The organism is Patiriisocius hiemis (assembly GCF_031846325.1).
In the GTDB taxonomy this organism is placed as follows: domain Bacteria; phylum Bacteroidota; class Bacteroidia; order Flavobacteriales; family Flavobacteriaceae; genus Patiriisocius_A; species Patiriisocius_A hiemis.
In genome coordinates, this window is sequence record NZ_JAVRHZ010000001.1 from 461372 (window position 1) to 519042 (window position 57671).

57 protein-coding genes (2 of these 57 running past the window's edge) are annotated in these 57671 nt (G+C 33.4%); 37 read left to right on the forward strand and 20 right to left on the reverse strand.

Going from position 1 to position 57671, the window contains the following annotated elements:
* Positions 1-257 carry the 3' portion of a translocation/assembly module TamB domain-containing protein gene (locus tag RM538_RS02165; RefSeq protein ID WP_311331745.1) on the forward strand. It extends 4129 nt beyond the left edge of the window, so the window shows 257 of its 4386 coding nt (coding positions 4130-4386); the start codon falls outside the window, past its left edge; it ends in the stop codon at positions 255-257.
* A gap of 5 nt (positions 258-262) precedes the next feature.
* Here RM538_RS02165 and RM538_RS02170 read toward each other — a convergent pair whose 3' ends face one another.
* Both RM538_RS02170 and RM538_RS02175 read right to left on the reverse strand, forming a co-directional pair.
* Positions 263-643, reverse strand: coding sequence for a Rid family detoxifying hydrolase (locus RM538_RS02170; RefSeq protein ID WP_311331746.1), 381 nt, complete (start codon positions 641-643; stop codon positions 263-265).
* A 12-nt stretch (positions 644-655) separates the two neighbouring features.
* Positions 656-3328, reverse strand: coding sequence for a putative LPS assembly protein LptD (locus tag RM538_RS02175; RefSeq protein ID WP_311331747.1), 2673 nt, complete (start codon positions 3326-3328; stop codon positions 656-658).
* Between the two features lie 195 nt (positions 3329-3523).
* Between RM538_RS02175 and RM538_RS02180 the strand changes: the two genes are divergently transcribed.
* From RM538_RS02180 to bshA, 9 genes are read left to right on the forward strand one after another with little or no spacing between them, the layout of a single operon-like run.
* Positions 3524-4648 (forward strand): N-acetylmuramoyl-L-alanine amidase family protein, encoded by a 1125-nt coding sequence (locus RM538_RS02180; RefSeq protein ID WP_311331748.1) that lies wholly within the window; start codon positions 3524-3526, stop codon positions 4646-4648.
* Positions 4649-4701: 53 nt separating this feature from the next.
* Positions 4702-5652: an MlaD family protein gene (locus RM538_RS02185; RefSeq protein WP_311331749.1), complete on the forward strand. Its 951-nt coding sequence runs from the start codon at positions 4702-4704 to the stop codon at positions 5650-5652.
* A complete protein-coding gene (locus tag RM538_RS02190) occupies positions 5652-6974 on the forward strand; it encodes a 4Fe-4S dicluster domain-containing protein (protein WP_311331750.1) in 1323 nt (440 codons plus the stop codon). Before RM538_RS02185 ends, RM538_RS02190 begins: the two co-directional genes overlap by 1 nt.
* A 47-nt stretch (positions 6975-7021) precedes the next feature.
* On the forward strand, positions 7022-7456 hold the full coding sequence (locus RM538_RS02195; RefSeq protein ID WP_311331751.1) for an LNS2 domain-containing protein: 435 nt from the start codon (positions 7022-7024) through the stop codon (positions 7454-7456).
* A gap of 12 nt (positions 7457-7468) precedes the next feature.
* Positions 7469-8326 (forward strand): class I SAM-dependent methyltransferase, encoded by an 858-nt coding sequence (locus RM538_RS02200; protein WP_311331752.1) that lies wholly within the window; start codon positions 7469-7471, stop codon positions 8324-8326.
* Between the two features lie 16 nt (positions 8327-8342).
* Positions 8343-9134 (forward strand): (Fe-S)-binding protein, encoded by a 792-nt coding sequence (locus RM538_RS02205; protein ID WP_311331753.1) that lies wholly within the window; start codon positions 8343-8345, stop codon positions 9132-9134.
* Positions 9135-9137: 3 nt separating this feature from the next.
* Positions 9138-9623, forward strand: coding sequence for an ABC transporter ATPase (locus RM538_RS02210; RefSeq protein WP_311331754.1), 486 nt, complete (start codon positions 9138-9140; stop codon positions 9621-9623).
* A gap of 19 nt (positions 9624-9642) precedes the next feature.
* A complete protein-coding gene (locus RM538_RS02215; protein WP_311331755.1) occupies positions 9643-12609 on the forward strand; it encodes a serine hydrolase domain-containing protein in 2967 nt (988 codons plus the stop codon).
* A complete protein-coding gene (bshA, locus tag RM538_RS02220; RefSeq protein ID WP_311331756.1) occupies positions 12609-13742 on the forward strand; it encodes an N-acetyl-alpha-D-glucosaminyl L-malate synthase BshA in 1134 nt (377 codons plus the stop codon). Before RM538_RS02215 ends, bshA begins: the two co-directional genes overlap by 1 nt.
* Before the next feature lie 45 nt (positions 13743-13787).
* Here bshA and RM538_RS02225 read toward each other — a convergent pair whose 3' ends face one another.
* Complete coding sequence (locus tag RM538_RS02225; protein WP_311331757.1) at positions 13788-14276, reverse strand: hypothetical protein; 489 nt, start codon at positions 14274-14276, stop codon at positions 13788-13790.
* A 107-nt stretch (positions 14277-14383) separates the two neighbouring features.
* Here RM538_RS02225 and RM538_RS02230 point away from each other — a divergent pair, with 107 nt between their 5' ends.
* Positions 14384-17305 carry an FAD-binding and (Fe-S)-binding domain-containing protein gene (locus tag RM538_RS02230; protein WP_311331758.1) on the forward strand — a complete coding sequence of 974 codons (2922 nt, stop codon included), beginning with the start codon at positions 14384-14386 and terminating at the stop codon, positions 17303-17305.
* On the opposite strand, the gene RM538_RS02235 is transcribed toward RM538_RS02230, so the two are convergent.
* A complete protein-coding gene (locus tag RM538_RS02235) occupies positions 17302-18093 on the reverse strand; it encodes a hypothetical protein (protein ID WP_311331759.1) in 792 nt (263 codons plus the stop codon). The genes RM538_RS02230 and RM538_RS02235 overlap by 4 nt on opposite strands.
* Before the next feature lie 27 nt (positions 18094-18120).
* The gene (locus RM538_RS02240) at positions 18121-18960 is read right to left on the reverse strand and encodes a UDP-2,3-diacylglucosamine diphosphatase (RefSeq protein ID WP_311331760.1); all 840 of its coding nucleotides are present in this window, start codon (positions 18958-18960) and stop codon (positions 18121-18123) included.
* A 172-nt stretch (positions 18961-19132) separates the two neighbouring features.
* Here RM538_RS02240 and aroC point away from each other — a divergent pair, with 172 nt between their 5' ends.
* The 7 genes from aroC (at position 19133) to RM538_RS02275 (ending at position 27585) form a co-directional block, all read left to right on the forward strand.
* A complete protein-coding gene (aroC, locus tag RM538_RS02245; protein ID WP_311331761.1) occupies positions 19133-20197 on the forward strand; it encodes a chorismate synthase in 1065 nt (354 codons plus the stop codon).
* 47 nt (positions 20198-20244) lie between these two features.
* Entirely contained in the window at positions 20245-21546 is a 1302-nt protein-coding gene (locus RM538_RS02250) for a dicarboxylate/amino acid:cation symporter (protein WP_311331762.1), read from the forward strand.
* A gap of 143 nt (positions 21547-21689) precedes the next feature.
* Positions 21690-23207, forward strand: a complete 1518-nt coding sequence (locus RM538_RS02255) for a phage tail-like protein (RefSeq protein ID WP_311331763.1) — start codon at positions 21690-21692, stop codon at positions 23205-23207.
* On the forward strand, positions 23194-24135 hold the full coding sequence (locus RM538_RS02260) for a hypothetical protein (protein WP_311331764.1): 942 nt from the start codon (positions 23194-23196) through the stop codon (positions 24133-24135). The genes RM538_RS02255 and RM538_RS02260 overlap by 14 nt, the downstream gene beginning before the upstream one ends.
* 99 nt (positions 24136-24234) lie before the next feature.
* A complete protein-coding gene (gshB, locus tag RM538_RS02265; protein ID WP_311331765.1) occupies positions 24235-25263 on the forward strand; it encodes a glutathione synthase in 1029 nt (342 codons plus the stop codon).
* A gap of 328 nt (positions 25264-25591) precedes the next feature.
* Positions 25592-26425 carry an N-formylglutamate amidohydrolase gene (locus tag RM538_RS02270; protein WP_311331766.1) on the forward strand — a complete coding sequence of 278 codons (834 nt, stop codon included), beginning with the start codon at positions 25592-25594 and terminating at the stop codon, positions 26423-26425.
* Positions 26425-27585, forward strand: coding sequence for a peptidase MATCAP family protein (locus RM538_RS02275; RefSeq protein ID WP_311331767.1), 1161 nt, complete (start codon positions 26425-26427; stop codon positions 27583-27585). The genes RM538_RS02270 and RM538_RS02275 overlap by 1 nt, the downstream gene beginning before the upstream one ends.
* 93 nt (positions 27586-27678) lie before the next feature.
* Here RM538_RS02275 and RM538_RS02280 read toward each other — a convergent pair whose 3' ends face one another.
* Both RM538_RS02280 and RM538_RS02285 read right to left on the reverse strand, forming a co-directional pair.
* Positions 27679-28086 carry a thiol-disulfide oxidoreductase DCC family protein gene (locus tag RM538_RS02280; RefSeq protein ID WP_311331768.1) on the reverse strand — a complete coding sequence of 136 codons (408 nt, stop codon included), beginning with the start codon at positions 28084-28086 and terminating at the stop codon, positions 27679-27681.
* A complete protein-coding gene (locus tag RM538_RS02285) occupies positions 28083-30245 on the reverse strand; it encodes an endonuclease MutS2 (RefSeq protein WP_311331769.1) in 2163 nt (720 codons plus the stop codon). The genes RM538_RS02280 and RM538_RS02285 overlap by 4 nt, the downstream gene beginning before the upstream one ends.
* Positions 30246-30306: 61 nt before the next feature.
* Between RM538_RS02285 and ung the strand changes: the two genes are divergently transcribed.
* Complete coding sequence (gene ung, locus RM538_RS02290) at positions 30307-30972, forward strand: uracil-DNA glycosylase (RefSeq protein WP_311331770.1); 666 nt, start codon at positions 30307-30309, stop codon at positions 30970-30972.
* A 191-nt stretch (positions 30973-31163) separates the two neighbouring features.
* Here ung and RM538_RS02295 read toward each other — a convergent pair whose 3' ends face one another.
* The 5 genes from RM538_RS02295 to RM538_RS02315 are packed head-to-tail and all read right to left on the reverse strand — an operon-like array spanning position 31164 to position 35169.
* The gene (locus tag RM538_RS02295; RefSeq protein ID WP_311331771.1) at positions 31164-32012 is read right to left on the reverse strand and encodes a substrate-binding domain-containing protein; all 849 of its coding nucleotides are present in this window, start codon (positions 32010-32012) and stop codon (positions 31164-31166) included.
* A 31-nt stretch (positions 32013-32043) separates the two neighbouring features.
* Positions 32044-32922, reverse strand: coding sequence for a nucleoside phosphorylase (locus RM538_RS02300; protein ID WP_311331772.1), 879 nt, complete (start codon positions 32920-32922; stop codon positions 32044-32046).
* On the reverse strand, positions 32912-33847 hold the full coding sequence (locus RM538_RS02305) for a DUF1835 domain-containing protein (protein WP_311331773.1): 936 nt from the start codon (positions 33845-33847) through the stop codon (positions 32912-32914). The genes RM538_RS02300 and RM538_RS02305 overlap by 11 nt, the downstream gene beginning before the upstream one ends.
* The gene (locus RM538_RS02310) at positions 33840-34169 is read right to left on the reverse strand and encodes a translation initiation factor (protein ID WP_311331774.1); all 330 of its coding nucleotides are present in this window, start codon (positions 34167-34169) and stop codon (positions 33840-33842) included. The genes RM538_RS02305 and RM538_RS02310 overlap by 8 nt, the downstream gene beginning before the upstream one ends.
* A gap of 49 nt (positions 34170-34218) precedes the next feature.
* Positions 34219-35169: an isopenicillin N synthase family dioxygenase gene (locus RM538_RS02315; protein WP_311331775.1), complete on the reverse strand. Its 951-nt coding sequence runs from the start codon at positions 35167-35169 to the stop codon at positions 34219-34221.
* 126 nt (positions 35170-35295) lie between these two features.
* Here RM538_RS02315 and RM538_RS02320 point away from each other — a divergent pair, with 126 nt between their 5' ends.
* From RM538_RS02320 to RM538_RS02370, 11 genes are all read left to right on the forward strand, one after another.
* On the forward strand, positions 35296-37293 hold the full coding sequence (locus tag RM538_RS02320; RefSeq protein WP_311331776.1) for an alpha-ketoacid dehydrogenase subunit alpha/beta: 1998 nt from the start codon (positions 35296-35298) through the stop codon (positions 37291-37293).
* Positions 37294-37406: 113 nt separating this feature from the next.
* Positions 37407-37892, forward strand: a complete 486-nt coding sequence (locus tag RM538_RS02325) for a lipocalin family protein (RefSeq protein WP_311331777.1) — start codon at positions 37407-37409, stop codon at positions 37890-37892.
* Between the two features lie 15 nt (positions 37893-37907).
* Positions 37908-38615, forward strand: a complete 708-nt coding sequence (locus RM538_RS02330; protein ID WP_311331778.1) for a YiaD family glycine zipper/OmpA-like lipoprotein — start codon at positions 37908-37910, stop codon at positions 38613-38615.
* An 80-nt stretch (positions 38616-38695) separates the two neighbouring features.
* Positions 38696-39826 (forward strand): NAD(P)/FAD-dependent oxidoreductase, encoded by a 1131-nt coding sequence (locus RM538_RS02335; RefSeq protein WP_311331779.1) that lies wholly within the window; start codon positions 38696-38698, stop codon positions 39824-39826.
* On the forward strand, positions 39823-40560 hold the full coding sequence (locus RM538_RS02340) for a methyltransferase domain-containing protein (RefSeq protein ID WP_311331780.1): 738 nt from the start codon (positions 39823-39825) through the stop codon (positions 40558-40560). The genes RM538_RS02335 and RM538_RS02340 overlap by 4 nt, the downstream gene beginning before the upstream one ends.
* Positions 40551-41603 (forward strand): type III polyketide synthase, encoded by a 1053-nt coding sequence (locus tag RM538_RS02345; protein WP_311331781.1) that lies wholly within the window; start codon positions 40551-40553, stop codon positions 41601-41603. The genes RM538_RS02340 and RM538_RS02345 overlap by 10 nt, the downstream gene beginning before the upstream one ends.
* A 1-nt stretch (position 41604) precedes the next feature.
* Positions 41605-42369 (forward strand): SDR family oxidoreductase, encoded by a 765-nt coding sequence (locus tag RM538_RS02350; RefSeq protein ID WP_311331782.1) that lies wholly within the window; start codon positions 41605-41607, stop codon positions 42367-42369.
* Positions 42366-42818 carry a 3-hydroxyacyl-ACP dehydratase FabZ family protein gene (locus tag RM538_RS02355; protein WP_311331783.1) on the forward strand — a complete coding sequence of 151 codons (453 nt, stop codon included), beginning with the start codon at positions 42366-42368 and terminating at the stop codon, positions 42816-42818. Before RM538_RS02350 ends, RM538_RS02355 begins: the two co-directional genes overlap by 4 nt.
* Positions 42815-44092 (forward strand): beta-ketoacyl-[acyl-carrier-protein] synthase family protein, encoded by a 1278-nt coding sequence (locus tag RM538_RS02360; RefSeq protein WP_311331784.1) that lies wholly within the window; start codon positions 42815-42817, stop codon positions 44090-44092. Before RM538_RS02355 ends, RM538_RS02360 begins: the two co-directional genes overlap by 4 nt.
* The gene (locus tag RM538_RS02365; protein ID WP_311331785.1) at positions 44092-44340 is read left to right on the forward strand and encodes an acyl carrier protein; all 249 of its coding nucleotides are present in this window, start codon (positions 44092-44094) and stop codon (positions 44338-44340) included. The genes RM538_RS02360 and RM538_RS02365 overlap by 1 nt, the downstream gene beginning before the upstream one ends.
* 120 nt (positions 44341-44460) lie before the next feature.
* Positions 44461-45687 carry a class I SAM-dependent rRNA methyltransferase gene (locus RM538_RS02370; protein ID WP_311331786.1) on the forward strand — a complete coding sequence of 409 codons (1227 nt, stop codon included), beginning with the start codon at positions 44461-44463 and terminating at the stop codon, positions 45685-45687.
* Between the two features lie 5 nt (positions 45688-45692).
* On the opposite strand, the gene RM538_RS02375 is transcribed toward RM538_RS02370, so the two are convergent.
* Complete coding sequence (locus RM538_RS02375; protein WP_311331787.1) at positions 45693-46136, reverse strand: arsenate reductase family protein; 444 nt, start codon at positions 46134-46136, stop codon at positions 45693-45695.
* 21 nt (positions 46137-46157) lie between these two features.
* The gene (gene hpf / locus RM538_RS02380; protein ID WP_311331788.1) at positions 46158-46460 is read right to left on the reverse strand and encodes a ribosome hibernation-promoting factor, HPF/YfiA family; all 303 of its coding nucleotides are present in this window, start codon (positions 46458-46460) and stop codon (positions 46158-46160) included.
* 216 nt (positions 46461-46676) lie between these two features.
* On the opposite strand from hpf, the gene RM538_RS02385 reads away from it, so the two are divergent.
* Positions 46677-47243 (forward strand): DUF4251 domain-containing protein, encoded by a 567-nt coding sequence (locus RM538_RS02385; protein ID WP_311331789.1) that lies wholly within the window; start codon positions 46677-46679, stop codon positions 47241-47243.
* A gap of 3 nt (positions 47244-47246) precedes the next feature.
* Here RM538_RS02385 and RM538_RS02390 read toward each other — a convergent pair whose 3' ends face one another.
* Both RM538_RS02390 and RM538_RS02395 read right to left on the reverse strand, forming a co-directional pair.
* On the reverse strand, positions 47247-47834 hold the full coding sequence (locus tag RM538_RS02390; protein WP_311331790.1) for a hypothetical protein: 588 nt from the start codon (positions 47832-47834) through the stop codon (positions 47247-47249).
* A gap of 3 nt (positions 47835-47837) precedes the next feature.
* Complete coding sequence (locus RM538_RS02395) at positions 47838-48395, reverse strand: YceI family protein (protein ID WP_311331791.1); 558 nt, start codon at positions 48393-48395, stop codon at positions 47838-47840.
* Between the two features lie 116 nt (positions 48396-48511).
* Here RM538_RS02395 and RM538_RS02400 point away from each other — a divergent pair, with 116 nt between their 5' ends.
* Positions 48512-49372 carry a winged helix-turn-helix domain-containing protein gene (locus tag RM538_RS02400; RefSeq protein ID WP_311331792.1) on the forward strand — a complete coding sequence of 287 codons (861 nt, stop codon included), beginning with the start codon at positions 48512-48514 and terminating at the stop codon, positions 49370-49372.
* A 50-nt stretch (positions 49373-49422) separates the two neighbouring features.
* Complete coding sequence (locus RM538_RS02405; RefSeq protein WP_311331793.1) at positions 49423-51441, forward strand: M13 family metallopeptidase; 2019 nt, start codon at positions 49423-49425, stop codon at positions 51439-51441.
* 22 nt (positions 51442-51463) lie between these two features.
* Here the strand turns inward: RM538_RS02405 and RM538_RS02410 are convergent, their stop codons facing one another.
* Entirely contained in the window at positions 51464-52036 is a 573-nt protein-coding gene (locus RM538_RS02410) for a hypothetical protein (protein WP_311331794.1), read from the reverse strand.
* A gap of 140 nt (positions 52037-52176) precedes the next feature.
* Between RM538_RS02410 and RM538_RS02415 the strand changes: the two genes are divergently transcribed.
* Positions 52177-52683, forward strand: coding sequence for a hypothetical protein (locus RM538_RS02415; protein WP_311331795.1), 507 nt, complete (start codon positions 52177-52179; stop codon positions 52681-52683).
* Between the two features lie 56 nt (positions 52684-52739).
* Here RM538_RS02415 and rlmF read toward each other — a convergent pair whose 3' ends face one another.
* Together rlmF and RM538_RS02425 are read right to left on the reverse strand one after the other, a co-directional pair.
* Positions 52740-53606, reverse strand: coding sequence for a 23S rRNA (adenine(1618)-N(6))-methyltransferase RlmF (rlmF, locus tag RM538_RS02420; protein WP_311331796.1), 867 nt, complete (start codon positions 53604-53606; stop codon positions 52740-52742).
* 23 nt (positions 53607-53629) lie between these two features.
* The gene (locus RM538_RS02425; RefSeq protein WP_311331797.1) at positions 53630-53977 is read right to left on the reverse strand and encodes a winged helix-turn-helix transcriptional regulator; all 348 of its coding nucleotides are present in this window, start codon (positions 53975-53977) and stop codon (positions 53630-53632) included.
* Positions 53978-54220: 243 nt separating this feature from the next.
* Here RM538_RS02425 and nfsB point away from each other — a divergent pair, with 243 nt between their 5' ends.
* Together nfsB and RM538_RS02435 are read left to right on the forward strand one after the other, a co-directional pair.
* The gene (nfsB, locus tag RM538_RS02430; protein ID WP_311331798.1) at positions 54221-54880 is read left to right on the forward strand and encodes an oxygen-insensitive NAD(P)H nitroreductase; all 660 of its coding nucleotides are present in this window, start codon (positions 54221-54223) and stop codon (positions 54878-54880) included.
* A 23-nt stretch (positions 54881-54903) separates the two neighbouring features.
* Entirely contained in the window at positions 54904-55734 is an 831-nt protein-coding gene (locus tag RM538_RS02435; protein ID WP_311331799.1) for a DUF4437 domain-containing protein, read from the forward strand.
* 245 nt (positions 55735-55979) lie between these two features.
* Here the strand turns inward: RM538_RS02435 and RM538_RS02440 are convergent, their stop codons facing one another.
* Complete coding sequence (locus RM538_RS02440) at positions 55980-56705, reverse strand: hypothetical protein (protein WP_311331800.1); 726 nt, start codon at positions 56703-56705, stop codon at positions 55980-55982.
* Positions 56706-56834: 129 nt separating this feature from the next.
* Between RM538_RS02440 and RM538_RS02445 the strand changes: the two genes are divergently transcribed.
* A protein-coding gene (locus RM538_RS02445; RefSeq protein WP_311331801.1) for a VPS10 domain-containing protein crosses the window boundary here: on the forward strand, positions 56835-57671 show its beginning. The gene runs 2301 nt beyond the window's last position; 837 of the gene's 3138 nt are visible here — the first part of the coding sequence; the start codon lies at positions 56835-56837; its stop codon lies beyond the right edge, outside the window.

The following is a 57671-nucleotide window of genomic DNA, read 5'->3' on the forward strand; positions in this document are numbered from 1 at the left end:
TAAATGAAGATGGTAGCTTGCGTATTAACTTTTTTAACCGTCAGGCAGATATACAATTTATTGGGGAAGACCAAATTTTTGAACAAGGAGCAGGGTTATCATATTCTGTAGATTTTGACACATTTAGAGAACTAGTAAATAAACTCTTTAATAAAAAACTAACCTTAGAGTCTGAAGAACTCCCTGTAACTCCAGATGATAACTCATTTCCTGTAAACTTTATTGGGGATGGAAATAAAGAAGATGACGAAAATTAACTGCTTTAAAGACTAGCAATTACAGAAATTTCAACATTTACATATTTTGGTAAATTGGCTACTTCTACCGTTTCTCTTGCTGGTGCAGTTGCTTCATTAAAATAGCTTCCGTAGATTTTATTGATTGTTCCAAAATTTTCCATGTCACTTACAAAAATGGATGCTTTAAGTACATTTTCAAACGTCATTCCTGCTTCAGTTAAAATTGCCTTTATACTTTCCATTACTAAGGTAGTTTCATGCTCTATGTTTCCTGTTTCAAGTTTACCAGTTTCAGGATTTATAGCAATCTGTCCTGAACTGTAAAGCATATTACCCTTTAATACTGCTTGATTGTATGGACCTATAGGAGATGGAGCTCCTTTTGTTGATATAATTTTTTTCATAGTTAAATTTATTTATAGTCTTTGATCTGGAAGCCTTCTTTTATCATATTTAATATCACTAAGTACAGAAGCTTTTATACCAATAAAAAAGTACCACGCAGTATTAATACTTCCTATAGGAGTCCAATTAAAACTCATTTGCCAACTCTCTAAATCTCTTTGAAAACGTAGCTGTGTTAATGTCACTCCTTTGTTTTTAAAATCGTAACCAGAGGAGACGCCCACAGTCCATCGTGGAGCAAGTTCAAGGTTAGAACTAAACATTAACGATTGGGATGAAATTTCATCTTGTCTTTGATTATTTGCGTATGTAATTGTATATGCTAGACGTAAATCCCATGGTATTTTAAAATTATACCAATCATAATCAGATTTACTTTCTTCCGCATCCTCTTCATTATCTTTATAGATGTTTCCACTATTTATATCGGTAGCATCACCAAAGAGGTCATCTTTTCTACCTCCATTTCTAAAGGTTTCTGTATCTGTAGATTCTTCTCTTTTAAAATCTTTACTTGAAAAAGAGTAGTTTAAACTCATATTGGCATTGGTAAGCCTAAAAAGACTACCTCCGTTATCAATATTAAATTTATCAATTCTTTGATTATTATTATCTAAGGCGTAAGGGTCTAAAGAACCATTAAAGTTTATGTCTAGTTTTTCTACAATGGGGATACTACCAGTAAACCTAACAGGGCTCCATTGTAAGGAATCTCCAGCCAAATTATAGGCGCTAGAAAAATTTAAGTTATTAAGTAAAACAACCTTTTTAGGTTCGGTAGCTGTTGTGTCTTTATTTCTCACTTTAGCTTCAAAAGTATTACTTAATGACATCCCTATACTACTAGAGAAGGTTCTACCTGGTGCGCCAAACAAAGTGCTTTCAAAACGTGAATAAGAAACAGGGTCGCCAGGGATATTATTTGCAGCCTGTTCGGCAGTTTGCGGTCCTTCATATTCTTCATAAAACTGATCAAAAGCTGGGTTAATGTTGTAACTTATGGATGGACGTACTACATGCCTAATTTTCTGAATTTTACTATTCTCATTTCCTACATTAAATGTTCCGTATAATGTTGTTCCTAAACTTGTAGAAAAATTATAAGTTCGATAACTATCAAAACCTCTAATTGTATCTTGTCTAACTGCACCAGCTCCATCATTTAGCGTTTCATCAAAACTTCTTCGTATTGTGTTACCTACCCATGTTTCTTGGTAAGTTGTACTTGCAGAAGCACTTAAATAATCTAATATTTTAAAATTCGTACTAATAGGAATAGTATGTCTGGCACCTAATTGTGCATTGTCAAACATTTCAGGTTTAAAAAAAAGCGAATCGGTTGTACGAATTCTGTTTTCTGCTGTTACATCATACTGTAGGTTAATATTTTGAATAATTCCTTTTTTACTCCCAGATTTTGGTGCAAAAGGGAAAATTCTTGAAACGGATCCATTAAAGTTAGGAAGCGACATGTTAATCTCCTGTGTATTTGTATTCTGGGAATGAGTAGCAGCTACTGTAATATTTACCTGTGGCTCTGTCTCAAAAGTCTTTGCATAGGACACCGAAGAGCTTAATGTGTTAACAAGAGCACTTGCATTATTAGTTTGATTTATTGATTGCTGAAAATATCTACTACTTCCTAAGTTTACAGAAGCAGAAAAACGCGAGGAGGGATTTGCTTTTGCATCTTGTGTATGACTCCAACGTATATTATAAACAGATGATTGGCTAAAGTCTGGAAAACCACGTTCGCTATTAATTAGATTTTCATATCTGATACTTACATTTCCTCTAAACTTGTAGCGTAATGCATAAGATGACTCTCCTCGTAACCCATAACTTCCGTTAGTGTAATAGTCTCCAAGTACGGTTAAGTCTAAGTAATCACTTATTGCGAAGTAATAACCTCCATTTTGGAAAAAGAACCCTCTGTTGTTATCACCAATTGTAGGTATAATAAATCCAGACTGTCTATCTTCGGTTAAAGGAAAATAAGCAAATGGTAAACCAACCGGTGTAGGTACATCTGCAATATACATGTTAGTTAGCCCAGTTACAATCTTCTTTTTAGGAACAAATTTGGCTTTACGCGTATAAAAGTAGTACTCAGGGTCTTCTATGTTTTTTGAAGTGGTAAACTTTACATTCTTTAAAAAATAGACTGAGTCATTTTCTCGCTTAGTTTGTTGAGCTATTACATTAAAACCATTTTGCTCGGTTCTAGTGTTATAAACAATTGCCTTTTTTGTATCTGTATTAAATCGAAGTGAATCTGGGCGTGCCTCATTGCTAGCCTGTACAAACACAGGTTTTTGGATATATATTCCTGCGCTATCTATACCCTTGGCAAACACTTCATTTTTATTGTAATCTAATACTATGAGACCAGCATCAATTCGCATGTCTTCATAAATAATAAAGGCTTTATTATACATATATATTTTGCCTTCATTTCTATCCATATAGACATAGTCTTCGCCATAATATTCAACAACACCTGTTAAAAACTCTTTCTTAGGTTTAATGGTATCTGTCTTCGTAGTATCCTGAATAGTATTATTAGGTAATAGTCCAGACTGCTTAGTAATAGTGATAGTGTCGGTATCTTTTTCGGCAGGAATATTTACTTCATTCTTGGGTGGTATATCTTGCCCAACTGCCTGTGTTGCTATAAAGAACACAGTTAATAAAAAGATGACATATTGCTGAAGTCTTTGCAATGGTACGACCTATTATTTTGTAATTTTACAATTAAATTTCAAGAAACAAACAAAAGCAAGTATTCTTTTGGCTTGATTTTTGAAAATTCAAAATTAAGCATATTTTTTGGGCTACCTTTTATAAAATAACCCAAATCTCAATACGTTATTAGCAATATGAAAACGAAATTAACAACAATTTTCGTACTTGGTTTATTTACATTTCTATTGCCCACTCTTATGGGCAACAAAATGTATGCCCAAAAACAATTTGTAGTTGTACTTGATGCAGGACATGGGGGTAAGGATTCTGGAAATACTGGTAATGGATATCTTGAGAAAGATATTGTATTGGATGTAACACTACAAATAGGAAAAATTCTAGAAGCAGAACCAGGGTTTAAAGTATTGTATACTAGAAAAAAAGATGTCTTTATAGAACTAGATGAGAGGGCTCCAGTTGCAAATAGGGCAGATGCAGATATTTTTGTTTCTATACATTGTGATGCATTCACAAAAGAATCTGCCTATGGTGCTGGTACATTTGTTATGGGATTAAATAAATCCAATCAAAATTTAAATACAGCAAAAAAAGAGAATGAAGTTATTTTTCTAGAAGATAATTTTGAAGAAAGATATGCTGGGTTTAACCCAAATTCACCAGAGTCACTTATTGGGCTAACATTACTTCAAGAGGAGTACTTAGACCAGAGTATTATGCTAGCTGGATTAATCCAAAGCAATATGGTAAATAATTTAAAGCGAAAAGATAGAAGTGTCCGTCAAGATGTTTTTTGGGTATTGCATCATAGTTATATGCCAAGTGTTTTAGTTGAAATGGGCTTTCTTACCAATGACAAGGAAGGGCCATATATCAACTCTAAAAAAGGAAGAAAAGAAATGGCTAGAGAAATTGCAAAAGGGATTATTGAATACAGAAAAAACATTGCTTTAGCTACTAGTGACTTTCAAAACCCAATAATTGAAGAAAAAGAAATAGAGGATGCTATTGACACAGTTGAAGAGAATATTTATGAAGAAATTACTTTTAAAGTGCAACTTGCTGCTGCTAAAAAGAAACTTGATACTGCGCCTTACAATTTTAAAGGCTTAAAAGAGATATCTAGAAATAGAGAAGGTAAGCTTTATAAATACTACTATGGGGAGACTTCAGATTATAATAAAATTCAATTAATGAAAACTTTTGCACAGGAAAAAGGGTACCCAGAGTGCTACATTGTTGCTTTTAAAAATGGTGAAAAACTAAAACTTTCACAAGTCTTAAAATCAAGTGACAAATAGCCTATTTTTCTTTATTAATTGCTACATTTGTTTAAGAACAAAAAAGAACTTCATTGAAACTTACCAGAGAAGTAAAAACAGGAATACTTGCCATAGGAATAATCTTTCTATTTATTTTTGGCTATAATTTCTTAAAAGGCACCAATATATTTAGTAGTAGCCGTACTTTCTATGCCAAATACGACAATGTAGAAGGATTAGCAAAGTCTGCCCCTGTTACCATAAATGGACTTAAGGTTGGTAAAATTCAGAATATAAATTTTGCGAATAAAGACGGACTACTAGTAGTTGAATTCACAGTAGAAAATGATTTTGAATTCTCTAAAAACAGTATGGTTCGTATATATAGCAGTAGTCTAATAGGAGGTAAGTCATTGTCTATAATTCCAGAATATGATTCAAACAACTTAGCAGTTGACAGGGATACTCTTAAAGGAGATATTGAAAAGGGTATGCTTGATGCCGTTAGCGAAACCTTATTACCGCTAGAAAGAAAATTAGAAGCCACTTTGGGAACTGTAGATACATTGCTTGTTGGGTTTACAGATATCATTGACGAGAAAACTAGGGACAATTTAAAAGTAACAATTGCAAATTTAAGTGCTACATCAAATGAGTTTAAAGGAATATCAAAAAGTGTAAATAGGTTGTTAGCAAACAATAATGAAAAATTAGATAGAACCTTTACTAACCTTGATATCACTACAGAAAATTTCGCAAAATTATCAGATTCGCTTGCTAAAATTGAAACAGGCAAGATGGTTGCAGATATAGAGAATGTTACCAGCCAGCTTAATGATATTATAACGAGAATGAATAATGGCGATGGTAGTTTAGGAAAACTACTTAATGATGAGGCTATGTATAATAATCTTGAAGGCGCCTCAAAACAATTAGAACAATTACTCCAAGACATGAAACTGAACCCTAAAAGATACGTTCATTTTTCACTCTTCGGAAGAAAAAATAGAGAATACGACCCACCAGAAGATCCTAATAAATAATGCAGTATATTCCTAATATTCTATTTCTTATAGCACTAGTAGCTGGAATTGGTTACTTCACAAAAAACATACGTTCAATCATAAAAAACATAAAACTTGGAAAAGAAGTTAATGTTTCAGACCACAAAAAAGAACGATGGGGTAATGTATTGCGAATAGCATTAGGACAATCTAAAATGGTTGTACGACCTATTGCAGGACTACTTCATATTGTGGTGTATGTTGGTTTTATCATTATTAATATTGAAGTTTTAGAAATTATTATAGATGGTCTTTTTGGGACACACCGTATTTTTTCTGGATTAGGAATTGTTTATGATATTTTAATTTTTTCTTTTGAAATACTTGCACTTCTTGTGCTTATTTCTGTAATAATTTTTTGGACACGAAGAAACATTCAAAAAATAAAGAGATTTTTAAATCCAGAAATGAAAGGCTGGCCAAAACAAGATGGTAATATCATCTTGTATTTTGAAGTAGTCTTAATGGTATTATTTCTTACCATGAATGCTGCAGATCATCAACTTCAAATTATTGGAGCACCTCATTATACCGAGGCAGGTATGTTTCCTGTTAGTTCTTTGCTGTTACCCTTGTTAGATGGACTATCACAAAGCACTTTAATTATTATAGAGCGTACCGCATGGTGGTTACATATATTAGGCATTTTAGCTTTCTTAAACTATTTATATTTCAGTAAACACCTTCATATTATTCTTGCATTCCCAAATGTTTATTTTGGGCGTGTAACTCCAAAAGGGAAGTTTGTAAATAATAAAGCTGTTACAAAAGAAGTTCAACTTATGATGGATCCTAATGCAGATCCATTTGCTGCACCACCAGAGGGAGCAGAAGCTCCTGCTAAGTTTGGAGCTAGTGACGTAATGGATTTATCACAAACGCAGTTATTAAACGCTTATACATGCACAGAATGTGGTCGTTGTACAAGTGAATGTCCTGCAAGCCAAACAGGTAAAAAATTATCACCTCGTAAAATTATGATGGACACACGGGATCGTGTACATGAAGTAGGACAAAATATTGCTAAAAATGGTGAGTTCAAGGACGACGGAAAACAATTACTAGATAATTACATTACAAGAGAAGAGCTTTGGGCATGTACCACCTGTAACGCTTGTGTAGAAGCATGTCCAGTTAGTATAGACCCACTATCCATTATTATGCAAATGAGAGAGTACCTTGTTATGGAACAGTCTGCAGCTCCGACAGAGTTAAATGTTGCAATGACAAATATTGAGAATAACGGTGCCCCATGGCCATATAATCAAATGGATAGATTAAACTGGAAAGACGAAGCGTAAACCTATTACAAATTAAAATTTATGTTTAGTTTCTCTAAACAATAGCTATGAATAAAGAAGAAGTTGAAAAACTATTAAGTAAAAAAGTAGAACAAGGAGCACAGGTAAGCCCTGTATTACCTGAAAATGTTAAAAACTATTTGATAGATATAGACGGTACCATTACTGAAGATGTGCCTAATGAAGAGCCAGAGCGTATGGCAACTTGTGAACCCTTTCCAGACGCACTAAAGACATTAAATAAATGGTATAATCAAGGGCATATAATTTGTTTTTTCACTTCTAGAACTGAAGACCATAGAGAAGTAACCGAAACTTGGTTGCAGAAACACGGCTTCATGTATCACTCATTATTAATGGGAAAACCTAGAGGAGGTAATTATCATTGGGTAGATAATCATTTAGTAAGAGCTACTCGCTATAAGGGTAAGTTTACAGACCTTGTAGAAAAAGAAGTTACAATCGAAGTTTTTGACGATTAAGTAGCTTTCTATATGAAAAAGAGTAAAGCACTTCGTGATTTATGGTATAAACTGCCAACAAACCAGCGTTATTTAATTAGAAGACTGTATTACTTACCAGTAGATACATTAGACTTAATTTCTGGAAAACGTCATAAGTATGTGCCACCTAGAGGATATATCTATACAGGTTCACCAGCAAGTGCAGAAGATTATCTAAGACAAGGAAAACATCAAGTTAGTTTACTTAAGGATTATATAAATTTAAAGCCAACAGATGCTGTACTTGATATTGGCTCTGGAATTGGAAGAACTGCCATTGCTTTAACAGATTTTTTAAGTAAAGAAGGAAGTTATGAAGGCTTTGATGTTGTAGAACGAGGTGTAGAGTGGTGTACAAAGAAAATACATTCAGATTTCTCTAATTTTAATTTTACGTATGTTCCATTATTTAATGATTTATACAATAATGCTACACTAAAAGCCGAAGAGTTTACATTTCCTTATCCGGATAATAGTTTTGATAAAGTGTTTAGTTTTTCAGTTTTTACACATATGCAATTACAGGAGATTGCACATTACCTAAAAGAAATTGAACGTGTTTTGAAACCTGGTGGCAAGATGTTATCCACCTTTTTTCTGTATAATACTGAAAATGCTGAAAGGATTGCAAATAGAAAACCTTTTGGTTTTCCAGTAGCAAAAGCAGGGTATAAACTTATGGATGAGGATGTAACTGCTGGAAATATTGCATTACACAACGATACACTTAAAGAAATTTCGGAAGTAGCAACCTTACCATTACAAAATATAATTGAAGGTTTCTGGAAAGATGACATAAGAGATAAAAGCAAGAAAGAATACCAAGATATTGCTATCTTTAAGAAATGAAAAGAAAAAGATAATTATGAGCGAAACGATTAAAGTGCCTACCATGGCAGAATATATGGCAGCAGGGAAATCTCCAGAAGTTTTATTTTGGGTTGGCTGTGCTGGAAGTTTTGATGATAGAGCAAAAAAAATAACCAAAGCCTTTGTAAAATTATTGCACAATGCAAATGTTGATTTTGCAGTATTAGGTACCGAAGAGAGTTGCACGGGTGACCCTGCAAAGAGAGCAGGAAATGAGTTTTTATTCCAGATGCAAGCGATTCCAAATATTGAAGTACTTAATGGCTATGAAATTAAAAAAATAGTTACGGCTTGTCCACATTGCTTTAACACAATAAAAAACGAATATCCAGGATTAGGTGGTACTTATGAAGTAATGCATCATACACAGTTTTTAAAAACCTTGCTTAATGAAGGTAGACTTAAAGTTGAAGGCGGGAAGTTTAAGGGTAAACGTATTACATTTCATGACCCTTGTTATTTGGGAAGAGCCAATGGAGAATACGAAGCACCACGCGAGTTATTACAAAAACTAGAAGTAGAACTTGTAGAAATGAAGCGTTGCAAAACTCGAGGACTCTGCTGTGGAGCAGGAGGAGCACAAATGTTTAAAGAACCTGAGCCAGGTAACAAAGACATAAACATCCAGCGAACTGAAGAAGCCTTAGAAACTAAGCCTGATGTTATTGCAGCAGGTTGCCCATTTTGTAATACTATGATGAGTGATGGTGTAAAAGGAAAAGAAAAAGAAAATGAAATCGCTGTTTTGGATGTAGCAGAGATGATTGCAAATGCTTCAGATTTATAATATATGTTAGTAGATTTTTCAAAATTACCAGATCATGCTCGTGTTTGGATTTATCAAGCCAATAGGAAACTATCAGATGATGAAGTAGCTTCTATTAAAGACCAAACAGCTGCTTTTTTAACCCAATGGACAGCACATGGTGCTAACCTTGAGGCTGGTTTTGAGATTAAGTACAATAGGTTTATTATAATTGGGCTTAATCAGGATAATGCTTCAGCATCAGGTTGCAGTATTGACGCATCTGTTCACTTTATACAAGATTTAGAGAAACAATTCAATATTGATTTATTAGACAAAATGAACGTTACTTTTTATACAGGAGAGTTTATTGCCCATAAGCCATTATCAGATTTCAGAAAAATGGCAAAGGCTAAATCTGTTTCCCCTAAAACCGTGGTTTTTAACAATCTAGTAAACACAAAAATTGATTACTTAGAAAATTGGGAAGTTCCTGCAAAAGATAGTTGGCATAGTAGATTTTTAGCATAGTTTTTGTAACTTCTTTTTTATGAATAGAATCCTTGTAGCCCTCTTTTTTAGCTTCCTATTAGCCCCTGTATTTGCACAGCAAATTAATCCATTAATTATTAAAGACGATTTTGAAAACCAAAAGAAATGGGTGGATAGCATTTATGGTAATATGTCATTACAAGAAAAAGTTGGGCAACTTTTTATGGTAGATATTTATTCTAGTGACCCTAAGGAAAAGGTTGATAAAGTAAAGGACTTAATTGTAAATCAATACATAGGCGGTGTTATATTTTCTAAAGGGGGGCCTAAACAACAGGTAAAACTTAATAACGAATTTCAAGAACTATCCAGAGTCCCATTAATGATGGCAATGGATGCAGAGTGGGGGCTTGCAATGAGGTTAGATTCTACGTTCGCGTACCCTTGGAATATGACTTTAGGTGCGATCACCAATGACGAAATCATTAAAAAAGTAGGAAAACGTATAGGAGAACATACCAAACGTATGGGAATGCATATCAACTTTGCACCTGTTGTAGATATTAACACCAATCCTAAAAATCCAATTATAGGAAATAGATCTTTTGGTGAAGATAAAGACAATGTAACACTAAAGTCTTTAGCATTTATGAAAGGAATGCAAGAAGCAGGTATTCTTGCCAATGCAAAACATTTTCCTGGTCATGGTGATACAGATACAGACTCGCATAAAACCTTACCAACAATTACCTTTGATAAAAAACGTATTGATAGTGTTGAGCTCTATCCTTACAAAAGGCTAATTCAGGACGGGTTAAGTAGTGTAATGGTGGCGCATCTTAATATACCCTCGTTAGAAAATAGAGATGGTTATCCTTCCTCTATTTCAGAAAATATTGTTACAAATATTCTAAAAGGAGAATTAGGTTTTAATGGGCTTATTTTTACGGATGCTTTGAGCATGAAAGGAGCCTCCAATTTCAGTTCTCCAGGAGAGATAGATTTAGCTGCATTTTTGGCAGGAAATGATGTTTTATTAATTTCTGAAAATATACCTAAAGCCCACCAACTTATTGTAAATGCCTACAGGGAAAAAGTAATTTCTGAAGAACGTTTAGCTCATTCAGTTAAAAAAATTTTATATGCAAAATATAAAGTTGGCTTACATAACTACCAGCCTGTTGAAAGCAAATATATAATAGAAGATCTAAACTCTGTTATTGACCATGCACTCTATGAAGAAGCCATGGAAAATGCACTTACTGTTTTAAAAAATGACAAGGCCATATTGCCTATAAAAGACCTTCAAAAGAAGAAGATTGCTTATATAAACTTTGGTGATGCAGATAGTGGAGATTTCTTAAAACAATTACGTAAATATGCAGATGTTGACTGGGTAAAAGCCAAAAATCTTGACAGCTACGTTAAAAAACTAAAGAGTTATAATTATGTAATTATAGGGTTTCATAAACCCAATGACAACCCATGGCAATCTTATAAATTTACTGAAAAAGAACTTATTTGGATGTATGAAATTGCAAGAACCAATACTGTAATTTTAGATGTTTTTGCAAGACCTTATTCATTATTAGATTTAAAAAGCTCTACCAATTTTGAAGGCATCATTATGTCCTATCAAAATAGCAAAGTGTCTCAAGAACTTTCGGCACAACTTATTTTTGGAGCAAGAGAAGCAAATGGTAAGTTGCCTGTATCGTTAGGAGAAGATTTTCCGTTAAACACCCACTATAAAACTAAATCCTTAAAGCGGCTACAATATGGAACTCCAGAAAGTGTGGGAGTTAATAGTTATAAACTCAAAAAAATAGATTCACTCGCAAATATTGGTATCTGGGGGAATATGACACCTGGGATGCAGATACTAGTTGCTAGAAAGGGGAAAGTAATCTATAATAAAAACTTTGGCTACCATACTCAGGATAGAAAAAATAGAGTACGTGATAACGATGTTTATGATGTTGCTTCACTAACAAAAATACTAGCTTCTATGCCGCTCATAATTGAGTTGACAGATAGAGGTATTATTTCGTTAGACACAAAACTTTCAGAGATTCTTACAGAATATAAGGGCACTAATAAAGCAAATATAACCTTGCAACAAATGCTATCGCATTATGCTAGACTCAAAGCATGGATTCCATTCTATATAAATACGATAGATACTATCACAAAAAAGCCAGCAACCAAGTATTATAAAACAAGAAGTGATACAGATTTCAATATTAAGGTTGCCAATGATTTGTATATGCGTAGTGATTATAAGGACAGTATTTATAAATTAATTAAAGAAAGTGACTTACGTAGTCGTGTAGGATACAAATACAGCGATTTGCCATATTACTTATTAAAAAAATATTTTGAGGAGTTTTATGGTACTAGCATGGATAAAATAGTACAACGTAACTTTTATGAATCGTTAGGTGCAAACTATACTACTTATAAACCTCTAAATAAGTTTAATAAAGTTGATATTGTCCCTACAGAAGATGATAGCTATTTTAGAATGCAAAAGGTGCATGGATATGTACATGACCAAGGAGCAGCAATGTTAGGTGGTGTAAGTGGACATGCAGGTTTATTTAGTAATGCGAATGATGTAGCAAAGATTATGCAGCTCTATCTTCAAAGAGGGTTTTACGGGGGTAAACGTTATTTTAAACCCGAAACGTTTGATTTGTTTAATGTTTGTACATATTGTGACAAAGATGTAAGGCGTGGTATTGGGTTTGATAAACCGCAACTTGGTGATGTTGGTCCTACCTGTGGATGCGTATCTATGTCAAGTTTTGGTCATAGTGGTTTTACAGGAACATTTACTTGGGCAGACCCTGAAGAAGAAATTGTTTATGTATTCTTATCAAACCGTACCTACCCAAATGCAGAGAATAGAAAATTAATTGGTAGTAACTTACGAAGTAATATTCAAGAAGCTATATACAATGCTATAGATTATAGGAATGTAAAAACTAACCCTGTTGTAACCGATTTAAAACCTGAAGAATAATGAAAATCGCCATTGTGTGTTACCCTACATTTGGGGGAAGTGGAGTAGTAGCAACAGAATTAGGACTTGCTCTTGCTGAAAGAGGACACGAAGTACATTTTATTACATATAAGCAACCCGTTAGGTTAGAATTGCTTTCAACAAATATTCACTTTCACGAAGTAACTGTACCAGATTATCCATTGTTTCACTACCAGCCCTACGAGCTTGCTTTATCAAGTAAGTTAGTAGATATGGTGAAGCTTCATAAAATAGATTTATTACATGTACATTACGCTATTCCACACGCTTATGCAGGTTATATGGCAAAAAAAATGTTACAAGCTGAAGGTATATCGATACCAATGGTAACTACCTTACATGGTACCGATATAACATTAGTAGGAAACCATCCACATTATAAACCAGCAGTAACTTTTAGTATTAACAAAAGTGATGTGGTAACTTCTGTTTCTGAAAGTTTAAAAGAAGACACACTTCGTCTGTTTAATGTTTCAAATGGAATAGAGGTAGTACCTAATTTTATTGATACAAGCAAAATAAATACTGCTTTTACCGATTGTCAACGAGATTTAATGGCTACTGAAGAAGAACGTATTGTTGCACATATAAGTAACCTACGTCCAGTAAAACGTATTACAGATGTAATTGAAATTTTTGATAGAATTCAAAAAGAAATACCTGCTAAACTTTTGATAGTAGGAGAGGGACCAGAACATGAACCGGCTTTACAACTTGCTAAAGATAAAGGAATCGCTAAGAAAGTAGTATTTTTAGGAAACAGTAATGAAATAGACAAAATACTATGCTTTAGTGATTTGTTTTTACTTCCTTCAGAAAAAGAAAGTTTTGGTCTAGCTGCGCTTGAAGCTATGGTAAATGCTGTACCTGTAATATCAAGTAATACAGGAGGGTTACCAGAAGTTAACGAAGATGGGGTTAGTGGATTTTTAAGTGATGTAGGAAATGTAGATGAAATGGCAAAAAACGCACTATCTATTCTCCGAGACCCAGAAGTATTACAACAATTTAAAAATCAAGCAAAAGAAGTTTCCCAAAAATTTGATACACAAGCTATAGTTCCTATGTATGAAGCTGTTTATAAAAAAGCGTTGAAGAAGATAAGTACATAAAAAAACCACGCAATAGGCGTGGTTTGAAATTAGTTTTTCTCTCTTTTAAAATTGATAGCGTATCCCCAGTGCAATATCAAAATCTACATCATCATTGAAATCTCCAAATCCAATTTCGGGTCTAAAGTCTAGTGATAGTAGTAAAGGGATGTCAAAATTGTACTCTATACCAATATCACCTGCAGCATACAAAAAGGTTTCACTATCATCGTCAAATCCTTCAAAGTCATTATCAAAATCTACCTGTGCTACACCACCACCAGCACCTACGTACCAATTAAAATTACCATCAAGTGCCCATACCCATTGGTATAAACCTGTTAATCTATAGGCATCAAAATTCTTATTATTTCTCCACCCAAGGTCAAATTCTAACCTATTATTATCACCTACAGCACGTTGATAACTTACTTCTGTACCAAAGCCGTCACTATCACCCAGTCTTAAACCTAATGCATTTTTTGCAATTTGTTGTGCTGACGCTTCTATTGAAAAACCAGCTAAGATTACCAATACTAAAATTAGTTTTTTCATAATTGTTTTGTTTAAGTTTGTTAACGATAGCAAAGCTACTTCTATTGCAAGTTGTTAAAAGTTAAGACACAGCCAAAAATAGGTGTATTGCTCAAAAAGTATTGTTAATGGAAACCCCAATAACATCTAAAATGTTAGAAAAGTTAAAAAATGATCTCTTTGGAGATTTGTTTTTTGATGACTTACACAAAAAATTATATGCTACAGACGCATCTGTATATAGGATGCTTCCAGTAGCAGTAGCCTTTCCAAAAAATACAGAAGACATAAAAGTCTTAATTAGTTTTGCTAATACATATAAAATAGGGCTCATTCCACGCGCTGCAGGAACATCATTAGCTGGACAATGTGTAGGTGAAGGCATTGTGATTGATGTTTCTAAATATTTAACCAATATTCTTTCATTAGACATAACTAATAAAACCGTAACTGTAGAACCTGGGGTAATTAGGGACGAGCTTAATGAGTATCTTAAACCTCATGGTTTATTCTTTGGACCTAATACTTCTACTAGTAACCGTTGTATGATAGGAGGTATGGTTGGTAATAACTCTAGCGGTACCACTTCAATTAAATACGGAGTAACAAGAGATAAAGTGGTGGCTTTAAAGACCTTATTGTCTAATGGTGAAGAGGTTGTTTTTTCTGAAGTTTCTTCAACACAATTTAGACAAAAAGCACAAGAGAATACTTTAGAAGGTAGTATTTATAACATTTTACTAAACACCCTTTCTCCTGCAAGTGTACAACAAGAAATAATAAGAGAGTTTCCTAAACCTGAAATTCATAGACGTAATACAGGTTATGCGCTTGATAGTTTGATTACAACAGAAACCTTTTCTAAAAGCGAAAAGAAAACAAATATTGCTTCTCTTCTATGCGGAAGTGAAGGTACACTAGCTTTTACCACAGAAATTACACTTAAATTAGATGTACTCCAGCCTGCAAATTCTGCAATGCTTGTAGGTCATTATCATAGTGTTAACAAATGCTTACTAGATGTTTTAGAAGCTATGAAACACGATTTGGATACATGTGAAATGCTTGATGATACCATCCTCAACTGTACAAAACAGAATAAAAAATACGATAGCTATCGCTATTTTATTGAAGGTGAGCCAAAAGCCTTACTCTTTTTTGAAATTAGAGATAGCAGTAGAGAAAAAGTATTAGAAAAAGTAAACCAACTAAAAGTTACATTACAGAAAACTCAAAATAGCTATGCTACCGTGTTGTTAGAGAAGGAGGCTATAACTAAAGCTATGGAGCTTCGTAAGGCTGGGCTTGGTTTACTTGGAAATATGGTTGGCGATAAAAAAGCGGTTGCATGTATTGAGGATACCGCTGTCGCAATAGAAGATTTACCTAGCTACATTGACGAATTTAGTAAACTAATGAAGCAAAATAAACAAGATGCTGTTTATTATGCACATGCAGGTGCAGGAGAATTGCATTTACGCCCTATTTTAAATTTAAAGAAAGAAGCCGATGTTGCCTTTTTTAAATCTATTACGACACAAGTAGCTCAGCTGGTAAAAAAATATAATGGTTCTTTTTCTGGAGAACATGGAGATGGTATTGTAAGAGGTGCTTTTTTACCTTTATTAATTGGAGGTAAAAATTATGAGATTGTTAAAACAGTTAAAACTACTTTTGATCCTTACAATATTTTTAATCCAAACAAAATAGTAGCTCCATATCCAATGGACAATTCGCTTCGATATATACCTGATAGAGAAGAGCCAGACATTCCTACTAAAATATCGTTCAAGCAAAATCAAGGAATCTTAAGACTCGCTGAAAATTGTAATGGAAGTGGTGATTGTAGAAAATCAGCTGGAAATGGAACTATGTGCCCAAGCTATCAAGCCACTAAAAATGAAAAAGACAGTACACGTGGTAGAGCTAATGTATTAAGAGAAGTTTTGACTAATAATAAAACTGCCAATAGATTTAATTCTAAAGAGTTAAAAGAAGTTTTCGATTTATGTATAAGCTGTAAAGCTTGTGCTACAGAGTGCCCAAGTAATGTAGATATGGCAATTGCAAAGGCAGAGTTCCAATTTCAGTATAATAAAACACATAAGCCAAGTAAAGCAGATTCATTTTTTGCTAAAAGCACTCACTATAATAAACTGGCATCTAGGTTTTCAACTTTGAGTAATTTTTTAATTACAAATTCAGTTACCTCAAGATTGCTAAAAAAGCGTTACCATATAGCACCTAAAAGGAGTCTGCCAAAGATTGCCAAAAAAAGCTATCATGAAAAGTGTAAAAACTTAGAAAAAGGGAGCGCAAGTTATAACTACCATCTTTATTTATTTGTAGATGAGTTTTCCAATTATCTAGACGTCAAATTAGTTCAAGATGCTTACTTTTTGTTAGGAAAATTGGGTTATGAGGTTGGTTTAATTACTAATCTTGATAGTGGTAGAGCGTTATTATCTAAAGGTTTTTTAGATGAAGCAAAAACTGAAATAGATAAAAATATTAAAAAACTAAAAGACATTGTTTCTGAACAAACACCACTTGTAGGGATAGAACCTTCTGCTATTTTAGGATTTAGAGATGAGTTTCCAAAGCTTGCAAGTGATACAGCAGGAGCTAAAAAAATAGCAAAAAGCACTTATCTTATTGAGGAGTTTTTAGCTTCAGAAATTGAAAAAGGAAAAATTACTGCATCTAACTTTACTTCAGAGAAAAAGGAAATAAAAATTCACAACCATTGTCATCAAAAAGCATTGAGCAACCAAAAAGTAACATTTGATATTTTAAATCTCCCTGCAAACTATAATCCAACGATAATTAACTCTGGTTGTTGCGGAATGGCTGGTAGTTTTGGTTATGAAAAACAACATTATGAGGTTAGCATGCAAATAGGGGAGTTACGGTTGTTTCCTGCGGTGAGAAAATCTTCTAAAGATGTGATTATTGCTGCTAATGGAACAAGTTGCAGACACCAAATTAAAGATGGTACAGATCGAGAAGCATTGCACCCTGTTACTATTTTATGTAATGCATTGGTTTAGTTTCCTATAGAAAAGGTGTCTAGAATTTGTGTAGCACTTGACATGCCTTCTTCAGGAATTGGTAATTCTATTCCAAGACCACTTAAATCTTCTAATTGATAAGATATTTCAACTTCAGAGTATGTAAGACCTATATTATTTACATAAGTATTCACTGCAGTTAATACCTCTTGTTCACTTAGTATTGGAACTGGAATAGTTATAGGACCTGCTTCAATAAGAGCCGTAATTGCCAAAGTAAGTTTTATATCTGTTACTGGAGAAGAGGATGATGTTCCGTTTTCAAAATCATCTTCTATGAGTATTGCTACGTGATTACTTGAAAGTGTATAGGTAACCTCAAAGGGGATTCCTTGAAACTCTTGTTCTATTGTGTTTGTAACCGAACTTAGTTCTCCATTTGGAAAAGTGGTGTCATACAATATAAAATCTGTTATTGGTATGTCTATTGTTGGCAAACCATCTACGGGAGCTATTCCAAGGTTTCCGGTGGCTAAAAGCTGGGTTTCCGTTTTACGTAAGGCAGTTTCAGATAAAAAAACTGTCATAAACCCCGTTCTAGGTATTTGTGCATCAAGATTAGTATATTCTTGATTGCTTATAATTTCAGTACCTACAACAAACAACGAGTCTTTTGTTTGTCCCTGCTCATTAGTATTAGTATAGGTCCAATATGAGTTTGCTTCTAAGGGAAAAAAGTTAGTTTCAATTTCGGCCTGAGAGTTATCATCATTATTGGAACAACTAAGAAGTACAATGGCCAGAAGAAAAAGATAAATATTTTTCATTAAAAAGTATTTTTTCAAATATACTTTTTAATTCGAGTTTGTAGCAATAAAAGCTGATATTAAAGACTCAAAGCCCTCTTCTTCTTCGTTAATTTCTTTTAGGTCAGAATCTTTAGTAAGCACTTTTATTGTATTGTCGTAACTATACAGTTTCCATTGTTCATTTCGATATTCTAATGCTGTTAAGTTCTCTATCCAATCACCACTGTTTAGATATAAACATTTCCCCTTAGCATTCTTAACTTCACGTATAGTTGGTTGATGTATATGACCACAAACTACATAGTCAAATCCATTTTCTATAGCCAACTCTGTTGCAGTATTTTCAAAGTCTGAAATAAATTTTATAGCGCCTTTCACACTATTTTTTATTTTTTTGGAAAGAGAGTACTTTTCCTTACCAAACTTTGCAAGTATAGTGTTAATCATTCTGTTTAGTAAAATTAGAATGTCATAACCCCAGCCTCCTAATTTAGCAATCCACTTTGTATGTTGTATAGAGGCATCAAAAACATCACCATGAAAAAACCAAGCTTTTTTACCATCAAGATTTAAGATTAGCTTATCTAAAATTTGAATATTACCCATTTTAGTATCACTAAATTTCCTTAATTTCTCATCGTGATTTCCTGTAATGTAGTAAACACGGGTCCCTTTTGTTGCTAACGCTATTATTTTTTTAATAACTTGAAGGTGTGATTTTGGGAAGTAACGTTTTCTAAACTGCCACATATCTATAATATCGCCGTTTAAAATTAATTTTTTTGGCTTTATTCCATTGAGATAATGCAATACTTCCTTAGCATGACACCCATAGGTGCCTAAGTGAATATCAGACAATACAACAATATCAACCTTCCTTTTCAATAGACAAATTTTAAAACAAATATTTTATAATTTTTGCTGATTTTGTTTAATTGAATGTTATGAAACTATAGGTAGACTGTTATCTATTCTTAATTTTATGTTTATAAATTATTAAGTGGGGTTTACTTTTAATATTCAGCATTAAAATTTACATTTGTTACAAACACAACAAATGGCAGGAAATACCTTTGGTACACTTTTTAAACTAACAACTTTTGGAGAGTCTCACGGTGAAGCAATTGGCGGAATTATAGACGGGTGTCCAGCAGGTTTAAAGATTGATTATAATGCAATTACTGCTGAAATGCAACGTAGAAAGCCTGGACAATCTGCAATAGTTACCCAACGTAAAGAGCCAGATACTGTAGCGTTTTACTCAGGTATTTTTGAAGGTACTACAACAGGAACCCCAATAGGGTTTATTATAAAAAACACTAATCAAAAATCTAAAGATTACACCCATATCAAGGATACGTATAGACCTAGCCATGCCGATTATACTTATGATAAGAAATATGGAATTAGAGATTATAGAGGTGGTGGAAGATCTTCAGCAAGAGAAACAGCTTGTAGAGTAGTAGCCGGTGCAATTGCTAAGCAACTAATAAAAGAAATAAATATTACTGCTTATGTGTCTTCGGTTGGTACATTAGAACTTGATAAACACTATTCTGAACTTAATTTTTCAGAAATTGAAAACAATCTTGTTCGTACTGCAGATACTTCTATGGCAAAACAAATGGAGGCTTATATTAAAGAAATAAGAAAAGAAGGAAATACTGTTGGAGGAACAATTACTTGTGTAATTCAAAATATGCCAACAGGACTTGGAGAACCTGTTTTTGATAAACTCCATGCACAATTAGGTAAAGCAATGCTATCTATTAATGCTGTAAAAGGTTTTGAATATGGTAGTGGTTTTGCGGGAACTAAGATGAAAGGAAGTGAACACAACGACCTATTTAATGAAAATGGTAGTACCAAAACAAACTTAAGTGGAGGTGTACAAGGCGGTATTAGTAATGGAGAAGATATCTATTGTAATATAGCTTTTAAACCTGTGGCGACAATCATGCAAAAGCAGCAAACCATTACAAAAGATGGTGAGTTAACTACAATGCAAGGTAAAGGAAGACATGATCCTTGTGTGGTCCCAAGAGCTGTTCCTATAGTTGAAGCAATGGCAGCACTTGTTATAGCAGATTTTTGGTTGCTGAATAAATTATCTAAATTGTAACAATTATCATTAATCAATAAAATACAACTCTTTTTAAGGGATATATTATGAAGAAACTAGCATTACATTGGCAAATTTTATTAGGAATGGCGCTTGGTGTCATTTTTGCATTATTAATGACTAACTTTTCTTGGGGAGATGATTTTATTGGAGATTGGATAAAACCTTTTGGAACAATATTTATTAAAGCCTTAAAACTAATTGCTGTTCCATTAATTCTTGCTTCACTTATAAAAGGAGTTTCAGACTTAAAAGATATTTCTAGTCTATCAAAAATGGGTCTTAGAACAATTGTGACCTATGTTTTTACAACTGTAATTGCTGTATCTATAGGGTTGGCTGTTGTAAATACAGTTAAACCAGGTGGTACAATTGGTGAAGATACCAGAGATGAATTAGTTGAAGCCTATGGTGGAGAAGCACAAAAGCGTCAAGAAGCCGCCAAAATGCAGAAAGAAGCTGGACCATTACAGGCACTTATAGACATTGTTCCGGATAATATTGTTGGAGCATCATCTAATAATCGAAATATGCTTCAAGTTATTTTCTTTGCTATTTTCTTTGGAATAGGAATGATTTTAATTCCTGAAAAAACCGCCGCACCTGTCAAGGGGTTTATAGATGGTTTTAATGAGGTTATCCTTAAAATGATAGACTTGATAATGCTTGCCGCACCGTATGGTGTATTTGCATTATTAGCAGCACTTGTTGTTGAAGCGCCAAGTGCAGACCTGTTTGCTGCATTAGGAATGTATGCTCTTTGTGTTTTAGTTGGATTAGCCCTTATGGTAGGTGTGTACATTCTACTTGTTTGGGTATATACCAAAAAAACACCAAGCTTTTTCTTAAAAGGAATGGGGCCTGCACAATTATTAGCTTTTTCTACAAGTAGTAGTGCAGCTACACTACCCGTGACTATGGAACGTGTTGAAGAACATATTGGAGTTAAAAAGGAAGTAACCAGTTTTGTATTGCCTATTGGGGCTACTATCAACATGGACGGGACGAGTTTATATCAAGCAGTAGCAGCTGTATTTATTGCACAAGCCTTTGGTATGGATTTATCATTTGGAACTCAGCTGGGTATTATTGCAACAGCAACATTAGCATCAATTGGATCGGCAGCAGTACCAGGTGCAGGGATGGTAATGCTAGTTATTGTACTTGCACAAGCTGGAATTCCAGAAGCAGGTTTAGCATTAATTTTTGCAGTAGATAGACCTCTTGATATGTGTAGAACAGTTGTAAATGTAACAGGTGATGGAGCTGTTTCTATGATGGTTGCAAAATCTCAAGATAAATTAGGAGATCCTACTGTAAAAGACTGGGACGATAACTATAAAAAATAACCTCTTGTCGAAAAAACCATATTATTAATATTTACGTAACTTGTAAGTAACTAAGACTCATTATTTTTGATTTGTAGTATACATTTTTCCCCAAATGATACTGTCCTTAACCTATTTTGTTATAAATAACGAATAGCGAAATAATGAAAAAATTACTTTTTACAGTATTTATTGCTGTGTTTTCTTTGCAAATCTTTGCACAAGTAGGTATTAACACTACCAGTCCAAGTCCAGCCTCTGTATTGGATGTTGAAAGTTCTAACGATGGAACAAACTTTGGAGGTTTCTTGCCGCCAAGAGTAGATGCAACTGGCAAAGCCAACATTACATCAAAAGCTACAGCTACAGATGATGGTTTAATGATATTTTTTTTAGATACTCGTTGTTTACAAATGTGGAATGGCGTAGATAGTGTTTGGGAAGATGTTTATTGTATGCCAGTAAATAATGCTCCTGTTGCTAGTAATGTAACAATTACAGCTACTTCTTTTGATGTTGGACAGATGCTAACTGGTAATTATACATATTCTGATACAGAAGGAGATCCAGAAGGAACTTCTACTTTTCAATGGTATCGCGCAGATGATAGTGCCGGAACTCTTAATGTAATTCCTATTGGTGGAGCAACTACCCAAAATTACACTTTAACCACAGCAGATATAGGTAAGTATATTTCTTTTGCCGTTATTCCAATTGCTACAGCTGGAACAACTACAGGAACAGAAGCTTTTAGTGTATATGAAGGGCCAATTGATGCTAATGATGCACCAATAGCCTCTTCAGTTTCAATAATTGGTTGTACTGCGGTAGCAGAAATATTAAATGCTTCTTATACTTATAGTGACGATGAGAATGATCCAGAAGGTGTTTCAACCTATCAATGGTATACTGCTACAGATGCATCAGGAACAGGAAGCAGTCCTATAATAGGAGCGACAGCTTCTTCTTACACGATACAACCAACAGATCTTAATCAATTTATTAGTGTTGCAGTAACTCCTGTTGCTACAACTGGTACTTCTCCAGGCGTCGCTGTTTTTTCATCATATGAAGGGCCAGTTTTAGCATTTGGTGGTTGTAGCCCTATATTACTTGGAATTCAAGATTTTGAAGTTACACCGGCAACACCAACTTTAACATTAACTGAAAATACTGCTGGAACATACCAAACAGGAACAGGAGGATTTCCTAATTCTAATAAATTTATTAGCCCTTCTAGGGGATATGGTGTTACAAACTCTTTTGCAGATATTGATCTTGGACCTGTTGATGCTTCTAGCTATACATCTGCAACTGCTTATATCAATATTGCTTCTTTTGCAGCAACCTCTGGTAATGGTGCAGATGGAGGTGATTATGTAGATATTTATGTTAGTACAGATGGAGGAGCTACCTTTTCTTACGAAGTAGAAATTACAGGGAATAACAATGCAAAGTGGGACTTTGACTCAACAGGAGATGTTACTATAGCATATGATGGAGATAATACTGCTACATCATTTGCATCACCAGGAGGTGGAAATAGAACAGATGCTCCAAGCTATATAGAAATTACGGGATTACCTAATAGTGCAAACTTAGTTATTGGTATAGTTTTAAATAATAATAGCGGAAATGAAACATGGGTGATTGATGATATTGAAGTATATGGAATTAATTAAAAAAATTTTCTTGTTAGGCTTTTGTGTTTTTCCTTTTACTACAATTGCTCAAGTAACTATAAACCGTTTAAGTGAAAATAGTGCTGCTGCATTACACCTAGAGGCTATGCAGCCTGTTACAATGGAATACGGAGGTTTTTTAATGCCTATAGTTACAGAAGCACAACAGGCTTCTATTCCCGTTTCAACTGTAGATAATAGAGATGACGGGATGATGGTTTTTGTAAGTGACCCTGTTACAGGTAAGCGTTGTTGGGATATTTATGACGCAACTGTTCAAGTATGGCGAAGTATTACATGTATTAATTTAGATTGTCCAACCATACCAACAGTTCTTTATGAAGAAAACTTTGATTCATATACAAATGGAACTGGGATTACTGGTGCAAGTGCAATAAATGGAGATTACCCTAGCGGCGTAACCAAATGGACTTTAACAAGCTACACTACTGCAAGAGATGGCACTCCTGCTTATCCAGGAACATTAAGCAACGCAGATGATTTTGCGCTTGTAAATAGTGGAATGTTAGAAGTACAAGATGCCAATGGACCTTTACTTTTTGAAACTTCAACAATAGACATTAGTGGTTATACCGACATTCTAATTTCTATGGAAATAAGTGAGAATGGTAATCTTGAATATACAAATAGTGCCCATACAGACGACTTTAATTGTGGTCAAGAATCTATTGGGAATGACTATGTAGACATAGAATATTCTACAGATGGAGGTACCACCTTTACTGAAGTCCCAAACTTTTCTGGTTTAGGCACGGCAAATCATACTTTACACGATGAGTTATCAGGTACTGTTAATTTTTCTGTTTCAGGAATTTCTGGAAATTCACTAATTATAAGGGTCCGAATACAAAACTGGGCAGCAGCAGAACAGTATTTCTTAGATAATATTTTAGTCACCTGTAATTAGTGATTTTAATATTTAGGTAAATTACTTCTTCAAATAATATACTTTTGTGATTTTGCTTCCGCAGCATAATTAGTATATTTAATCTACAAAAATAAGTTTATGAACGTATGTTTTATTATGTATCCATGGAATGAAATGGATCCAGAAAATGACTCAACGCTTGCTATGATTCAAGAATTTGCAAAACGTGGACATGGCATAGCTATTACAACACCAGCAAATTTAACTATTAGAGATAGCGTAGCTTATGCTTTTTCTAGGTGTTTAAAACGGAAAGATAAAATCTCAAAGTCTTTAAAGTCATTTCATACCAATGCAGAGTTTTATGATGAAATGTTACCACTCGTAGGTTTTGATGTAATTATTCTTCGTAGTAATCCACCGCTTGATATGATTATGCTAAATTTCTTAGATAGTGTGAAGGACGATGTCTTTATTATGAATGATCTAGATGGAATTAGACGTGCAAACAATAAATTATATACTGCTGTTTTTGAAGATGAAAAAAATGAATTTATCCCAAGAACACATGTTACAAAAAATAAAGAGTACCTAAAACAAACTATTAAAGAAGGCCCAGAGAAGATGATTTTAAAGCCACTAAATGGTTTTGGAGGATCTGGTGTTATTCTAATAGAGAAAAGTGCAATGAAAAGTATTAACTCTTTATTAGATTTCTATATAGATAATAAAGATGGCTCGTCAAATTATGTTATTCTACAAGATTATATAGAGGGAGCAGATCAAGGAGATGTGAGAATACTACTCCTTAATGGACAGCCTATAGGAGCTATGCGAAGAGTTCCAGGAGAAGAAGACCATAGAAGCAATGTTAGTGCAGGTGGATCTGTACAGAAGCACTCACTTACAAAACAAGAAAAAGAATTATGCCGACGTATTGGTCCTAAACTAGTTAAAGACGGACTCTATTTTTGTGGTATTGATGTAATAGGAGGGATGCTCGTAGAAGTCAATGTAATGTCTCCAGGTGGAATTACATATATCAATAAGGTCTATAAAACGCGTGTTCAAGAAAAAATAATAGACTTTGTTGAAGATAAAGTACAAGAACGCGTTACTGCTTTTGAAAGAAGAACAAAACATAGACAGCACGTAAAAGAAGCTTAATACACTTCATGGACTTACAGCAACGTATAAATCAAAGTTTTAATAGACAGGGTTTTATGAATTTTATTGCTACTGAAGTAAATAAAGTTTCTCCAGATTTTTGCGAAATTGAGGTTCCATTTTCTATAAATTTAACACAACAGCACGTTTTTTTCTAAGCTGGATTTGTTAATTGCAATAGGAAACGCCATTAAAAATAGTAAAGCATTAACTATTTGCAAGTCTGAAGTATTTAGTAAAAAGGATGGTGTAGAAAAACTTTGTGCAGTACTACAAACAACTTTAATTGAATTAAAAAATAAATCTGATAAGAAAAACAAATAAGTAAATGCAAAAACTTTCGGTTTCAGAAATCATTTCAAAAATTAAGAATGAGGAGACATTTGAAGCAGTCGCACTAGATTATTCATTCACTATAAAAATTGATGAATATGTTCCTTATGCCTGTGCAGCGGTACATGATGGACATCAATTTCGAAAGGATCTATGGGATAATTGCTTGCATACTGAGTATGAACGTTGGTTTGAAGAAGACCCTTCTACAAAAGAGTTTATAAAGTCGCATCCCATTGTAGTAGCTGGCTGTGATAGTCGTTTTGAATATGATTTAAATAGAGACCCTGAAAATGCTGTGTTTGAAACTGCTTGGGGTAAACAACTATGGAAAAACCCATTACCATTAGCTCAAAAACAGAAAAGCCTTGCCAAGCATGCCAATTTCTATAAAGTCACTCACGCACTTGTTAAAAAGTTAGAAGAAAAATTTACTGCAGCTATTGTCTATGATATTCATAGTTATAATTGGGTTAGATGGGATAGAGAGGTCCCTGTAATTAACTTGGGTACAACTAATATTAACAACAATCGTTTTAATACATTTGTAGAAACATGGCGAAGTAGTTTGTCTAAATTGGAAATACCAGAAATAAAGGAAACAACTTCAAAAGTTAATGATACCTTTTATGGCAACGGTTATTTTTTAAAGTACATCACACAAAACTTTGAAAATACTTTAGTTTTAGCCACAGAGTTCAAAAAAATATATTGTGACGAGTTAACTGGGGTTGTTTTTCCTGAAGTTGTATCGGCAATTGAGCAACAGTTACGTCAAAAAGTAAAAGAACACGCAGAAAATTCGTACGAAAGAATTAAACTTAAATAATGTCCCAAGCTATTCATATAGAAAATCATAAAAACTTAATACATATAGATAGTTCTTTGCACAAGCTGGTTCAAAGAATTGAATTGCTCAATTACATTAACCCGATAAATATAGAGCAAGAAAAGCGTAATTTCTTTGCTTCAAAATATAACATAAATCCCAACTTTAAGTATAGAAAAATAGATTTTGATGCTCATAAATTGCAACAAAAACTATTCTCTCAAGACATAGATACTATTGAAAATGAAGCAACTAGAGCTTTTTACAGAGAAGTTATTTATGATTATTCTGGTTTAATACAATGTATTGAAACCATTGGTCAAGGCAAAAAATTTTATTTCAATGCATTAAAATCATTTGGAACTCCTACAGAAAAGGATGTAGAAAACGCTCGTTTTATTCTCCATTTTGGAGATGATGAATATGATTCTGAAATGTTTCCTGTATTCACAGCAGCAGAGGCTGCAGATTATTTTATGGAATTTACAAAAAGGTATGATTTTGAGTTTAACATTAAGTATTCTACCAAAATTTCTGCTGCAGCCATGGTGCAAAATAACACCAAGACTTTAGTCTTAAAAAAGAATCACCGTTATAGCCCTAATCAACTTAAAGTTCTTGCGAATCATGAAATTGGTGTACATCTTGTTACAACCTTTAACGGACTTAATCAATCATTAAAAATATTTTATAATGGCTTTCCCAATAATGTTGAAACACAAGAGGGATTGGCTGTTTTTAGTGAATATATGAGTGGCTGCTTAACTTTATATCGTTTAAAGGAATTATCCTATCGAGTTATGGCAGCAGATAGTTTATTAAAAGGATTTACTTTTTGTGACACTTTTGATTTGCTTCACAATCAATATAAACTAAACCGTGAAGAATCTTATAATATAAGTCTTAGAGCACACAGAGGTGGAGGGTTTACTAAAGATTATATGTATTTAACAGGTCTAAAAAAAATATATGATCGTTATAAGCAAAAAGAAGATTTAAATCCTTTATTAGCGGGTAAAGTATCATTAGAGCATTGTGATATTATAAATAGATGGCAAGAGCAAGGCATTGCAAATGAAAATAAGTACGAAAATTTCGCCTTTGCCAAAAATGAAAACTCCAACACAAAGCTGGAGTTCATACTTGATAATTTAAAGTAGTCTTATAAATTAATATTTGTATATACTTTATATTTTGCATGTAAGAGAGAATACTTCTTGTAGAGAAGTGAATAGGGTTAATGAGTTAGGATCTTATAAAAATTTACTCTTAAGTTCTGGTGTTGGTATCATACAACTTTCTTTTTTACCATACCATTTATAACGGTTTTTTGCTACATAGTCATATACCCAATTTCTTATAAACACAGGTATAATCATAAAGCCATAGAGCAGGGGATATGCTCCTCCTAGGTGTCTAGCAATACGTAATGCTGCTGTAGATTTTGTGAACGCTTTATTATTTTCAATAAGTATGATAGAGTCTGTTTTGTTAATATCAATACCATATTGATTGATTAATTTTTGACCAGGCTCTTCCTGTAAAGCTGCAAAACGAAATACATCTTTTGCATCACGTTTTATCACAAACGTAACTGAAGAATTACAAAGGTTACAAACCCCATCAAAAAGAATTATTTTTTTGTTTTCAGTATTAATCATGATACTTTTTCTAACTCATTTAAACTCACATTGGTTGTAAACATACCATAATTTACAATTGCTTTCTCTTTTTCAATAGTGTCTATAGTACCAACAGCCTTACCATCTAGCATTCGAACTTGGTCTCCAACCTTTAAAACAACTTTTGGTTTTGGAGGAGGTGCTTTTTTCGCTTTCGCTTTTTCCTTTTTCTTTTCTTTCCTAATTACAGCAACTTTTTGTTCTACCTCTTGCTTAATCTTATGCTTTTTTTGTCGTACTTCTTTCTTCTTTTTAGGAGCTATCTTCTTACGCTTACTATTCTCTGTCATTACAAGTTTAAACAACTCATCAAGTAATGTCTTTTTTCTTTTTGAGTTATGATATTTTTCTGCAATGCTATCAAATTTTCTACCTAAAACGATTAGTTTTTGGTTAGCATCATACAACTCTTGATAACTTTCTAGTTTATCTTTTACACGTGCATTAATTTCTTCTAATTGTTTACTTTCTTCTTCGGCTTTTTTAGCTGAATCTTCAAGTGTAGCAGATGTTTTTCTAAGTTTAGAACGTTCTTTTTGTAAATTAGCAATGGTTTTATCGAAGCGAACTTTTCCACGTTCAATCTTCTTCTTCGATTTATTAATTAAACTATAAGGTATTCCATTTTTCTGAGCAACTTCAAACGTAAATGAACTTCCCGCTTCTCCCAAGTGTAATTTGTATAATGGTTCTAAGCTTCTACTGTCAAATTGCATATTGGCATTAATGGCATGAGGTAATTCTGTAGCTAATAACTTTAAATTGGTATAGTGAGTTGTAATGATTCCAAATGCATTTCTTTCATAAAAAACTTCTAGAAAAGTTTCTGCAAGTGCACCTCCCAATTCTGGATCACTACCAGTTCCAAATTCATCTATTAAAAAAAGTGTTTTATCATTACACTTCTTTAAAAATTGATTCATTTTTTTTAATCGGTAGCTATAAGTACTTAAATGATTTTCTATAGATTGGTTGTCACCAATGTCTGTTAATACACGATTGTAAAAACAAAACTCACTTTCGGACTCACAGGGAACTAGTAATCCGCTTTGAAACATTACCTGTAATAAACCTACAGTTTTTAGTGTAATACTTTTACCTCCTGCGTTTGGTCCACTAATTACAATAATTCTTTTTGTTTTGTCAAGATCAATAGTTTGTGGAAAGGTTTTCTCTTTACGTTTATTGTTTGCAACTAAAAGTAGTGGGTGATAAGCATCTTTAAGAAAAGATCTTCTCTCTTTTGCTATTCTGGGAAACACACCATTAATACTAACTGCATACTTAGATTTTGCATATAAAACATCAATCCCTATCAAATAATCTTGGTAATCACTTATAATAGTCTTATAAGGACGTACAAACTCAGTTAATGCTTTTAAAATTTTCTTTACTTCCTCGCGCTCCTCATAAATTAAATTACTTAACTCGTTAGTGAAGTTTAACGTTTGTTGTGGCTCTATATATACAATACTCCCAGTTTTAGAAGTACCTAAGACAGCACCTTTTATTTTACGACGATGCATAGCTTTTACAGCAAGTACGCGTCTGTTTTCTACTATAGATTCTCTAATTTCATCTAGATAATCGCTTTGGGCATACTGAGTTAATGCTTTATTAAATGAGCTGTTAATCTGGCTCTTAATTACGTGCAATCTTTTTCTAATAACAGATAACTCTTGAGATGCATCATCACGTATTTGCCCATATTTATCAATTACTTTTACAACCTCTTCTTCAATAAGACTTGTAAATGTTAATGCTGAAGAAAATTCCTGTAGAGCGATATAAAACTCTTCATATTTCTTAAAAAACTTGAGAAGTGTTTTAGTGGTTTCACTAATACTTAAAATTCTCCGGAAGCTTGAAACTTCTAGCGTGCTATTCTCGATATCTAATAACTGGAGTTCTTTTGTAATAGCATCAAAGCCATGATTTGGAATAGGGTTATCACCTTCAAAAGATGCTTTAAACTCTGTAACACGTTTAAGCGAAATAAGGGTCTCTTCTTTGTTTTTATAAGGAGTGATGCCTAAGACAGATTCAGTTCCAACTTCTGTTATACAATATTCAGAAACCTGTTGTAAGACAACTGGAAATTCTAGGTCTTCTAATGTTTTTTTATGGATATTTGTCATTCTGTTCCGCTTTTTTAGGCGGATGTTACTAAAGTGAATTTAGACTGCAAAAATACAAATAATGGATGTAAAAATTGATGGAAGTTGGAAAGAGGTATTACAAGATGAATTTAGTAAACCTTATTTTAAGCATCTTTCCCATTTTATAAAGCAAGAATATAAAAACTACACATGCTACCCACCAGGAAAACAGATTTTTTCAGCGTTTGAGTACACTCCATTTAATAAGGTTAAGGTAGTAATCCTGGGGCAAGACCCATATCACGGAGTAGGACAAGCTAATGGTTTGTGCTTTTCTGTAAATGATGGCGTGCCTATTCCGCCATCTCTAATTAATATTTACAAAGAAATTGAAGCCGATATTTTAAAACCTATACCTACTTCTGGAAACTTAGAGCGATGGGCAAAACAAGGAGTCTTATTATTGAATGCAACATTAACTGTTAGAGCACATCAAGCTGGAAGTCATCAAAGAAAAGGTTGGGAAATTTTTACGGATGCCGTTATTAAAAAAATATCTGATGAAAAAGAGAATGTAGTATTCTTATTATGGGGTGGATATGCTAAAAAGAAAGGAGCAAAAGTAGATACATCTAAGCATCTTGTGTTAAGTTGTGGACATCCATCACCGTTAAGCGCTAATAGGGGGTACTGGTTTGGAAATAAACATTTTAGTACTGTTAATAAATATCTTAAAGAGCAGGAAGTTGCTCAAATTAATTGGTAATATATAATTGGGGAGTTGTAGTTTACTCTTCTTCAGGGATTTCTTTTTCAGTATCGCTGCAGCTAAACTCTAATAATAGATAGTTAACAGCAAGTAAGCTCCCCAAAATGATTAAAAATGTTGTCATAATCTTACTTTTTACATTAGTAAGATGCTAGTTTGTAAAAAGGGTTGCGTGGGCAATAAAAAAATTAAACAAGGATTTTACTTATATCAATCTTTTCTTCAATTAAATCTAACTGTAGCAATTTATCCTGTACTTTTTCTACTTGTTGTTTAGTTAGGTTTTCTTGACTCCATTCTGTTATGGAGAGCCATTCTTGTACATCTTCTAATTGTTGGTCATAACGGTTTGCAATCATTCTATCTATAGACGGAATATTTTTAAAATCTAGAGTTGTTTCGTTAATTATTTTTAAAATGTTCTCAATAGCTTCACCATCATTGTCTAATACTTCATTTCTTACCGCAATAACAAAACAAGGCCATGGAGTAGGGCATTCGCCAACTCTATTAAAAGGACCATTATCTACAAAGGGCTTGGTTGTAAATTTTTCCCACATAAAATAATCTCCAATTCCTTTTGGGAGTCCTTCTAAAGCACCTTGTAAATTTTTTATTACTTCAAAGTCTAAATCCTTTTCTGTGTCCCAACCTTCATTTTCGGCATTTACATAAGCCATAAGATGAGAGCCTGAACCAAACCTGCTAATTGCAGCTTTTGTTCCTTTTAAATCTGATACTGAATTATAATTTGAATTTTTGGCTACATGAATTCCCCAAACTAAGGGGCTCTTTACAAAAACCTGAACTATCTTACTTTGGTTTCCTTGAATAATGTCTCTTATAATTCCTTCGGTTAAAATAACCGCCATGTCTATATCCCCATTACGCAAAGCTTTGCACATTTGTCCTGTACCACCATAAAAATCATTCCAACGAAGATTAATATCTTCTTCGTGATATTCTTTATTACTTAATGTTAAATACCATGGAAGATTAAAGTGTTCTGGCACACCGCCAATAATAAATTTTTTCATATCTATCACCCTTTAAAGAGGGAGTCGTCTTTTATAATTCTTTGTTTACTAGCATTTCTAGGGTCTTTCTAATTAAAACATCTATTGTTTCTTCAGGATTTTTGCTAAAGCTTCCAGAAGCTCTATTTGCAAGTATCGCATTTAAAGAGATTGCTTGATGCCCTAATAGCATTGACATTCCATAAATACCTGAAGTTTCCATCTCTAGGTTAGTTATTTTTTGATTATTAAACTGAAAAGACGCAATTTTATCATTAAGATTTTTATCATAGGTTGGTAAGCGTAATGTGCGTCCTTGTGGCCCATAAAAACCTACATTGGTTGCTGTTATTCCTTTAAAGAAACCTTCAGTAGAGAATATGTTTAAAAGTTCTTTGTTTGCAGGAACTACATATGGATAAGACAAGTTAGAATTCCAATTTGTATGCTTTATAAAAGCTTCAGAAAAAGAAGTGTCTAAAAAGTCTGTATTGTCATAAAAATGAAGCAAATTATCAAAACCAATTGCTTTCTCAGAAATTAGCAAACTATCTACAGGTATATCTTCTTGGATTGCACCTGAGGTACCTATTCTAATAAATGTAAGTGCGGTATGCATCTTTTTAAGTGCCCTAGTTTCAAAATCTATGTTAACTAATGCATCCAGTTCGTTAAAAACGATGTCTATGTTATCTGTTCCAATGCCTGTAGAAATAATAGTTAGTCTTTTCCCTTTATAAGTTCCTGTTACCGTTTTAAACTCTCTTTTATGTATAGTAACTTCAACTTCATCAAAATACTTTGCTATAGCGTCAACGCGCTCTGGGTCGCCAACAGTAATAATTGTTGTGGCAATATCCTTAGGAGTACAATTAAGATGGTAAATACTTCCATCTGTATTTAAGATTAACTCTGATTCTTTAATTTTCATGAGCGGGATAGAGTTGTTTTAGTTTGCTATCATAATAGTAGTTGTATTTTAAAATACCACCAAATTGAGTTGTGTCTTTTAGTACCGAAAATGCATTAAACTTACTATGCAGTAGCTGTAATCCTTTTTTGTTTAGCTCTAAGTGTAATACTTCAGTATAAAAGGGTTTCATTTTTTTTATGATACGTTCCCATTGCAAATCGCCAAACCCATAGTAATCTTGATTTTTAAGCAAGTGACCTAGTAATTGTTTTTCTGAAATAAATTCGTTTTTATCAATTGCCCTTAAAACTTTTGATTCTAAAGCATTAATACCTGTTTCTTCTTCGGGAAATCGTTGTAAGTGTGCATTAATACAATCCTCTAGATAAGGAAGTTTTGTGTTATTAACCGTAATGGTTGACATAGCTGTATGCTCGTCTGAAGTATACCTTTCCCAAAACATTGAAAGTGTTTCAATTTCTTGAGTTGTTAAATGAATTCGTTTTTCAGCTTCGGCAAGAAGTTGTTTGTTGGTAAGCTCGTTAAGCGCAAAAAGCCCTTCTTGATTTTCAATATGTCCACTACAAATTAAAAAAAGTGGGATGGATGGATGGTTTTTGTTTAAAAAACATACTGCTGCAGCAAGATTAATATGGCAAAATAAATCGTATTCAAACCATAATACGATGCTTTGGTATGTTTCAAAATTTAAAGTTTTAAAAGAAAAAGCTAAGGCTTCATAATCTTCTTGGAGAGAAGTAGAGCTTGAATATCTTTTTAAAAACTCACATCTTTCTTCTATAAACTCATTAGAAAATATGTTGTTACTTACAGGACCTTCACAAAGCATTTCTCGCCAGGTTAAAATGTCTCCTAGAAAATCCATGCTTTTTAGCCTTTCAGTAAAACTATCTCCGTTAGTAATATGAAGGGTTTTATCCACCAACTCGTTTTGTTTTAAAACCTTTTTCCTGTAAAAACTTCATTATTTTATCTCTGTAATCGCCTTGAATGATGATTTTTTCGTTTTTAAAACTCCCGCCAACGCTTAGTAATTGTTTTATTTCTTTGGCTAACTGTTTAAAGTCACTATCGGCTCCAGTATAACCTTCAATTATTGTAATAGGCTTTCCTTTTCTTTTTTCATATTTACAGAGTAAGGGGTCGTCCTGAAGCCATATATCACTTTCTGGTGCTTCAGGTTCTGAAGTTTCTTCAGGTACATGGTCTGGGAAAAGATTTTTAAGCTGGTCTTGTAAGTCCATTTTTATTAACTATAAACGGAAATTTTGTTATTAAGAGTAGTAATTTAGTTTACTTTTTTATCAACCCAATTTCAACCAATCGTTGATGTAAAAATTCTCCTGCTGTAATATCTTCAAAAGCTTTTGGGTGATTCTCATCTACACACTCTGGCAAGCAACTCAAGTCCATATCACCTCTTGGGTGCATAAAAAATGGTATGCTATAACGTGGATTTCCCCATTCTTCCTTAGGAGGATTTACTACTCTATGTATAGTAGAGCGTAGCTTATTGTTAGTGTGGCGTTCTAGCATGTCACCTACATTAATCACTAACTCGTCTTCTTCTGGAATTGCATCAATCCACTCTCCATCTTTTCTCAATACTTGCAGGCCTCCTGTAGAAGCGCCCATAAGCAAAGTAATTAAATTAATATCTCCATGCGCTCCTGCTCGTACAGCACCCTTAGGTTCTTCGGTAATAGGAGGGTAGTGAATAGGCCGTAAAATACTGTTACCATTAGAAGCCCAATAATCAAAATAATGCTCATCTAATCCTATATATAATGCTAATGCTCTCAAGACATAAATTCCAGTTTTTTCAAGCATTCTATATGCTTCCATTCCAGTTGGATTAAAATTGGGCAGCTCTTTTACTAGTACATTCTCTGGATATTCTTCTGGTAAATTAGCATCTTCGTCTGGTTCTTGTCCAAAATGCCAAAACTCTTTTAAATCACCTTCTTTTTTACCTTTTGCATGCTCCTTACCAAAAGAAACATATCCTCTTTGTCCTCCAAGCCCTTCAATTTCATATGTTTTTTTAGTTTCTACTGGAAGAGCAAAAAATGATTTTACTTCCTTGTAAAGTTCATCTACAAGAGCATCACTTAAAAAATGATTTTTTAATGATACAAATCCTATTTCTTCGTAAGCGCTACCAATAGCATCTACAAAATATTGTTTTCGCTTAGGGTCTTCAGAGAGGAAGTCGGCTAAATCTACGCTAGGTATGTTATTCATACAATCAAAAATTTTAGTAGTACAAATATACCAATTATTGCTTGCTTTCCTTGTTGTTAAAAAAAAATACATTGACGTTGTTCTCAAGACCATTTTTTCTACATTTGAATTATATAAACTTAACTAATGAAAAGCGAAACTAAAGCTGCTATTGCATTTGATTATGAAATTAAAAACCTAAGCAAACAAACGCTTATAAGTCTTTATAGGGCTATGTTAACTCCTAGGCTAATTGAAGAGAAAATGCTTATTCTATTACGTCAAGGAAAGATATCAAAGTGGTTTAGTGGTATTGGTCAAGAGGCTATTTCTGTTGGTATTACGTCAGTTTTAGATAATGATGAATATATCCTTCCTATGCACAGAAACTTAGGAGTTTTTACTACAAGAGAGATTCCTTTATATCGTCTTTTTTCGCAATGGCAAGGAAAAGCCAATGGTTTTACAAAAGGGCGTGACCGTAGTTTTCATTTTGGAACACAAGAGTTTAATATCGTTGGAATGATTTCACATCTAGGACCACAGTTTGGTGTAGCAGATGGAATTGCATTAGCTAATAAATTAAAAAAGAATAACAAAGTTTGCGCTGTATTTACTGGAGAAGGCGGTACAAGTGAAGGAGATATTCATGAAGCTCTTAATGTGGCCTCGGTATGGCAATTACCTGTTTTATTTTGTATAGAAAACAATGGGTATGGGCTTTCAACTCCTACAAAAGAACAATATAATTGTGAAAACCTAGCTGATAGAGGTATTGGATATGGTATGGAATCGCATATAATAGAAGGAAATAATATAATTGAAGTTTATACTAAAATTTCTGAAATAGTAGAGAGTATTCGTAAAAGTCCCCGTCCTGTTCTTATAGAGTTTAAAACCTTTAGAATGCGTGGACACGAAGAAGCAAGTGGAACAAAATATGTCCCACAAGATTTAATGGAACAATGGGAAGCAAAGGACCCTGTTCTTAATTTTGAACGTTTTTTAATTGAAGAAAAAATTATCACCCAACGTGATGTTGATCGATTTACTTTAGATATTAAAGAAGAAATTGATAAAAACTTACAAATAGCTTTCAATGAAGATGAAATACTTTCTACTGAAAGTAATGAATTAAATGATGTTTTTCAAAATCATATATATCAAGATGTTACACCTTCATTAGAAAAAAAAGAAATACGCTTTGTAGATGCTATTTCTGAAGGCTTAAAACAAAGCATGGAGCGTTATGATAACTTAGTTATTATGGGGCAAGATATTGCAGAATACGGAGGTGTTTTTAAAATAACTGAAGGTTTTGTCGATGCTTTTGGAACCGATAGAGTTCGTAATACGCCTATTTGTGAAAGTGCAATTGTTTCTGCTTCAATGGGACTATCTATAAATGGCTATAAAGCTGTTATGGAAATGCAGTTTGCAGACTTTGCAACCTCTGGCTTTAATCCAATAGTTAATTATTTGGCAAAAAGTAATTATCGTTGGAATCAAAATGCAGATGTAGTAATTCGTATGCCTTGTGGTGGAGGCGTTGGAGCAGGACCTTTTCATAGCCAAACCAATGAAGCCTGGTTTATTCACACACCTGGTTTAAAAGTAGTATATCCAGCCTTTCCGTATGATGCAAAAGGTTTATTAGCAGAGTCGATTAATGACCCTAATCCAGTTTTGTTTTTTGAGCATAAAGCACTATACAGAAGTATTAGGCAAGAAGTCCCTGAAGATTACTATACACTAGAACTTGGTAAAGCTGCCCTTTTGCAGGAAGGAAGTGATCTTACAATTATAACCTATGGAGCAGGAGTTCATTGGGCTTTGGAAGAAGCTTCAGGATTTTCTGTAGATATAATAGACTTACGAACTCTTGCTCCATTAGATACAGAAACAATTTATGCATCTGTTAAAAAAACCGGGAAAGTAATTATTCTTCAAGAGGATTCTATGTTTGGTGGTCTTGCAAGTGATATTTCTGCATTAATTTCAGAAAATTGTTTTGAATATTTAGACGCTCCCATCAAGCGAGTTGCTAGTTTAGAGACACCAGTACCTTTTGCTGCTAACCTAGAAAAGCAATACTTACCAAAGGAGCGATTTAAAAGTATTTTACAAGAAATATTAGCTTATTAAGCCTTTAACATTCGTTGTTAAACTTTAGATAATTTTTTAAAAATCAACTACTTTCTATAGTAATTTGTATCTTGTTATAACTAAATAACAATTAAAACCTAAAACACTTAAACATGAAAAAAACCATCTTATTATTGGCTTTGGTTGCTTTTGTTGTCTCTTGTGGGACACCTAAAACAGTAATTGGAGCAAGAAAGGTTATTAAGGGGTATTGGTCTTTAGACAATATTTCCTATAGCGAATCCGGAACCTATAACGTTAAACTATTTAGTGATACTTCAAAAGAATGTTTTGAAGGTAGTACTTGGAGGTTTATCCCAAATAACAATAGTGGATTGTACACTATAAATTCTACAGACTGTCCAACAGGTGACAGAAATTTTATTTTCTCAATTCAAGAAATTGATGCCAATACTGGACTTTATGACTTTTTGTTAAAACCAACAACTAAACTGGGTAAACCAGATAAAGATAATTCTGTAGGTTTTAGAGTTAGTCTTGCACAACTTAACGAATCATCTATGAAATGGGAGCAAACTGTTTCAGTTGACGGGAAACCCTTTACTATCAACATGAACTTTTCAAAAATTAGTGAATAAAAAATTCAAAGAAATATGAAAACTTATATAAAACAATTATCAATTTTTGCATTAGCAACTGTATTTGTAATAAATTTTACCAGCTGTGAAGCAACACAAAACGCAAACAATAAACAAAAAGGTGCTGTAATTGGTGCTGCTGGAGGTGCCATTCTAGGGGCAATCTTAGGAAACAACATTGGTAAAGGAGGAAATGGAGAAGTAGGTGCTGTTATTGGTGGTGTCGTTGGTGGCGCTGCTGGTGTTATTATTGGAAATAAAATGGATAAGCAAGCTCAAGAAATTGAAAATGAAATTCCAGGTGCTGAAGTAGAACGTGTAGACGATGGTATTGTAGTTACTTTTGATGAAAATAGCGGTGTCTATTTTGATACGAATAAATATAACATTAATGCTGCTTCTCAAAGTACACTCGACAAGTTAGCAGGTGTATTAAGAGAATACCCAGACACAAATGTATTAGTAATAGGACATACGGATAGTACAGGAGCAGATGAGTACAACATGACGTTATCAAAGCAAAGAGCTACTGCAGTAACTAATTACTTTACGGGGCCAAAAGCCTTAAGCGCAGGTAGGTTTACAACTAACTGGTATGGCGAGAATTCTCCTGTAGGAGATAATAGTACCGCAGAAGGAAGAGCAAAAAATAGACGTGTAAACGTTGTGATTGTTCCAAATGAAAAAATGAAAGCTGACGCAGAAAAAGAAGCTGGAAATTAGAACATACATTCTTTTGTATTTAATCCCGAAGTCTCAATACTTCGGGATTTTTTTATGTTTATTTAATGTATTTTTAAAAGGTGAGTGATAATACAATTTATGATGTAGTTATAATAGGAGGAGGAATAGCAGGTTTAACTGCTGCATTACATCTTTCGAAAAACAACTACAATGTATGCCTTATTGAAAAAAATACCTATCCAAATCATAAGGTTTGTGGAGAGTATGTCTCTAATGAAGTTCTAGAATATCTAGCTTATTTGGAAATTTATCCATTTAAATGTGGAGCAACTACAATAACTCAATTTGAATTATCTACAAAAAAAGGGAAGTTGCTAAGCGCAAGGCTACCGTTAGGCGGGTTTGGTATAAGTAGATACGCTTTAGATAATTTGCTTTTTCAAAAAGCTAAAGACAATATTACTACAGTATTTGATACTGTTGCTACTATTAATGCAACTACTGAAGAAGGTATTGCGATGCTCCAAAATGGCATGACAATCAAAGGAAAGATCATGGTAGGAGCTCATGGAAAAAGATCTATTATTGATAAAAGCTTACAGAGAAATTTTATTTTAAGAAAATCACATTGGCTAGGAATTAAAGCCCATTATGAATATGATTTCCCAGAAAACAAGGTAGCACTACATACTTTTGATGGAGGGTATTGCGGACTATCAAAAACTGAAACGGGTGCTGTTAATGCTTGTTATTTGGTAAGATATCAATCTTTTAAAAAAATTGGAAATATTGATTGTTTTCAGAAAGAGGTGCTAAGCGCAAACCCGCACCTTAAAACCTTTTTTACAAATGCAAAACCAATTTTCAAAGAACCAAAAGTTATAAGTCAAATATCGTTTGAAGAAAAACAACCCGTTGATCATCATGTGTTTATGATAGGTGATAGCGCCGGCCTTATCCATCCACTTTGTGGCAATGGAATAGCAATGGCAATTCATAGTGCAAAATTGTTTGTAGATACCTATCTTGAGCATAGAAAAAATGGTAGTTTAGACTTTATTGAATTAGAAGAAACGTATACTAAAAAGTGGAATACTACTTTTCAAAAAAGATTAATTGCTGGTAGAAGAATCCAAAGACTATTTCTAAGTAGTACATTTACAGAGAACCTCTTGACTATTGGCAAGATTTTCCCATTTCTAATACCTCAAATTATTAAAAAAACACACGGAAACCCAATATCTATATGATAACGTATAGTAAACACTATAGATCTTCGCAAGAAGAAATAATGGATAATTTTTCACTACAAGGTGATGAATTGTCACTATTACTAACTGACTTAAGAACAGTAAATAGTTTGCTTGGTGGAACTACTATCACGCTTAACGGCATTAAAAAATTACTAGAAGATTGGGATAAAAAAAAGCCTGTTACAATATTAGACCTAGGCTGTGGTGATGGTGAAATGCTAAGGCAATGCAGCGCTCTAGCAAAGAAAAAGGGTTTTACATTTAATTTAGTCGGAGTAGATGCAAATAAACATATAATAGCAGAAGCAAAAAATAAGAGTAAAGATTTTAAAGCTATTTCATATACTTCTTTTAATATTTTTCAAGCAATTGAATCGGATTCAGAAATGTTAGATTGTGACATTATACTTTGCACCTTGTTTTTACATCATTTTAATGATGAAGCTATAGAAGCCTTTTTAAAGAAACTTTCAGAGAAATCGAAAGTAGGGATTATTATTAACGACTTACATAGAAACAGATTGGCTTTTACCCTTTTTAAAGTATTCAGTTTCTTTTTTATTAAAACAAAAATTGCAAAGCACGATGGACTAGTTTCTGTAGCAAGAGCGTTTAAGAAAAGAGAATTACAAAAACTTGCTAGCAACCTAAATCATAAATCCACAATAAAATGGAGATGGGCGTTTAGATACCAATGGATTATTAGCACTAAACATAATTTATGGCAGTAAAAATAACAAGTGTTGCGAAGCAATTGCCTCAATATACAAGAGAGACCAAAGAGATTATACCATTTGTAGAAGCTTGGATGGAAGGGCAAGAAGAACGTTTTAAGCGAAAAGTAATTAAGTTATTTGAAGGAGCTGGAGTAGATAGACGTTATGCCATTATGGATGCACATGAAGTATTCTTACATACATCCTTTGAAGAACGCAACTCCATTTACAGTAGAGAAGTAAAAAAGCTAGGGAAACAAGCACTCCAGAACGCATTGGCAAAAGTAAACTGGGTTGCAAAGGATATAGATTTTATTATTACAGTAAGTTGCACCGGAATTATGATTCCCTCATTAGATGCGTACCTTATTAATGATTTAAAGATGAAACAAGATGTGGTTCGTCTACCTGTAACCGAAATGGGCTGCGTGGCAGGTATTTCTGGGGTAATTTATGCCGAGAATTTCTTAAAAGCAAACCCAGGTAAAAGAGCCGCTGTTATAGCAGTAGAGTCACCTTCTGCTACTTTTCAATTAAATGATTACTCTATGGTAAATATTGTAAGTGCTGCTATTTTTGGGGATGGTGCAGCCTGTGTATTACTATCTTCAAAAGAAGAAGATACTGGACCAATAATAAAGGATCATAGCATGTATCATTTTTACGACGCTACAAATATGATGGGTTTTAAGCTTGTTAATACAGGCTTACAGATGATTCTTGACAAAGAAGTACCAGAAAAAATTTCAGAACATTTCCCAACTATTATTCATCCTTTTTTAGAAAAGAATAACTTATCAATAGAAGATATAGATCATTTAATTTTTCATCCAGGCGGTAAAAAAATTGTGCAAACAGTTGAAGATTTATTTGGCTCGTTAAGCAAAAATATTGATGACACCAAGGAGGTATTACGTTTGTATGGAAATATGAGTAGTGCAACTGTATTATATGTTTTAGAGCGGTTTATGGATAAAAAACCTGCTAAAGGTGAAAAAGGACTCATGCTTAGTTTTGGACCTGGATTTACCGCACAACGTATTTTAATCGAATTTTAAAATGAAAGACAAGTATGCAATTATACTAGGAGGAAGTAGTGGTCTTGGGCTAGCAACAGCTCATAAACTTTCAACTTCTGGATATAATATTTGTATTGTACACAGAGACAGAAAAAACAACTTAGCATTTCTCTCTTCTGAAGTTGAAAAAATGAAAAGTAGAGGAGTCAACGTGTTTTCATTAAACAAAGACGCTTTGTCACCTACAACCATTACCGAAGTTTGTAGTAAATTACCAATTAAAAGTGTAGCAGTACTTGTACATAGCATTGCAAAAGGTAGTCTAAAGCCGATATATTCTAAAGAGGATAAAACTTTAACAAAACAAGACTTTGATTTAACCATTCATGCAATGGGAACTAGTTGGTTAGAGTGGTCACAAGCATTAATAAAGAATAATTTGTTTACTTCTAATCCAAGAAATATAGCGTTTACTAGTGAAGGTAATACTAAAGTCTGGGAAGGATATGGTGCAGTATCAGCTGCAAAGGTAACCTTAGAGTCTTTAATGCGGTTTATGGCTGTAGAATATGCTCCACTAGGCATGACAAGCAATTGCATCCAAGCCGGGATGACACAAACGCCATCTTTCAGTATGATTCCCAATAGTGAAAAGTTAGTTGCCTTTGGAAAAAAGAGAAATCCATTTAAGCGACTAACAACTCCAGAAGATGTTGCTAATGCAGTTTATCTGTTAACACGGCCTGAAGCCAATTGGATTAATGGTACTATACTAAAAGTTGATGGAGGAGAAAGCTTACGATGATTAAAAATAAATTTAATTACATACTAGAAAAGCTACCATATAAACAACCATTTCTTTTTGTGGATAGGATTGTATCGCTTTCCGAAAAAGGAATTATAGGAAGCTATACATTTAAACCTACCGAAAGTTTTTATGAAGGTCATTTTAAGGGTTTCCCAGTAACTCCTGGAGTTATTCTAACAGAATGTATGGCTCAAATTGGTTTAGTAGCTTACGGTATCTATTTACTAGGCGAAGAAGGAGAAGTAGATTATTCAAAATTGCAAGTTGCAATGACAACTACAGATATAGAGTTTCTAAAACCTGTTTATCCTAAAGAAAGTGTTACTGTGGTTTCTGAGAAAGTGTATTTTCGGTTTTCAAAATTAAAATGTAAAGTTCAAATGCATAATGCCAAGAATGAAGTAGTCTGTAGAGGAATCATAACTGGAATGCTAGTTGCCAAATGAAAAAAAGAGTAGTAATAACAGGGCTTGGCGTAGTTGCTCCTAATGGAGTAGGGGTCAATGATTTTACAAAAGCCATACAAAATGGCACTTCTGGGATTGAACATTACCCGTTACTGGCAGATCTAAATTTTTCATGCCAGATAGGCGGAATTCCAAAAATTACGGAAGAAATAAAGAAAAAATATCTAACCAATTTACAATTGCGAAATTTTAATAGCAATGCAATTTTATATGGTATTATAGCGGGAATGGACGCTATCCATGATGCCGGTATTAAGCCATCAAAAACAGATGAAGTGCCATTATGGGGTTTAGGTATTGTCTTCGGGGCCGGTAATAGTAGTGCAAATAAGTATAGAGAATCAATCTATAAAATAGATGAGGGTAATGTTAGAAGATTAGGAAGTACAGCCGTATTACAAACAATGTCAAGCGGAGTAAGTGCATACCTAGCTGGAATGTTAGGAGCTGCTAATCAAATAACAACTAACTCTTCTGCCTGTGCTACAGGTACTGAGGCAGTTTTATTAGGCTATGAGCGCATTACTTCTGGAAAAGCAACCCAAATGCTTTGTGGTAGCACTAGTGATGATGGTCCTTATATATGGGGCGGTTTTGATGCTCTTAAAGTAATTACATATAAACATAATGATTCCCCTACTAAAGGTTCACGTCCTATGAGTTCAACGGCAAGTGGCTTTGTACCAGGAAGTGGTGCAGGTGCTTTGTTACTAGAAACTCTAGAAAGTGCCCAAAAAAGAGGGGCAAAAATTTATGCTGAAGTGTTAGGCGGCCATATTAATAGTGGAGGACAAAGACAAAATGGAAGCATGACAGCTCCCAATAGTGAAGCAGTAAAACGTTGTATCTCCCAAGCTTTAAAGGATGCTTCTCTTCATCCTGATGAAATTGATTGTATAAATGGACACCTCACAGCAACTATAAAAGACGCAACGGAAATTAATAATTGGACAGAAGCTTTAAATAGAAAAGGAACTAACTTCCCTTATATAAACTCACTAAAGGGAATGGTAGGGCATTGTCTTGCTGCAAGTGGTAGTATTGAATGTGTTTCGGCAGTTTTACAATTAGATAAAGGTTTTGTTTTTCCTAATATAAATTGTGAAGATATTCACCCAGAGATTAAAGCTTTAATTGCTGAAAAATCCATTCCAAGAACACTTGTCCAAGAGCCAATTAAAACGATTGCGAAAGCAAGTTTTGGTTTTGGAGATGTAAATGCTTGCGTTATCTTTAGAAAAAATAAAACTTAATGGATACCGAAACTATTTATAACAAATTACTACCAATCGTAAGTACGTATCTGCCTGAAGATGTTGACATAAAAGCCATTACTCCAGATAGTAATTTAACCAACGATTTAAATATAAATTCAGTAAATCTAGTAGATATTGTACTTGATGTAGAAGATGCTTTTGATATTGTACTAGAAAATGAGGATATAGAAAATTTACAAAGTGTTAATGATGCTATTACAATTATCAAATCTAAACTAGAATAAACGTTGTCAGTTTGGACGCAACCGAAACCCATTAAACTGCTAATTTTTAAGTTCTTGACTGAGCTAGAACGGACATAGAAACCACTTTTTAAGCAAGAATTTCTTTAAATACAAATATACTTGAGCAAATCTTTTAACATAACCTTCCCTGAATACACTCCTCAAAGACTTGCCATTAAGCTAAATGCAGCTGGAGAAAGAAGTGTGCGTAATGGCCATCCTTGGATATTTAGTGACAGTATTATTAAACTAAACAAAGAAGGGCAAGCAGGCGACCTTGCTATTATTTTTAGCTATACTAAAAATGAAGTAATAGGCATAGGTTTGTATGATCCTGAATCTCCTATTAGAATTAAGTTACTACACCATAATAATCCTGCAACTATCAATGAAGCATTTTTTGAGGATAAAATAGCCAGAGCCTACAGTTTACGGGCAGAGTTGCTAGATACAAAAACCAATAGCTATCGACTACTTTTTGGTGAAAATGATGGTTTTCCAAGTCTAATTGCAGATGTCTATGCCTCAGTATTAGTTATAAAAGTATATTCTGCTATCTGGTTGCCATATTTAAAAACTATTATAAATCAATTAATTAGCGTTTCGGAAGTAGAGACCGTTGTAATGCGGCTAAGCAGAAAGCTTCAAAATTATCCAGACATCCCTTTTAAAGATGGAGCGGTACTACATGGAGAATTACCTTCAGAAGAAATTTCTTTTAAAGAACACGGAGTGAATTTTAAGGCTAACGTTATTAAAGGTCATAAAACAGGTTATTTTTTAGATCATCGCCATAATAGAAAAAGGGTAGGGGTGTTGTCAAAAGGTAAAAAAGTTCTAGATGTATTTAGTTATGCAGGAGGCTTTTCTGTGCATGCGTTAGCGCAAGGAGCAAAAGAAGTAACAAGCATAGATATTAGTTCTCAAGCCCTAGAAATTGCTAAAGAGAATACACATTTAAATAGCTTTAATGGAACACATAAAACAGTAGTTGGAGATGCTTTTGAAATTCTAAAGAACTTAGTATCTAATGGAGAACAATATGATATTGTTATAATAGATCCTCCTAGTTTCGCAAAAAGCCAAAAAGAAATTATAATCGCAAATAAAAAGTATAGACAACTAGCTCAATTTGGATCTATGCTTACTGCAAAAGGAGGAATGTTAGTATTAGCCTCTTGCTCTTCTCGTGTTACAACAGCTTCCTTTTTTGAAATTAATGCAAAAGCAATAAGTGATTTAAAAATAAAATACGACCTTACTTTAAAAACAGCACATGATATTGATCATCCAGTTACTTTTAAAGAAGGATCGTACTTAAAGTGTGGGTATTATAAAATAATGTGATCTTTTTATGTAAAAGACTCACCATTAGTTTTCTTCTCGATAGTGGGCTTTTCAGTATGAAACGTTTTGTCTAAGCCTGCAGAATCTACATTAAAAAAACTTAAAATTTCAGTAGGGTTTGTTATTAGCTTATATTTATTACTATTTATTGCTATTGCATTTGTAAAAACAGCTTTATTTTCAGTTAAAATCTTAATACAATCATCTTCACTATATCCTTTTACATCTTCACCTAATACGCTAGTATTGATAAAATTATTAATTGTACAATCTAACTTTTTAGAAAGCTCTGCCCATATTGAGTTGCCAATGTTTGTAGTTGTAATGTCAATAGCTTGAACTTTCTTTTTAACTCCTTGTATATAAGCGTATGTTTGTTTACCAATTCTTGTGTTGCTATTATATATAAGGGTTAGCTGCTTATTATCTTTTGCTAATATTCCCATCATGTATGTTATGTTTTCTTAGTATTAATGCGTTTGCATCTTGCCTTTTTTCTTTTCTAGTTGAGAACGAAGCTCGCTAGTAGTTTGAGCTATAGCAGCTTCAAAAGAACCTTTTGAAGTACTAGCATATAATGTAGATTTTGGAATATTAATACGTATATCACAATGCATTCCAGAGTCTGGAGAACTTGTGTTTTCTTTTTTAAAATAGACATCGGCACCAACCATAAAGTCATATTTGTTTTCAAGCTTATTTAATTTCTCTGTTACCAACTCCTCAAGTCTTTTGCTTGCAGTAACATCCTTGTACTCAAAATTAATATTCATAGTCTTTTCATTTTTGATTTGTATTCTAAAGATACGTAACTAAGATTCTATTTCAAAGGTATTAATACTACTTTGTGATATTGAAATAAAATATTCTTAATCTTTTTTATAAAGTATAGTTGTATCTGGCTAATTATTATTAGGTTAGAAGCTTATCAAAATAAATATTGTATTTTTAGGTATAGTTTTTGTTAAATACATACCAAAGAAACTGTTATGAAATTCCTATTTAGTTTTATTGTTGTTGCATTTATAATTACTAGCTGTTCTGGCACTAAAAGTTTTACAGAAGCAGACAAGCAAGCTGCACTTTCTGTATCTAATTTTTTAGATGAAAAACAATTTGAATTTGAAGCAGAATGGGCAAATCCACTTGTTAGTAATGAATTAAACCAATTAGCACCACAATTGCTACCTCAAGGGAGTAATGGGAGTAGAGTAAACCTTGTTGGTACTCCTAATTATTTGCGTATTCAAAATGATACAGTTTCTGCAGACTTGCCTTACTTTGGTATAATGCGTTTTCCAAGAAACCCATCAAATACAAATAATGCGGGGATTTATTTTAACGGTGTTCCTAAAGATTACAAACAATCGTTTAATGAAAAGAAACAGCAAACTACAATTTCTTTTGATATTAAAGACGAAACCGAAAACTACCAAGTATTTATAACAGTCTATAGTAATAAGTCTGCAAGAGTCTCGATAAATAGTTCTCATCGTAATACAATTTCTTATGATGGAGACATTACAGAAGTTTCAAGCAATGATGAAGCCTTATAAACCCTAAAAACACCTGTTTTCTACAAGGGAAATAGCCTCTAGGCGTTCCCAAATTTTGTGGTCTCTAGATTTTGGAGAAAACTTAAAAACCACAATCACCTTATCTTTTACTAGACAATACTCTTGTACAACTTTAAAGCTTAATTTTAAAACTCTTTGCGTGCTGAAAGCGTCGTAAATATCAACCCTGCCAATAAATCCTTTTATTTTTGAGTGAGGTCCAATGGGACTAAGTAAAACTCGTGTAGAAGGAGGAGTTATTGTTTTATCCTTATTTACACTCTCCATTAAGCCATCAAAGTAAAGTCTTAAGTAAGTATCAATTTCTTTAGCAACTAGTAGTTTATCTTGGTTTAATTCCCATGAAAAGGCATAGGACCAGAATTCATCGCTCTCTGTATTTGACCATCCTGGCATAAAAACAGCTTCTTCATACCCTTTAAGTGGTATTTCTGGAGCAAAACTCAGCGGAAAATTAAAATACTCTTTTTGCCAAGTATCTTTTACTATAACAATAGGAGAGTGTTCATTATTCTGCCCAATACTAGCTGTAAAACATAGTATAAAAAAAGTGTATAATATTTTTTTCATTTTTTAAAAGTATAAAATAGTTTCAAAACCCATAGCGTTTGAAATCGCTTCATTTTTTATTTTATTATTATAGTTTATTCCCCAATCGGTTCGATCTAATTTAAACCTTGTAGTTAAAGTTCTAGTGTTTCCATCTGCTGTGCCCCAAAAAACAATTGGTTTTGTAATTTCTTTCAGAGTTAAATCTGCATAAAATTTATGTTTGTTTTCAGATTCAAAGTATTCAACTTTTGTTATTTCTAAGGTTGCTTTTGGATATTTTTCAACATCAAAAAAATCTTCATCCATTAAATGTGCTACAGGGCCAATACCTTTTTCATGTTCTTCATTTGTTATAGTTTTCATGTCTATTTCAAAGCTTCCTCCAGTAATTTTATTAAAGTTAGTTGTTAGTGAGCCTTTAGTAAAGTTTACTGTCCCAGTATGTTCACTAAAGTAGAATTGGTAATAGCCCGTCCACTTTAGTTTGCTTTTTTTTGTGTCTAACTGATACGTTTTTTCTGATTGGCTAGTAGCTATAATGCTAAATAGCATGATGAATGTAAATAGTATTTTTTTCATGATTTATAATTTTGAAGTAAAACTAGCAGGAAGCCTTTTTAAAAGTGTCAAAAGAATGTAAAAGAAGTGTCAACAGTTGTAAATTGTCAAAAATTTGAAGGAGATTTGTAAAAATTATGAGGACACCAATTGTATTTATTTTACTATTTTTTCTTTTTGTCAACAATGGCAATTCACAAGAGGCACATGATTTTGATTTTGATAAACGTGTAAAAGTAGCCTTGCGTGAAGCTGGAAATCATCTTCTTCTTTCTCAAGGAGATTCAACCTCAATAATAACACCGGTAAAAAAACTTGATAACCAAGTTTACAAACTCTCTTTTAATAATGTTTTGTCTTTTGACCCAGCTAATTTATCAAATGCGCTAGAAAAGAGTTTGATGAGGGTGGGTATTGAAAAAAATTACTTAGTAGAGGTAAAGCAATGTGAAAATACCGAAATAACATATAGCTATCAAACAAATTTTGGAGAAGAAAATGTTTTAATTCCATGTGGTGGTAGAGAAGTACCACAATCTTGTTATGAAATTTTTGTAGAATTTTCTGAAAATAACAGCCTTCCTGTAGAAGATTCTAAATCTGAAATTATCTTTTACATACTTGTAGCATCGGTTCTATTGTTTTTAGCTTTTGTTTTTTACAGTAAATATTACTGGTATAAAAACAAAGAAGAGAATACTGATGTTACTGCTTTAGGCATTTTTCAGTTTTATCCAGAACAAAATAAGCTCATTAAAGAAGCTGAAGAAATTACACTTACTAATAAGGAGTCTGAACTACTTGAAATTCTAGTAGCTAGGCCTAATGAAGTAGTAAAGCGTGAAGAACTAACCAAAAAAGTTTGGGAAGATAATGGTGTAATAGTAGGGCGTAGCTTAGATACGTATATATCAAAACTTCGTAAAAAGCTTCAGGAGGATAAGAGTATTAAAATTACAAACGTGCATGGGGTTGGGTATAAGTTAGAAGTCGTGTAACAAACAAATTAAAAGGATTACATATCTTTGATTAAATAACCCTTACCATTATGAAATCCTTTTTCTACTTTTTTATAGTATTATTTCTTTTTTCTTCTTGTAAAGAAAATAACGATACAGCGACTTTAGAAAGAACGCCTGTTGTTTTTGACGGGATTAACGATTCTATTAAACCAGGAGATAACTTTTTTAACCATGTAAATAAAACATGGATGGATAATGCAGTAATTGCAGATGACCAAGTAGGAGTTGGGTCGTATCGTTTTTTAAACATTCCACAGCAAAAGCTATTAAAAAACATTCTAGGTGAAGTCTCACAGGAGGAACACCCAAAAGGGAGTGTAGAACAAATGGTTGGTGATTTTTATGCTTCAGGTATGGATACTACCAGCATTAACAAGCGTGGTATTACTCCTATACAGCCTATTTTAGATAGAATTGATGCTATAGACAATGTACCATCTGTATTAGACTTTGTCGCTACACAATTAAAATCTGGCGATTATTCTATGATAGGTCCAAGTATTTCGCCTGATCAAAAAAATAGTACAATTAATATCTTACACTTACATCAAACAGGGCTAGGCTTACCAGACAGAGACTATTACTTTTCTGATGACCCTTCAGTAAAAGAAATACAAGATGCCTACAAGACATATTTGACTACCATTTTTGAGTTAGTTGGTAATAATAATGCAGCAGCACAAGCTGAGACTATATATGAAATTGAAAAACAATTAGCAGAATCTCATAAAACTAGAATTGAGCGTCGAGTAGTTTCTGAAAATTACCACAAAATGTCAGTTTCAGACCTAGATGAAGGTCATAAAAACATTGACTGGCAAGTAATGCTAAATACGTTAGGTGCAAAAACAGATTCGATTAATGTACGCCAACCTGCCTATTATGATACATTAGATAGGCTACTTGCTGAAATCCCTTTACAAGATTGGAAACTTTACTTACAAGCAAATTCTATTAGTTCACATGATGGTATTTTAAGTAAGCCATTCCAAGATGCTGCTTTTGAGTATTCTAAAGTAGTCTCTGGACAATCGGTACAACAATCAAGAGCAAAACAAATGGTGCGTCGTGTTGATGGTCAAATTGGCTTTGCACTAGGGCAATTATACGTAAAGCGATACTTTAATGAAGATGCCAAGAAACGTGCTTTAGACTTGGTTAACAATTTTCAAAAAACATTAGAAAAACGAATTGAAAACCTAGACTGGATGAGCGATAGTACTAAAGTAAAAGCCAAAGAAAAACTATTCGCAATTAAAAAGAAGATTGGCTATCCTGATGTATGGAGAACCTATGATGTAGATATAAATAGAAACACTTTTTTTGAAAACGTAGTTACCTTACGTAAAGATGCTTATGAGTATCAATTAAAACAATTAAATCAACCTCCTAACCGAGATGAGTGGGGTACAACACCCTCAACAGTTACAGCCTATTACAACCCATCATTAAACGAAATTGTATTTCCAGCTGGAATTTTACAAGCACCTTATTTTGATTTGTATGCAGATGATGCTGTAAACTATGGTGGGATAGGAATGGTTATAGGGCACGAATTTACACACGCCTTTGATGACCAAGGTGCACAATATGATAAAGATGGAAATGTAACTAATTGGTGGACTGAAGAAGACTACACTAAATTTAAAGCAAAGACACAACAAATTATAGACCAATACGGAACTTTTACGGTGTTAGATAGTATTCATCTTAAAGGCGCCTTAACAGTAGGAGAAAATACCGCAGATAATGGGGGTATTGCAATTGCGTATGATGCTTTTAAGTTAACCGAACAAGGGCAAGACACCACTAAGATTGGTGGTTACACTCCAGACCAACGTTTCTTTTTATCTATTGCCCGTATATGGCGCGTAAAGATGCGTGAAGCCTTTTTACGTAATTATGTAGCTACAGACCCACATTCGCCACCTATGTGGCGTGTAAATGGCCCATTAATGAATTTTACGCCATTTTATGATGCTTTTGATGTACAAGAAGGTGAACAAAACTTTAGATCCAAAGAAGAGCGTATTAAGATATGGTAATTACCAAGCTCTAATGTAAAAATCAATTAGTACAAATATCTTTTTGTACTTCTATTTTGTTGAGAGCATCCCAAATAGGGTTATTAAAGTCTTTGGGAGAAAACCTTAAGTTAATAATAGATTTTCCTATTTCTTTACAATACGTTTGGGTAGCAACTACAGATACAGTTATTACTTTTCCTGTATGAAATCCATCAAAAAATTTCATGCGAAATACTGTATTTTCTTTTGTTATATTCTGAATTATGACTTGAGGCGAAGGAAACTCTTGTGCCCAATGATTTGGCTTCATTAACCCATCAAAATAACCAGCTAGGTTAGCAACTATAACTTCGGTTGTAATACTTTGTTTTGCATCTACCTTCCATGACATTATTAATGACCAAAAATCATCACTCTTTGGATTTGACCATTCAGGTGCAAAACGTAATTCTTCATAGCCAGTAAGGTGTACTTTAGGAGCCCAACTAATAGGGAAGGGGATAATCTCTTTTCCCCAGGAACTGTCTGCTACTACGATAGCTTTTTGCTGAATGTCTTGTCCATGTACAATGGTATTACATAGTAGTAATAAAAATAGGATATATCTTTTCATAGCAACTAATTTTCAGTAAAACTAACAGATTGTAGCATTCATAAATGTAAAACTGATGTAAAAAAAGTGTCAAGAATTTTACTTGATGACAAATTGAAAATTATTCGATGTCTAGGTATAAACTTCTAAACAAATATATTATGAAAAGGTTTCAATTTTTATTTTTCACTTTGTTTTCAGCACTAATACTTAGCGGATGTGGTGGTACAGATGACAGCGAAGATGATGATCAAGGGCAATTGCCTATGGTTTTTAACGTAGATCCATTGTTATATAAGCAATATGACATAGACATTAGCCCTGATTACAGCAATGTGCAAGTCTATGCTTGGGCTGTATTTACACCGCAACCTACAGCTAGCAAATACACACTTACTTATACCTGTGAAACAGCGCCTCATTTAAGTTTTGAAATTACATGGCAAAATGGTGAGCCAATTCCAGACCCAGGAGCACCACCTTCAGGTTGGATTCCAGGGTATGAACTAGGAGTTATTGGCGGTCAATATCATATTGTAATCTTAGGAAGCGGTTGTCAAGGAGCAAATGGTGGTAGTTGTACAGTTAATGGAGAAACTCCTAACAAATTAGAAAGTAATCTTAGAGCAATTGAAGGAACTGTTGAAGTTAGAATTGATTTTGAATAGCTAAAAACAACTTACTAATCAAGAAAAGGCCACTCATATCGAGTGGTTTTTTTGTTTTAATTATACCACCAAACCACACATCTACTTATTTTGTTGCCTTGTTCCATACGTAATACTTCATAATTTGCTTTAGACTTTACAAGCTGTTTCTCAACATTGGGTAGGGAAGAGGCTTTGGCTACCAAACTACTAAAAAAACGAACTTGCGATTTAAAGCGAGTACTTTCTTTAATTAATCGTTTTATAAATAGTGTTTCGCCGCCATTGCACCATAATTCATTGGCTTGACCTTCAAAATTTGATGTTCGGTCTTTTTTTTGATTCTGAAGATTTAAATTGGTCTGCTTTCTTAGTGTTCCTTTTAAAGCTTCTTCTTTAGAACCATGAAAAGGTGGGTTACATACTGTTATGTCAAATTGCTCCTTGGCCTTAATAATTCCTTTAAACAAAAAGCTTTTGTTTTCTTGATGTCGTATCTCTATTTTTTCTTGTAATGAAAGAGTAGTAGATATATTTTGCTTGGCTATGTTTACTGCATCATAATCACTTTCTGCTCCCACCATAGTCCAATTAAAATGTTGCGCACCTAATATGCAGTAAATAGTATTTGCGCCAGCACCAATATCGAGAACTTTTAAAGGAGATGTACCCGTTTTTTCTTTATAAAAATCTTGTAGATGTAAAAGGTAGTCTAGCCTCCCGGGAATAGGAGGGATTAAATAGCCTTTAGGAATTATATAGTCTATAAGTTTATAATCTGCGAGCAATATAGCTTTATTAAGTGCATATACAGCTGCTGAATCTCCAAATTGTATGGTAAGTTCTCCAGAAAGATTGGTAGTTACAAATTTACCCAATTTTGGATATGCAGAAACAAGTTGTTTAAAGTCGTATAGTTTTTGGTAAGGGTTGTTTGGGTGCATCGTACGTGTAAAAGTAGTTAAATCTATACTACAACTCCTTGTTTTTCCTTAATAGCGAAATCTCCCCAATCTGCAATAGATTGTACAACTGGTATTAATGTTTTACCAAAATCAGTTAATGAATATTCTACTTTTAGAGGGGGTTTAGACGTGTACACTTTTCTTTTTACAATACCATCTTCTTCCAAGGTCTTTAGCTGTAAGCTAAGTGTACGTTCAGTAACAGTTGGCATTTCTTTTCTTAACTCATTGTAACGTAGAGTGCCACCAACCATTAAGTGATATAAAATTACAGTTTTCCATTTTCCACCAATTAAACCCATAGTTAAACTAGCACAACATGGATATTCTTTTCCTTTAAATTTATACATAAAGCTACTTTTATGGTTACCTCAGGATACAAAGGTATGGTACTATACTAAATTATACAACTATACTTTTTATAGTAAATTTAACACTTCTATTAAAGTATTGATATACTTAGTGTTATCACAATATTAATCGTTAAAATACATACTATCCTTTTTGACCGTTATTGCCTGCATTAAACACTATACATACTTTTGTCACTATACTTTTGATAGTTAAAACTAATAACATAAAAATCAATAAAAATGAGTTTAAAAGAAACATTAAATTGGAGATACACCACAAAAGAATTTACTCCATCAAAAAAAATAGCTAAAGAGGATATGGATCAGGTTAAAAGCTTGTTACGTATGAGTCCGTCGAGTGTAAATCTTCAACCTTGGCATTTTATTATTGCAGAAACTAAAGAAGGAAAAGAACGTATAGCAAAGGGGGCACAAGGCTTTTTCCATTTTAATGAACCTAAAATAACTAATGCTTCAGCAGTTGTTCTTTTTTGTGTAAAAACTGATGCAGATGATGACTATTACATGCACATAGCGAATACAGAAGATAAAGACGGAAGGTTCCCAAATGAAGATATAAAGAACGGATTTTTAGGTGCTGTTAAAACATTTGCCGGTATTCATAAATACGATTTAAAAGATCTACAACATTGGATGGAAAAGCAAGTGTATCTTAACATAGGAAGTTTTTTATTAGGTGTTGCTAGTTTGGGTATTGATGCTACACCTATGGAAGGTATTGATGTAAAGGCATTAGATGAAGAGTTTGGATTAAGAGAAAAAGGTTTTACCGCTTTGGTTGCTGTTTCAATAGGCTATAGAGCAGAATCAGATTTTAATTCAACTGAAAAAACACCAAAATCTAGATTAGCAGAAAGCGAAATTTTTACTGAAATATAAACACATATTTAAAGATTAAAGTGATGAAAAAAAATATAATAGCTCTATTGTTATTGGTAGCAGTTGGAGCAAATGCCCAAACACCAACAACAGATAATACTAGTTCTAAAAACGAAGTAGTCACGGCAGATAACGTAGAATGGGGTTGGCTTAATCCATTGCGCGGTGATAAAAGTCCAGCTGCGGGAAAACTTTGGGGCGACCGAACTGATACTTTAGCATCTGGATTTTTGGTGAAATTCAACAAAGGATTTTCATCGCCAGCACATATACATAACGTAACGTATCGTGGTGTGGTGATTAAAGGGTTACTACATAATGATGATGAAAACGCAGCAGGGCAATGGTTGCCAGCAGGTTCTTTTTGGGTACAGCCAGCGGGAGAAGCACATATTACAGCAGCTTCTGGTGAAGAAAATTTAGCATATATCGAAATTCAAGAAGGGCCCTATTTGGTAAAACCAACAGACAAGGCATTTGATAATGGTGAGCGCCCTGTTAATGTAGACGAATCTAACTTGGTTTGGCTAAATGCTAATGATATAACTTGGGTAACTAACAAAAGTAAAGTAGAAACCGCCTTTTTATGGGGAACACATAAAGATAATCAACTACGTGGGTCGCTTATAAAATTACCAACCAATTTTGAAGGTGAAATTAAAAATCTAAGTACCAGTTTTAGAGCAGTTGTTATATCTGGTAGTTTGATTCATCAGTTTTATAACGAAGATGAAAAAAACTCATTAGAACCAGGATCGTATTTTGGAGCTAAAGAAAATACAACGTCACGCATTTCAACAGATAAAGAAACACTTATTTATATAAGAAGTAATGGTGATTTTATAATCAATTAAGCCTTTAAGAATAGATTATTTCTTGATGATTGTACAGAATATTCAAGTTATTGAGAAGCTATATTTGATATAGTATCATTATAGCTAAAGTTGGATTATGGATTGGCGTAAATTACTTTTTACATAATTACAGATATAAGTCTATAGACGTTATATCTGTAATTATATAAAATACTGCGTATACAGTAATTTGCTATGAATGTACTATAATTTATATTATGTAAAATAAAATATTTTAAAACAAATTATAACAACTCCTCTAGTTCTCCTTGTAATCGTACTAACTCTCCTTTAATTACTTCTAGTAAACCGCTATAACTTTCTAAATAAAAAGATTTCATATGTACCACTCGGTTTCTATAATCTGAGGATTCAAAATAACTATATTCTTCTAGTGTAAACTTTTCTCCATTTAAAAATTTCTCATACCAACTAAAGTTATCTTTTATATAATTAATATTATTTAATAATTCCTGTAAAACAGGTTGCTCAGTTAATTTTAAGTTTTTATCACCTTGTTTATATACCTGTTCTATATCAAGAAGCTTTAAGGACAACGAATCATTTGTTATGGTTGCTTTATCTATAGATGTTGAAATAACAGGATTAAAGGGTAAAAAATCAACCGAGTATGTTACTAAATAAGGCGCTTGAGAACGTCTGTATTTCTTTTGTTTTTCGGTAAGTGTATCAATATTAGCTAGATATAGATTGTATAGTTTTAAATCTTCATTTAAAGACATGGTTAACATATCTATTTCAGCAATATCGTCTTTAATTTTTTTATGTACTTGTTCTGCAATATCCTGTACTTGGAGTTTTGTTTTTCGGGCTTCGTTTAGGTTATTAATACTAACAGCTATCAATATCCCTATTACCACTAATATAATTTCGCCAATGGCGTATAATAGGTAGTTTCCAAGTCTTTTTTTGGTTACCGATTTCTTACGGCTTTTCGAAAATAGTTTCACAGTTCTAAGATACTTTATTTTTCCATATTTCCACATTTTATAAATCTTGTATTGACTAATAAAAGCGTATAATTTTTAAGCATACCAAATATCAAGTATCTTTATAAAAACAGAAAAACACAACCAACCATGAAAAAAACAATCCTCTTCTCTATTCTATTTCTTTGTACTACAGCGCTTCTAGCTCAAGAAATTGAAAATTATTTTACTCAATTAAAGTATAGAAATATTGGTCCTTATCGTGGGGGACGTTCGGTTTCAGCCGCAGGTGTTGTAGATAACCCACTCACCTATTATATGGGCACTACGGGTGGTGGTCTTTGGAAAACCGAAGATGCCGGAGTTCGCTGGGAAAATATAAGTGATGGTTTCTTTAAAACAGGATCTGTAGGTGCTGTTGCTGTTTCAGAAAGTAACCCAAATGTTGTGTATTGCGGGATGGGAGAACATGCTATTCGTGGGGTTATGACCTCTTATGGAGATGGTGTGTATAAATCTACAGATGCTGGAAAAACCTGGAAACATATTGGTTTAAAAGCTACAGAGCAGATTTCGCGTATTGTGATTCATCCTACCAATCCAGATATTGTATATGTGGCCGCACAAGGTAAGTACCCCTCTCCTACTATGGATCGTGGTGTGTATAAGTCTGTTGACGGCGGTGATACCTGGAAAAAAATATTGTACGATAATGAATTTGCAGGAGCTTCAGAACTTTCTATGGATATAAATAACCCAAATGTTTTGTATGCAGCGCTTTGGCATCACCAACGCACCCCTTGGAAAATGATTAGTGGTGGCGATGGTAGTGGTTTGTATAAATCTAATGATGCTGGTGAAACTTGGGAAGAACTCTCTAATGGACTCCCTAAAGAAATGGGGAAAATGGCAATTGCAGTTTCAAGAAGTAATAGTAATAAAATATATACCCTTATTGAAAGCGATACCTATACAGACCAAAGTGGA

Bases quoted from the DNA above. Each gene is read 5' to 3' on its own strand.
- RM538_RS02225 (WP_311331757.1), bottom strand. From the start codon at position 14,276: ATGAAAAAACTAATTTTAGTATTGGTAATCTTAGCTGGTTTTTCAATA.
- RM538_RS02345 (WP_311331781.1), top strand. From the start codon at position 40,551: ATGGCAGTAAAAATAACAAGTGTTGCGAAGCAATTGCCTCAATATACA.
- RM538_RS02360 (WP_311331784.1), top strand. From the start codon at position 42,815: ATGAAAAAAAGAGTAGTAATAACAGGGCTTGGCGTAGTTGCTCCTAAT.
- RM538_RS02410 (WP_311331794.1), bottom strand. From the start codon at position 52,036: ATGAAAAGATATATCCTATTTTTATTACTACTATGTAATACCATTGTA.
- RM538_RS02295 (WP_311331771.1), bottom strand. From the start codon at position 32,012: ATGAAAAAATTTATTATTGGCGGTGTGCCAGAACACTTTAATCTTCCA.
- RM538_RS02390 (WP_311331790.1), bottom strand. From the start codon at position 47,834: ATGAAAAAAATATTATACACTTTTTTTATACTATGTTTTACAGCTAGT.
- nfsB (WP_311331798.1), top strand. From the start codon at position 54,221: ATGAGTTTAAAAGAAACATTAAATTGGAGATACACCACAAAAGAATTT.
- RM538_RS02405 (WP_311331793.1), top strand. From the start codon at position 49,423: ATGAAATCCTTTTTCTACTTTTTTATAGTATTATTTCTTTTTTCTTCT.
- RM538_RS02170 (WP_311331746.1), bottom strand. From the start codon at position 643: ATGAAAAAAATTATATCAACAAAAGGAGCTCCATCTCCTATAGGTCCA.
- RM538_RS02375 (WP_311331787.1), bottom strand. From the start codon at position 46,136: ATGATGGGAATATTAGCAAAAGATAATAAGCAGCTAACCCTTATATAT.
- hpf (WP_311331788.1), bottom strand. From the start codon at position 46,460: ATGAATATTAATTTTGAGTACAAGGATGTTACTGCAAGCAAAAGACTT.
- RM538_RS02300 (WP_311331772.1), bottom strand. From the start codon at position 32,922: ATGAAAATTAAAGAATCAGAGTTAATCTTAAATACAGATGGAAGTATT.
- RM538_RS02270 (WP_311331766.1), top strand. From the start codon at position 25,592: ATGCAAAAACTTTCGGTTTCAGAAATCATTTCAAAAATTAAGAATGAG.
- RM538_RS02325 (WP_311331777.1), top strand. From the start codon at position 37,407: ATGAAAAAAACCATCTTATTATTGGCTTTGGTTGCTTTTGTTGTCTCT.
- RM538_RS02395 (WP_311331791.1), bottom strand. From the start codon at position 48,395: ATGAAAAAAATACTATTTACATTCATCATGCTATTTAGCATTATAGCT.
- RM538_RS02340 (WP_311331780.1), top strand. From the start codon at position 39,823: ATGATAACGTATAGTAAACACTATAGATCTTCGCAAGAAGAAATAATG.
- RM538_RS02280 (WP_311331768.1), bottom strand. From the start codon at position 28,086: ATGATTAATACTGAAAACAAAAAAATAATTCTTTTTGATGGGGTTTGT.
- RM538_RS02250 (WP_311331762.1), top strand. From the start codon at position 20,245: ATGAAGAAACTAGCATTACATTGGCAAATTTTATTAGGAATGGCGCTT.
- RM538_RS02210 (WP_311331754.1), top strand. From the start codon at position 9,138: ATGTTAGTAGATTTTTCAAAATTACCAGATCATGCTCGTGTTTGGATT.
- RM538_RS02320 (WP_311331776.1), top strand. From the start codon at position 35,296: ATGAAAAGCGAAACTAAAGCTGCTATTGCATTTGATTATGAAATTAAA.
- rlmF (WP_311331796.1), bottom strand. From the start codon at position 53,606: ATGCACCCAAACAACCCTTACCAAAAACTATACGACTTTAAACAACTT.
- RM538_RS02425 (WP_311331797.1), bottom strand. From the start codon at position 53,977: ATGTATAAATTTAAAGGAAAAGAATATCCATGTTGTGCTAGTTTAACT.
- gshB (WP_311331765.1), top strand. From the start codon at position 24,235: ATGAACGTATGTTTTATTATGTATCCATGGAATGAAATGGATCCAGAA.
- RM538_RS02215 (WP_311331755.1), top strand. From the start codon at position 9,643: ATGAATAGAATCCTTGTAGCCCTCTTTTTTAGCTTCCTATTAGCCCCT.
- RM538_RS02355 (WP_311331783.1), top strand. From the start codon at position 42,366: ATGATTAAAAATAAATTTAATTACATACTAGAAAAGCTACCATATAAA.
- RM538_RS02435 (WP_311331799.1), top strand. From the start codon at position 54,904: ATGAAAAAAAATATAATAGCTCTATTGTTATTGGTAGCAGTTGGAGCA.
- RM538_RS02350 (WP_311331782.1), top strand. From the start codon at position 41,605: ATGAAAGACAAGTATGCAATTATACTAGGAGGAAGTAGTGGTCTTGGG.
- RM538_RS02255 (WP_311331763.1), top strand. From the start codon at position 21,690: ATGAAAAAATTACTTTTTACAGTATTTATTGCTGTGTTTTCTTTGCAA.
- RM538_RS02190 (WP_311331750.1), top strand. From the start codon at position 5,652: ATGCAGTATATTCCTAATATTCTATTTCTTATAGCACTAGTAGCTGGA.
- aroC (WP_311331761.1), top strand. From the start codon at position 19,133: ATGGCAGGAAATACCTTTGGTACACTTTTTAAACTAACAACTTTTGGA.
- RM538_RS02310 (WP_311331774.1), bottom strand. From the start codon at position 34,169: ATGGACTTACAAGACCAGCTTAAAAATCTTTTCCCAGACCATGTACCT.
- RM538_RS02330 (WP_311331778.1), top strand. From the start codon at position 37,908: ATGAAAACTTATATAAAACAATTATCAATTTTTGCATTAGCAACTGTA.
- RM538_RS02385 (WP_311331789.1), top strand. From the start codon at position 46,677: ATGAAATTCCTATTTAGTTTTATTGTTGTTGCATTTATAATTACTAGC.
- RM538_RS02260 (WP_311331764.1), top strand. From the start codon at position 23,194: ATGGAATTAATTAAAAAAATTTTCTTGTTAGGCTTTTGTGTTTTTCCT.
- ung (WP_311331770.1), top strand. From the start codon at position 30,307: ATGGATGTAAAAATTGATGGAAGTTGGAAAGAGGTATTACAAGATGAA.
- RM538_RS02365 (WP_311331785.1), top strand. From the start codon at position 44,092: ATGGATACCGAAACTATTTATAACAAATTACTACCAATCGTAAGTACG.
- RM538_RS02180 (WP_311331748.1), top strand. From the start codon at position 3,524: ATGAAAACGAAATTAACAACAATTTTCGTACTTGGTTTATTTACATTT.
- bshA (WP_311331756.1), top strand. From the start codon at position 12,609: ATGAAAATCGCCATTGTGTGTTACCCTACATTTGGGGGAAGTGGAGTA.
- RM538_RS02205 (WP_311331753.1), top strand. From the start codon at position 8,343: ATGAGCGAAACGATTAAAGTGCCTACCATGGCAGAATATATGGCAGCA.
- RM538_RS02235 (WP_311331759.1), bottom strand. From the start codon at position 18,093: ATGAAAAATATTTATCTTTTTCTTCTGGCCATTGTACTTCTTAGTTGT.
- RM538_RS02400 (WP_311331792.1), top strand. From the start codon at position 48,512: ATGAGGACACCAATTGTATTTATTTTACTATTTTTTCTTTTTGTCAAC.
- RM538_RS02200 (WP_311331752.1), top strand. From the start codon at position 7,469: ATGAAAAAGAGTAAAGCACTTCGTGATTTATGGTATAAACTGCCAACA.
- RM538_RS02285 (WP_311331769.1), bottom strand. From the start codon at position 30,245: ATGACAAATATCCATAAAAAAACATTAGAAGACCTAGAATTTCCAGTT.
- RM538_RS02415 (WP_311331795.1), top strand. From the start codon at position 52,177: ATGAAAAGGTTTCAATTTTTATTTTTCACTTTGTTTTCAGCACTAATA.
- RM538_RS02315 (WP_311331775.1), bottom strand. From the start codon at position 35,169: ATGAATAACATACCTAGCGTAGATTTAGCCGACTTCCTCTCTGAAGAC.
- RM538_RS02275 (WP_311331767.1), top strand. From the start codon at position 26,425: ATGTCCCAAGCTATTCATATAGAAAATCATAAAAACTTAATACATATA.
- RM538_RS02195 (WP_311331751.1), top strand. From the start codon at position 7,022: ATGAATAAAGAAGAAGTTGAAAAACTATTAAGTAAAAAAGTAGAACAA.
- RM538_RS02230 (WP_311331758.1), top strand. From the start codon at position 14,384: ATGGAAACCCCAATAACATCTAAAATGTTAGAAAAGTTAAAAAATGAT.